Source organism: Buttiauxella cochleicola (assembly GCF_021282435.1).
GTDB classification, from domain to species: Bacteria; Pseudomonadota; Gammaproteobacteria; order Enterobacterales; family Enterobacteriaceae; genus Buttiauxella; species Buttiauxella massiliensis.
Window position 1 is genome coordinate 57672 of record NZ_JAJSOT010000002.1, and the last position, 57671, is coordinate 115342.

Annotated in this window: 56 protein-coding genes and 4 pseudogenes (1 of these 60 only partly in view); 33 read left to right on the forward strand and 27 right to left on the reverse strand. The window is 49.5% G+C overall.

Annotated elements, in window-relative coordinates:
* Positions 1–131 precede the first annotated feature (131 nt).
* Positions 132–356, forward strand: coding sequence for a cold shock-like protein CspD (cspD, locus tag LVQ77_RS06035; protein ID WP_151992731.1), 225 nt, complete (start codon positions 132–134; stop codon positions 354–356).
* A gap of 100 nt (positions 357–456) precedes the next feature.
* On the opposite strand, the gene macB is transcribed toward cspD, so the two are convergent.
* On the reverse strand, positions 457–2403 hold the full coding sequence (gene macB / locus LVQ77_RS06040; RefSeq protein WP_232903964.1) for a macrolide ABC transporter ATP-binding protein/permease MacB: 1947 nt from the start codon (positions 2401–2403) through the stop codon (positions 457–459).
* Positions 2400–3515, reverse strand: a complete 1116-nt coding sequence (macA, locus tag LVQ77_RS06045) for a macrolide transporter subunit MacA (RefSeq protein WP_232903965.1) — start codon at positions 3513–3515, stop codon at positions 2400–2402. The genes macB and macA overlap by 4 nt, the downstream gene beginning before the upstream one ends.
* Before the next feature lie 141 nt (positions 3516–3656).
* Between macA and LVQ77_RS06050 the strand changes: the two genes are divergently transcribed.
* Entirely contained in the window at positions 3657–4604 is a 948-nt protein-coding gene (locus LVQ77_RS06050; protein WP_232865025.1) for a VirK/YbjX family protein, read from the forward strand.
* Between the two features lie 12 nt (positions 4605–4616).
* Here the strand turns inward: LVQ77_RS06050 and LVQ77_RS06055 are convergent, their stop codons facing one another.
* The gene (locus tag LVQ77_RS06055; RefSeq protein ID WP_232865026.1) at positions 4617–6272 is read right to left on the reverse strand and encodes an ATP-dependent endonuclease; all 1656 of its coding nucleotides are present in this window, start codon (positions 6270–6272) and stop codon (positions 4617–4619) included.
* A gap of 473 nt (positions 6273–6745) precedes the next feature.
* Here LVQ77_RS06055 and aqpZ point away from each other — a divergent pair, with 473 nt between their 5' ends.
* From aqpZ to LVQ77_RS06095, 8 genes are all read left to right on the forward strand, one after another.
* Positions 6746–7441, forward strand: a complete 696-nt coding sequence (aqpZ, locus tag LVQ77_RS06060; protein WP_154149594.1) for an aquaporin Z — start codon at positions 6746–6748, stop codon at positions 7439–7441.
* A gap of 170 nt (positions 7442–7611) precedes the next feature.
* A complete protein-coding gene (locus LVQ77_RS06065; RefSeq protein WP_064517446.1) occupies positions 7612–8511 on the forward strand; it encodes a LysO family transporter in 900 nt (299 codons plus the stop codon).
* A 143-nt stretch (positions 8512–8654) separates the two neighbouring features.
* Positions 8655–10307: a hydroxylamine reductase gene (gene hcp / locus LVQ77_RS06070; RefSeq protein WP_232903966.1), complete on the forward strand. Its 1653-nt coding sequence runs from the start codon at positions 8655–8657 to the stop codon at positions 10305–10307.
* A gap of 9 nt (positions 10308–10316) precedes the next feature.
* Complete coding sequence (gene hcr, locus LVQ77_RS06075; RefSeq protein ID WP_232903967.1) at positions 10317–11285, forward strand: NADH oxidoreductase; 969 nt, start codon at positions 10317–10319, stop codon at positions 11283–11285.
* A 104-nt stretch (positions 11286–11389) separates the two neighbouring features.
* Entirely contained in the window at positions 11390–13111 is a 1722-nt protein-coding gene (gene poxB / locus LVQ77_RS06080) for a ubiquinone-dependent pyruvate dehydrogenase (RefSeq protein WP_232903968.1), read from the forward strand.
* A gap of 37 nt (positions 13112–13148) precedes the next feature.
* Complete coding sequence (gene ltaE / locus LVQ77_RS06085) at positions 13149–14150, forward strand: low-specificity L-threonine aldolase (RefSeq protein WP_232903969.1); 1002 nt, start codon at positions 13149–13151, stop codon at positions 14148–14150.
* A 16-nt stretch (positions 14151–14166) separates the two neighbouring features.
* Entirely contained in the window at positions 14167–15615 is a 1449-nt protein-coding gene (locus LVQ77_RS06090) for an SDR family oxidoreductase (RefSeq protein WP_232903970.1), read from the forward strand.
* Positions 15616–15706: 91 nt separating this feature from the next.
* A complete protein-coding gene (locus LVQ77_RS06095; protein ID WP_232865147.1) occupies positions 15707–16714 on the forward strand; it encodes a 3-beta-hydroxysteroid dehydrogenase in 1008 nt (335 codons plus the stop codon).
* Positions 16715–16744: 30 nt separating this feature from the next.
* On the opposite strand, the gene LVQ77_RS06100 is transcribed toward LVQ77_RS06095, so the two are convergent.
* Together LVQ77_RS06100 and LVQ77_RS06105 are read right to left on the reverse strand one after the other, a co-directional pair.
* Positions 16745–17590 carry an N-acetylmuramoyl-L-alanine amidase gene (locus tag LVQ77_RS06100; protein ID WP_232903971.1) on the reverse strand — a complete coding sequence of 282 codons (846 nt, stop codon included), beginning with the start codon at positions 17588–17590 and terminating at the stop codon, positions 16745–16747.
* The gene (locus tag LVQ77_RS06105; protein ID WP_034456425.1) at positions 17587–17910 is read right to left on the reverse strand and encodes a heavy metal-binding domain-containing protein; all 324 of its coding nucleotides are present in this window, start codon (positions 17908–17910) and stop codon (positions 17587–17589) included. The genes LVQ77_RS06100 and LVQ77_RS06105 overlap by 4 nt, the downstream gene beginning before the upstream one ends.
* Positions 17911–18018: 108 nt before the next feature.
* Here LVQ77_RS06105 and LVQ77_RS06110 point away from each other — a divergent pair, with 108 nt between their 5' ends.
* The 6 genes from LVQ77_RS06110 to artJ all read left to right on the forward strand — a co-directional run bounded on the left by LVQ77_RS06110 (position 18019) and on the right by artJ (position 22530).
* Positions 18019–18546: a lipoprotein gene (locus LVQ77_RS06110; protein WP_151992742.1), complete on the forward strand. Its 528-nt coding sequence runs from the start codon at positions 18019–18021 to the stop codon at positions 18544–18546.
* 218 nt (positions 18547–18764) lie between these two features.
* Entirely contained in the window at positions 18765–19493 is a 729-nt protein-coding gene (artP, locus tag LVQ77_RS06115) for an arginine ABC transporter ATP-binding protein ArtP (protein WP_064517680.1), read from the forward strand.
* Positions 19494–19512: 19 nt separating this feature from the next.
* Positions 19513–20244 carry an arginine ABC transporter substrate-binding protein ArtI gene (artI, locus tag LVQ77_RS06120; RefSeq protein WP_064517421.1) on the forward strand — a complete coding sequence of 244 codons (732 nt, stop codon included), beginning with the start codon at positions 19513–19515 and terminating at the stop codon, positions 20242–20244.
* Positions 20245–20249: 5 nt separating this feature from the next.
* A complete protein-coding gene (artQ, locus tag LVQ77_RS06125) occupies positions 20250–20966 on the forward strand; it encodes an arginine ABC transporter permease ArtQ (RefSeq protein ID WP_064517418.1) in 717 nt (238 codons plus the stop codon).
* Positions 20966–21634: an arginine ABC transporter permease ArtM gene (gene artM, locus LVQ77_RS06130; protein ID WP_232903972.1), complete on the forward strand. Its 669-nt coding sequence runs from the start codon at positions 20966–20968 to the stop codon at positions 21632–21634. The genes artQ and artM overlap by 1 nt, the downstream gene beginning before the upstream one ends.
* Before the next feature lie 164 nt (positions 21635–21798).
* On the forward strand, positions 21799–22530 hold the full coding sequence (gene artJ / locus LVQ77_RS06135) for an arginine ABC transporter substrate-binding protein ArtJ (RefSeq protein WP_154149610.1): 732 nt from the start codon (positions 21799–21801) through the stop codon (positions 22528–22530).
* Positions 22531–22628: 98 nt separating this feature from the next.
* Here artJ and rlmC read toward each other — a convergent pair whose 3' ends face one another.
* The 13 genes from rlmC to LVQ77_RS06200 all read right to left on the reverse strand — a co-directional run bounded on the left by rlmC (position 22629) and on the right by LVQ77_RS06200 (position 35058).
* On the reverse strand, positions 22629–23762 hold the full coding sequence (gene rlmC / locus LVQ77_RS06140; protein ID WP_232865036.1) for a 23S rRNA (uracil(747)-C(5))-methyltransferase RlmC: 1134 nt from the start codon (positions 23760–23762) through the stop codon (positions 22629–22631).
* Positions 23763–23807: 45 nt separating this feature from the next.
* The gene (locus tag LVQ77_RS06145) at positions 23808–24326 is read right to left on the reverse strand and encodes a YbjO family protein (protein ID WP_370639846.1); all 519 of its coding nucleotides are present in this window, start codon (positions 24324–24326) and stop codon (positions 23808–23810) included.
* 59 nt (positions 24327–24385) lie between these two features.
* Positions 24386–25234: a putrescine ABC transporter permease PotI gene (gene potI / locus LVQ77_RS06150; RefSeq protein ID WP_151992749.1), complete on the reverse strand. Its 849-nt coding sequence runs from the start codon at positions 25232–25234 to the stop codon at positions 24386–24388.
* On the reverse strand, positions 25231–26184 hold the full coding sequence (gene potH / locus LVQ77_RS06155; RefSeq protein WP_232865037.1) for a putrescine ABC transporter permease PotH: 954 nt from the start codon (positions 26182–26184) through the stop codon (positions 25231–25233). The genes potI and potH overlap by 4 nt, the downstream gene beginning before the upstream one ends.
* A gap of 9 nt (positions 26185–26193) precedes the next feature.
* Positions 26194–27327: a putrescine ABC transporter ATP-binding subunit PotG gene (potG, locus tag LVQ77_RS06160; protein ID WP_232903973.1), complete on the reverse strand. Its 1134-nt coding sequence runs from the start codon at positions 27325–27327 to the stop codon at positions 26194–26196.
* A 273-nt stretch (positions 27328–27600) separates the two neighbouring features.
* Positions 27601–28725 carry a spermidine/putrescine ABC transporter substrate-binding protein PotF gene (gene potF / locus LVQ77_RS06165; protein ID WP_232865039.1) on the reverse strand — a complete coding sequence of 375 codons (1125 nt, stop codon included), beginning with the start codon at positions 28723–28725 and terminating at the stop codon, positions 27601–27603.
* 381 nt (positions 28726–29106) lie between these two features.
* A complete protein-coding gene (locus LVQ77_RS06170) occupies positions 29107–29592 on the reverse strand; it encodes a YbjN domain-containing protein (protein ID WP_232865040.1) in 486 nt (161 codons plus the stop codon).
* A gap of 106 nt (positions 29593–29698) precedes the next feature.
* Complete coding sequence (gene rimK / locus LVQ77_RS06175; RefSeq protein ID WP_232903974.1) at positions 29699–30601, reverse strand: 30S ribosomal protein S6--L-glutamate ligase; 903 nt, start codon at positions 30599–30601, stop codon at positions 29699–29701.
* 64 nt (positions 30602–30665) lie between these two features.
* Positions 30666–31583: a LysR family transcriptional regulator gene (locus LVQ77_RS06180; RefSeq protein WP_232903975.1), complete on the reverse strand. Its 918-nt coding sequence runs from the start codon at positions 31581–31583 to the stop codon at positions 30666–30668.
* Positions 31584–31651: 68 nt separating this feature from the next.
* Positions 31652–32908 (reverse strand): nucleoside permease, encoded by a 1257-nt coding sequence (locus LVQ77_RS06185; RefSeq protein ID WP_232865149.1) that lies wholly within the window; start codon positions 32906–32908, stop codon positions 31652–31654.
* 43 nt (positions 32909–32951) lie between these two features.
* Positions 32952–33779: a xanthosine phosphorylase gene (xapA, locus tag LVQ77_RS06190; RefSeq protein WP_232903976.1), complete on the reverse strand. Its 828-nt coding sequence runs from the start codon at positions 33777–33779 to the stop codon at positions 32952–32954.
* A gap of 273 nt (positions 33780–34052) precedes the next feature.
* Positions 34053–34775: an oxygen-insensitive NADPH nitroreductase gene (gene nfsA, locus LVQ77_RS06195; protein ID WP_232865044.1), complete on the reverse strand. Its 723-nt coding sequence runs from the start codon at positions 34773–34775 to the stop codon at positions 34053–34055.
* Positions 34759–35058 carry a YbjC family protein gene (locus tag LVQ77_RS06200; RefSeq protein ID WP_151992756.1) on the reverse strand — a complete coding sequence of 100 codons (300 nt, stop codon included), beginning with the start codon at positions 35056–35058 and terminating at the stop codon, positions 34759–34761. Before LVQ77_RS06200 ends, nfsA begins: the two co-directional genes overlap by 17 nt.
* Before the next feature lie 136 nt (positions 35059–35194).
* Between LVQ77_RS06200 and LVQ77_RS06205 the strand changes: the two genes are divergently transcribed.
* On the forward strand, positions 35195–35467 hold the full coding sequence (locus LVQ77_RS06205) for a GrxA family glutaredoxin (RefSeq protein WP_034456459.1): 273 nt from the start codon (positions 35195–35197) through the stop codon (positions 35465–35467).
* A gap of 44 nt (positions 35468–35511) precedes the next feature.
* On the opposite strand, the gene LVQ77_RS06210 is transcribed toward LVQ77_RS06205, so the two are convergent.
* Complete coding sequence (locus LVQ77_RS06210) at positions 35512–35877, reverse strand: inner membrane protein YbjM (RefSeq protein WP_232865045.1); 366 nt, start codon at positions 35875–35877, stop codon at positions 35512–35514.
* Between the two features lie 303 nt (positions 35878–36180).
* Here LVQ77_RS06210 and LVQ77_RS06215 point away from each other — a divergent pair, with 303 nt between their 5' ends.
* Complete coding sequence (locus LVQ77_RS06215) at positions 36181–37863, forward strand: aspartate:alanine antiporter (protein ID WP_151992758.1); 1683 nt, start codon at positions 36181–36183, stop codon at positions 37861–37863.
* A gap of 262 nt (positions 37864–38125) precedes the next feature.
* On the opposite strand, the gene LVQ77_RS06220 is transcribed toward LVQ77_RS06215, so the two are convergent.
* Positions 38126–38380, reverse strand: coding sequence for a hypothetical protein (locus tag LVQ77_RS06220; protein ID WP_232903977.1), 255 nt, complete (start codon positions 38378–38380; stop codon positions 38126–38128).
* Positions 38381–38458: 78 nt separating this feature from the next.
* Here LVQ77_RS06220 and LVQ77_RS06225 point away from each other — a divergent pair, with 78 nt between their 5' ends.
* A complete protein-coding gene (locus LVQ77_RS06225) occupies positions 38459–39094 on the forward strand; it encodes a GIY-YIG nuclease family protein (protein ID WP_232903978.1) in 636 nt (211 codons plus the stop codon).
* 65 nt (positions 39095–39159) lie between these two features.
* Here LVQ77_RS06225 and LVQ77_RS06230 read toward each other — a convergent pair.
* Together LVQ77_RS06230 and LVQ77_RS06235 are read right to left on the reverse strand one after the other, a co-directional pair.
* A pseudogene (locus LVQ77_RS06230) lies at positions 39160–39373 on the reverse strand (ogr/Delta-like zinc finger family protein).
* 130 nt (positions 39374–39503) lie between these two features.
* Positions 39504–39844: pseudogene (locus LVQ77_RS06235) on the reverse strand (phage baseplate assembly protein V); the annotation flags it as partial.
* A gap of 99 nt (positions 39845–39943) precedes the next feature.
* Here LVQ77_RS06235 and LVQ77_RS06240 point away from each other — a divergent pair.
* The 4 genes and pseudogenes from LVQ77_RS06240 (at position 39944) to LVQ77_RS06250 (ending at position 42893) form a co-directional block, all read left to right on the forward strand.
* Positions 39944–40639, forward strand: coding sequence for a DUF6216 family protein (locus LVQ77_RS06240; protein ID WP_232903979.1), 696 nt, complete (start codon positions 39944–39946; stop codon positions 40637–40639).
* Between the two features lie 41 nt (positions 40640–40680).
* A pseudogene (locus LVQ77_RS22325) lies at positions 40681–40893 on the forward strand (transposase); the annotation flags it as partial.
* Positions 40841–41053: pseudogene (locus LVQ77_RS22330) on the forward strand (tyrosine-type recombinase/integrase); the annotation flags it as partial. The pseudogenes LVQ77_RS22325 and LVQ77_RS22330, both read left to right, overlap by 53 nt.
* Positions 41054–42095: 1042 nt before the next feature.
* On the forward strand, positions 42096–42893 hold the full coding sequence (locus tag LVQ77_RS06250) for an SDR family NAD(P)-dependent oxidoreductase (protein ID WP_232903980.1): 798 nt from the start codon (positions 42096–42098) through the stop codon (positions 42891–42893).
* Between the two features lie 19 nt (positions 42894–42912).
* Here the strand turns inward: LVQ77_RS06250 and LVQ77_RS06255 are convergent, their stop codons facing one another.
* A complete protein-coding gene (locus LVQ77_RS06255; RefSeq protein ID WP_232903981.1) occupies positions 42913–43458 on the reverse strand; it encodes a TetR/AcrR family transcriptional regulator in 546 nt (181 codons plus the stop codon).
* Between the two features lie 105 nt (positions 43459–43563).
* Here LVQ77_RS06255 and LVQ77_RS06260 point away from each other — a divergent pair, with 105 nt between their 5' ends.
* Both LVQ77_RS06260 and LVQ77_RS06265 read left to right on the forward strand, forming a co-directional pair.
* Complete coding sequence (locus LVQ77_RS06260) at positions 43564–44787, forward strand: MFS transporter (RefSeq protein ID WP_232865048.1); 1224 nt, start codon at positions 43564–43566, stop codon at positions 44785–44787.
* Positions 44784–45599: a Cof-type HAD-IIB family hydrolase gene (locus LVQ77_RS06265; RefSeq protein WP_232903982.1), complete on the forward strand. Its 816-nt coding sequence runs from the start codon at positions 44784–44786 to the stop codon at positions 45597–45599. Before LVQ77_RS06260 ends, LVQ77_RS06265 begins: the two co-directional genes overlap by 4 nt.
* A gap of 40 nt (positions 45600–45639) precedes the next feature.
* Here the strand turns inward: LVQ77_RS06265 and LVQ77_RS06270 are convergent, their stop codons facing one another.
* Positions 45640–46758, reverse strand: coding sequence for an SLC13 family permease (locus LVQ77_RS06270; protein WP_232903983.1), 1119 nt, complete (start codon positions 46756–46758; stop codon positions 45640–45642).
* Positions 46758–47228, reverse strand: a complete 471-nt coding sequence (gene mntR, locus LVQ77_RS06275) for a manganese-binding transcriptional regulator MntR (protein ID WP_034456468.1) — start codon at positions 47226–47228, stop codon at positions 46758–46760. Before mntR ends, LVQ77_RS06270 begins: the two co-directional genes overlap by 1 nt.
* 190 nt (positions 47229–47418) lie before the next feature.
* Between mntR and mntS the strand changes: the two genes are divergently transcribed.
* Positions 47419–47547, forward strand: coding sequence for a manganase accumulation protein MntS (gene mntS, locus LVQ77_RS06280; RefSeq protein ID WP_034456469.1), 129 nt, complete (start codon positions 47419–47421; stop codon positions 47545–47547).
* Between the two features lie 316 nt (positions 47548–47863).
* Positions 47864–49450 (forward strand): phosphoethanolamine transferase family protein, encoded by a 1587-nt coding sequence (locus tag LVQ77_RS06285; RefSeq protein WP_232903984.1) that lies wholly within the window; start codon positions 47864–47866, stop codon positions 49448–49450.
* Positions 49451–49518: 68 nt separating this feature from the next.
* On the opposite strand, the gene ompX is transcribed toward LVQ77_RS06285, so the two are convergent.
* Complete coding sequence (ompX, locus tag LVQ77_RS06290; protein WP_151992765.1) at positions 49519–50019, reverse strand: outer membrane protein OmpX; 501 nt, start codon at positions 50017–50019, stop codon at positions 49519–49521.
* Between the two features lie 369 nt (positions 50020–50388).
* On the opposite strand from ompX, the gene rhtA reads away from it, so the two are divergent.
* The 6 genes from rhtA to ybiO all read left to right on the forward strand — a co-directional run bounded on the left by rhtA (position 50389) and on the right by ybiO (position 57286).
* Positions 50389–51276: a threonine/homoserine exporter RhtA gene (gene rhtA, locus LVQ77_RS06295; protein ID WP_034456472.1), complete on the forward strand. Its 888-nt coding sequence runs from the start codon at positions 50389–50391 to the stop codon at positions 51274–51276.
* A gap of 306 nt (positions 51277–51582) precedes the next feature.
* Positions 51583–52086 (forward strand): DNA starvation/stationary phase protection protein Dps, encoded by a 504-nt coding sequence (gene dps / locus LVQ77_RS06300; protein ID WP_064517352.1) that lies wholly within the window; start codon positions 51583–51585, stop codon positions 52084–52086.
* Between the two features lie 364 nt (positions 52087–52450).
* Positions 52451–53197 carry a glutamine ABC transporter substrate-binding protein GlnH gene (gene glnH / locus LVQ77_RS06305; protein ID WP_151992766.1) on the forward strand — a complete coding sequence of 249 codons (747 nt, stop codon included), beginning with the start codon at positions 52451–52453 and terminating at the stop codon, positions 53195–53197.
* A 285-nt stretch (positions 53198–53482) separates the two neighbouring features.
* Positions 53483–54142, forward strand: a complete 660-nt coding sequence (gene glnP / locus LVQ77_RS06310) for a glutamine ABC transporter permease GlnP (protein ID WP_151992767.1) — start codon at positions 53483–53485, stop codon at positions 54140–54142.
* On the forward strand, positions 54139–54861 hold the full coding sequence (glnQ, locus tag LVQ77_RS06315; RefSeq protein WP_064517349.1) for a glutamine ABC transporter ATP-binding protein GlnQ: 723 nt from the start codon (positions 54139–54141) through the stop codon (positions 54859–54861). Before glnP ends, glnQ begins: the two co-directional genes overlap by 4 nt.
* A gap of 169 nt (positions 54862–55030) precedes the next feature.
* On the forward strand, positions 55031–57286 hold the full coding sequence (gene ybiO, locus LVQ77_RS06320) for a mechanosensitive channel protein (RefSeq protein ID WP_232865051.1): 2256 nt from the start codon (positions 55031–55033) through the stop codon (positions 57284–57286).
* On the opposite strand, the gene rlmF is transcribed toward ybiO, so the two are convergent.
* Positions 57287–57671, reverse strand: the 3' end of a protein-coding gene (gene rlmF / locus LVQ77_RS06325; protein WP_034456477.1) for a 23S rRNA (adenine(1618)-N(6))-methyltransferase RlmF. The gene runs 557 nt beyond the window's last position; only the last 385 of its 942 coding nucleotides appear in the window; the start codon falls outside the window, past its right edge; the stop codon is at positions 57287–57289. It abuts the gene before it with no gap.

The following is a 57671-nucleotide window of genomic DNA, read 5'->3' on the forward strand; positions in this document are numbered from 1 at the left end:
CGTGCAACGCTTGACGACATGGTTAAATTATCTACATTGTACAAGCGTGAGTTGGCGAGGTTTTGAACAGCCCGCCCTCACCCACCGGTTCATTCCATCTCACTTATAAGATTTTCGAAGGATGTAGAAGCATGGAGACGGGTACAGTTAAATGGTTCAATAACGCCAAAGGGTTCGGTTTTATCTGCCCTGAAGGCGGTGGCGAAGATATCTTCGCTCATTACTCCACCATTAAGATGGATGGTTACAGAACGCTTAAAGCCGGGCAAACAGTCAGGTTTGATGTACATCAGGGGCCAAAAGGCAATCACGCTAGCTTGATTGTACCTCTGGAGCTAGAAGCAGCGGTCGCCTGACCTTTTGTTTCATTGTGTACATCACCCAGTCAAAATGCCAGCCCGCAAGCTGGCATTTTTATTTCGGGTCTATAACCAATCGTCATATCTCAGATTAAAATTATTCACGCGCCAGCGCATCAATCGGGTTCAATCTTGCGGCATTTCTCGCTGGCAGCCAGCCAAAAATAATTCCCGTCGCAGTCGAACAGGCAAATGCGGTTAACAATGCCATCGGCGAGAAACCAATTTCCCAGCCCGGCAAAACCAGTTGCAAAGTGAAGGCAATAAGAAGAGATAAAGAAATCCCCAACGCGCCTCCCACCAGACACACCAGCACAGCCTCAATCAAAAACTGCTGCAGGACATCACTGGCTCGTGCGCCGACCGCCATGCGAATACCAATCTCTTTGGTACGCTCCGTTACCGACACCAGCATGATGTTCATCACGCCAATACCACCTACCAACAACGAAATCACCGCCACCAAAGTCAGGAACATCTGAAGAGTACGTGTGGTCTTTTCCGCTGTTTTCAACAGGCCATCCATGTTGTAGGTGAAGAAATCTTTCTTTCCGTGACGTAGCTGCAATAAGCGATTGAGCTGCTGCTCTGCCTCGTGGCTGTTGTAGCCTTCGTTGACGCGCACAGTGATGGAGTTCAGCCAGCTTTGCCCCATCACGCGGCCAGCCATGGTGTTATACGGCAGCCAGACTCGCAGAATTTTACTGCTGCCAAACATCGACTGCTTCTCTTGCGCTACACCAATTACCGTCGCGGGCATATTCCCCACCAGCACGATTTCACCCACTACTTTGGCTTTATCGGGGAACAACTGACGTTTGGTGTTGCTGTCGAGCACCACCACCTGTGCGCGCCCTGCCAGCTGCTCTTCGTTAAAGGTGTTACCTTCGCTAAAGGTCATACCGTAGACGTTAAAATACTGGCTGCTGACACCGTTCACGCTGACGGCCGCATCAACATTGCCATAACGTAAACGTAAGTTGCTTGAAAGCGCAGGTGTGGCTGACCTGACCCACGGTTGCTGGCTTATTGCTGCCAGATCGTCATATTTCAGCGCCTGCTGATACTGTGGATCATCATCGCCAAAATCTTTACCTGGATAGATATCAATCGTATTGGTGCCTATCGAGCGAATATCCTGCAACACCATCTGTTTTGCCGCATCACCGACAATGACTATCGATACCACCGAAGCGATGCCGATAATGATCCCAAGCATGGTTAACAGCGTGCGCATTTTATTCGCCGCCAGCGCCAGCCAGGCCATGGTAAATGCTTCGCGGAAACTGCTAAGTGTTTGCTGAAATGCCGAGTTTACAGGCTGTGGTTTCACCTCTTTCGGTGCACCAGTTTGTTGAATAACAGAAGGAGGATTACTGATAATCTCACCATCGTGAATCTCGATAACACGCTGTGCTTGCGCGGCAATCGTCGGATCGTGCGTCACGATGATCACCGTGTGCCCCTGCTCACGCAGTTGCTTGAGTGTTGCCATCACCTCTTCGCCAGAGTGGCTATCGAGCGCACCGGTTGGTTCATCAGCAAGAATAACCTGCCCACCATTCATCAGAGCGCGAGCGATACTGACGCGCTGCTGCTGCCCGCCTGAAAGCTGTGAAGGGAGATAATCAACACGTTCAGCAAGCCCCAGACGCATTAATAAAGCTCGCGCACGTTGCTGACGATAAACCCGCGCCGTACCGGCATACACCGCGGGTACTTCCACGTTTTGGGTCGCGTTCAGATGCGAGAGCAAATGGTAGCGCTGGAAGATAAAACCAAAGTGCTCACGGCGTAACGTCGCAAGTGCATCGCTGTCCAGGAGTGCCGTGTCCTGCCCGGCCACTTTGTAACTACCGCTGCTGGGTTTATCCAGACAGCCAAGAATGTTCATCAGCGTGGATTTACCAGAGCCTGACGCCCCGACAATCGCCACCATCTCACCGGCTTCAATCGTGATATTGATGCCTTTAAGCACTTCAACTTGTTCGTCTCCCGACGGATAGCTACGGCGAATATCCCGTAGCTCAAGCAGTGCTGTCATGGCGCACTCCCGGTGGTGCTTTTGCCAGTCACCACTTCTTCACCTTCGGTGAGGCCAGTGGCAACTTGCGCCTGGGTGTCATTACGCATACCGATAGTAATTTCGCGGTCACGGGTTTCACCGTTGCGTAAAACCGAAACTTTATAGCGGTTATCACCGACCGGCTCGCCCAGAGCGGCAAGCGGAATGGTTAATACGTCTTTCACGCCACCAAGCTGAATATGTACCTGCGCCGTCATTTCCAGACGCAGCACACCTTTCGGGTTCGGGACTTCGAAACGGGCGTTATAGAAGATCGCGTCGTTGACCTTAACCGGCGTCGGCAAAATATCGATTAGCAGCCCTTCATAGCGTGTTAGCGGATCGCCAAGCACGGTAAACCACGCTTTTTGGCCGGGCTTCAGGTGAATCACGTCAGCTTCAGAAACCTGAGCTTTCACCAGCATCGTGCCGAGATCGGCAAGTGTCAGAATATTCGGTGCTTGCTGAGCCGCAATCACCGTCTGGCCTTGTTTGGTGGTGATTTCAGTCACCTCACCTGCCATCGGTGCCACAATCTGCGTGTAATCAAGGTTGGTTTTTGCCGTATCTAACGACGCCTGATTACGTTTAATTTGCGCATCAATAGTGCCGATTTGCGCCTGCCTGACTTCCAGATCGGTCACTGCGGTATCCAGATCTTGCTGTGATATTGCCTGCGTTTTGGCCAGCGCCCGCTGGCGGTTTAACGTTACTTGCGCAAGTTTGGCCTGCGCCACAGCCTGGCGCCGCTGAGCACGCAGCTCCATTAATGTTGCTTCCACTTCCTTAATCTGGTTTTGCGCCTGTTCAGGGTCAATAACCCCCAACAACTGATCTTTCTTCACTTTATCGCCGATGTTTACCGACAGCGTTTTTAGCTGCCCGCTGACCTGCGCACCCACATCAACTTTACGCAAAGCATCGAGCTTACCCGTCGCCAGCACACTTTGTTGCAGCTCACCTTTACGCACGATCATGGTCTGATAAACCGGCGCTGGCGCATTCAGAAACTTCCAGAGCCAAATGACGAACAGCAATACCAACAGGCCCAGAAGCCAATAACGTTTTTTTATTTTTCCCTTGAATCTCATAGGTATCCTGCAAACAGACTGGCTAATTAAATAAAGTCTCAACAAAAACCGCGAGTCTACGGCTCTCTGGCTACTGATTGAACATTCATTGAACTTAAGAGTGGTGAAATTACACCATTCTTTATCAACCAGGTTTCAATCATGTCGCCAATTACCGTAGACGAACTTATTTCAACACCGCAACTTAATGGCTGGCAGCTATTTCTTTGTCTGGCAAAGGGACAGTGGACGCCTGGTAGCGCATGGAAGAATCCGGCTTACCGCCGCAAGTTTGTCCTGCGGTCACTGGCAAATCCATGGGCTACGGCACGTTTACTGAGCGATTTATCTCATCAGCCCTGGCTTGAAAAACTGCTTAACGTGCAACCTGGTTTACCCTGCCGAACCCATCGCCCTTATTTAACAACGAATTTTAACCGCAAGGCTGTGGCGAATGCATTGTCTTTCCACTACAACGAACTGACCAATGCCCTGCCTGTAGCCCTACTACAGCAGCACTTCTCAGAAAAAGGTGCGCATCTGGCAACCATAACGGGTAAAGATGAATGCTTCTACTACCTGAATTTTTGTGCCATCGCCAATCTCGACAAAGAAGGTGAAGCGACGTTGACTTTCACCCGTCAGGATGGGATTTCGCTTGCCGGATTAACCTTCACTTTGTGCCAGTATCAGGGCCAAAAGACACTGTTTATCGGCGGATTGCAGGGAGCTCAAAGCGACGTACCCCATGAATATATCCAGGTCGCCACAAAAGCCTGTCACGGATTGTTCCCAAAACGCCTGGTTCTTGAAGCTGCCTGCCAACTGGCACGCCATTTGGGCGCGAAAAAAATCCTCGCGGTGAGCAACAGCTCGCATATCTATCGCTCATGGCGTTATGCGAAAAAGAAGAAAGATAAAATCCATGCCGATTACGACAGCTTCTGGCAATCAATGAGCGGTGAGTTATTGCCAGAAGGTCTCTTTAGCATGCCTTTGAGCGTGGCTCGCAAACCCCTTGAGGATATCGCCAGCAAAAAACGCGCGGAGTATCGCCGCCGCTACAGCTTGTTAGATGAGATGACAACGCATATTGAGCAGCAGTTTTAAGCAACTACCGGGCTAATCAGCACGTCCACGTGCAAGCCAAAGTACGCGTGAGAACATTTTTCGCAACAGCGAAGGCACAGCATCAATACCACGCCTGCCAGCCTCCATCGCCACTTCAATGGCTAAATCAGGCTTAGAAGAACGGTGGATGGCTTTTACAATAATGCGCCGCATATTCATCGGCACATTTTCGGGAAGTTGTGCCACGCGGTGGAAAACATCTGCAAATCCCTGGCGGTACATGAAATGCTCCATATCCATCGCAGGCAATGTCGTCAGATGGTCGCGTTCCTGATCGCGGTCATTTTCCAGAATGCCGCGCACCACAGACGCATATTTTTTTCCCGCTTCATCGCCATCAACCAGCACATGCCATTCAATACCCATGCGCCTTGCAAATTTAATCAGTGGGCGCAGGCCAGACTGTGCAAATTCGATGACTTTCACCCCTTCAGCATCAAAATGATGCCCACACTGGCGCGCCAGTTCGTTCATCACCCACACTTCTGTTTCCCCTTCAACTAACAACCAGCAACGAGCAAACAGTGATGAGGCCCGATTAAAACGGATGTGAAACGCAATGCGACGGCTATCTTCAGCATTCATCCCGCCAGGACCGAGCCGCCATGCAGCAACTTTCGAAGATTCACGCACCAGACGACAGACATTCTCAACCGGGGTGAGTGATAACAATTCACCGGAATTGGTGGTGGTGATTTTTTGTAGCGGTAGCAAATTTAATAAATGCCAGGCCACTGACAACATAATAGGGTGTAGCCGCGTTTCCGGGTCTTCCACCAGCAACAGGGGGCGCGCGTCTTTATCCAGCGCTACGGTTCCTTTTGCTTGCAGAAGTGTTGAAAACATTCCCAATAAAATCATGCGATGAGCGCGACTATTGGGTTTGTCTATCATGCGGTTGATGACATCCAGATAACGCCAGCTTCGTTGCTCATCGTGCGAGCGACGTCGTAACAGCCGCTGATGCGCAACAGCGCCCTGCTCAGAAAAATAGTGTTCAAGCAATTGCACCATGGCCGACAGCCCCTGGCGCAACTGTGAATCTGTGAGATTTTGCGGGCGAGAAACCAGTTCACGCGCGAGGAAATCAAGCTGACGGGCCGTCATCTCAGTTTCTGGCATTACCGGGATGCTATCGTTGCGCAGGCGGCGCATAAATCGCGCATCACGCAAGCGTAACACGGGGTTGAGACGGATAATTTGCCTGGCAAGCGTATCAATATCATCAAGCTCAACGGAGTGACCGTTGTTATCAAGGAAGCTGCGTAGCGTCAGAATTGTGCCATCTTCCGCAAGCTCACCGACCAGACGATACATGATGCGATGGAAGCCATCATTCCCTTCCACCCATACAGGCGACAGTGAGCGGTAACGCCGCCCGAGATGATGGCCAGGTGCTGTTTCCCGAAAGGTCAGCACAATGTGTAGATGGTGCTCCCGGCCTTGTAGATCGCCCGGAGGGAAGTAGAAATCGTCACGACCGAAGTGATAGAGAGTTTCGTGCGGTGACAGCAACAAAGTGAGCGCATCCAGCAAGCTGGATTTACCCCATGCGTTTTCGCCAATCAAAACGTTATTTTGCTCAAGCATTAACGATAGACGGTTAATACCCCTGAATCCGACAATTTCTACGCGCTCGAGAAACATAATCCCTCCAGATTGGTTAATGCTTTCCTTTAGCTACACGCCACAGCCTGCATAGCTCGAGTATATACCTTTCCCCCTCTGGCGGCAGGTTAGCCCGTCGAGTTATTTATGGCGTAGCAGGATACTATTAATTTTTCCATTTTTATTTTGCTCAAAAATAAACAGTAAAGTTTATTGTTATTACTTGTAATTCTGCCAACCGATAAAAAGTGCGTTTAATACAAGACAATTCTTACTTTATTAAAAACTCTTCTATACTTCCAACGTGTTTATTCTTGAAAGGAATGCCATCTCATTGCCCTAAATCAATTTTTTAGGATTTTATAGTGTGGCTCTAACTAAGTGAACTCATTAACATTGCTGCTCTTTTATTATTTACGTTACGTCTTAAACGGCTGTAACAAACAATAATCGGGTAGATGCCTTTATTTACATCACCCGGGATTCACTGTTTTTGAAATGCAGAGGTGGTTATGTTTAGGAAATTAGCGGCAGAATTCTTTGGCACATTCTGGTTAGTATTCGGTGGTTGTGGGAGTGCTGTGCTGGCAGCGGCATATCCTGAGTTAGGGATTGGTTTTGCCGGGGTGGCATTAGCATTTGGTTTAACTGTATTAACTATGGCCTATGCAGTTGGTCATATTTCCGGCGGCCACTTTAACCCAGCAGTCACTCTGGGCTTGTGGGCTGGCGGTCGTTTCCCAGCTAAAGATGTTATTGGTTATATTGTGGCGCAAGTGATTGGCGGTATTGTTGCAGCCGGTATTCTTTATTTAGTTGCCAGCGGCAAAAGTGGCTTTGATGCAGCAGCAAGCGGTTTTGCTTCTAATGGTTATGGTGAACATTCTCCAGACCATTACTCCATGTTGTCAGCAATCATTATTGAAATCGTCTTGACCTGCGGCTTCTTGATTGTGATCCATGGCGCAACTGATAAGTTTGCACCAGCGGGCTTTGCACCTATTGCTATTGGCCTTGCGTTAACTTTGATTCACCTGATTAGCATCCCAGTCACCAATACCTCTGTGAACCCAGCACGTAGTACTGCCGTTGCTATCTTCCAGGGCGGTTGGGCATTACAGCAATTGTGGCTGTTCTGGGTGATGCCAATCATTGGCGGTATCCTGGGTGGCGTTATCTACCGGACATTGCTGGAAAAACGTAACTAATTTGATTCAAGCGTCACCGGCTTCAATTTGGCTGGTGGCGCTGTATTTACTTGCCCTGCACCAAATCCTCAACCTGCATAAAAATCCTTTTTTTTCGTAGCTTTACTCATTCTCTTTCTTTGGGTAGTGTGACATACGTCGTTACTTCTATCGCAAGGATTGTCCGCACCATGTTTTCGGGATTGTTAATTATCTTAGTGCCGCTGATTATCGGTTATCTGATTCCTCTGAAACAAACCAGTCTGTTAAAGCTCATTAATCGCCTATTGAGCTGGATTGTGTATGTGATTTTATTTTTCATGGGCATCAGCCTCGCATTTCTCGATAACCTGGCAAGTAACCTGCTTGCAATCCTTCATTACGCTGCGGTCACCGTTGTGGTGTTATTGCTCTGCAATGCTGCTGCACTGCTTTGGCTTGAGCGTTCCATGCCATGGCGCCACAATCACGAACAAGAAAAACTCCCTTCACGAATTGCGATGGCGCTGGAATCACTAAAATTATGCTTCGTGGTGATAGCTGGTTTTCTGCTTGGCCTGACTGGCTGGCCAATTCTGCATCACGCGACTGACGCCAGCGAATACACACTTATATTCCTGTTGTTGCTGGTTGGTATCCAACTGCGTAATAGCGGTATGACGTTGAAACAGATTGTGCTTAATCGGCGCGGTATGATTGTGGCAGTAGTCGTGGCACTGAGTTCACTTGCCGGTGGTGTTATCAACGCCTTTATTCTCGACCTACCGATTAAGACTGGTTTAGCGATGGCATCGGGATTCGGCTGGTATTCACTGTCGGGTATTTTGATGACGGAATCCTACGGGCCAGTAATTGGTAGTGCGGCATTCTTTAATGACCTGGCGCGAGAGCTAATTGCCATCATGTTGATTCCCGGACTGGTACGCCGTAGCCGCTCAACCGCCCTCGGGTTGTCTGGCGCAACGTCGATGGACTTCACCCTGCCTGTTTTACAGCGCAGCGGAGGGCTGGAAATTGTTCCTGCGGCAATTGTTCACGGGTTTATCCTCAGCTTACTCACCCCGCTTCTCATGGCATTTTTCGCTTCCTGATACCTCATTGGCGGTAGGTTTCTGCCGCCAAATTTGCGCTAAATCAATCTCCTTTTAAGTTGTATCAGAAATACCTTTTCCCTGTGCGGCACTGAGCATAACCTTAAACATGTATATCAAATATAACTTTAAAAGGTACGATCATGTTTTGTGTGCAATGTGAACAAACAATCCGCACCCCTGCGGGCAACGGCTGCTCTTATGCTCAGGGCATGTGCGGGAAAACGGCTGAAACATCAGACCTACAAGATTTGTTGATCGCAACACTGCAGGGTTTATCTGCATGGGCACTGGCCGCACGTGAAGTCGGCATCATCAGTCATGAAGTTGATCACTTTGCACCGCGTGCCTTTTTCTCAACGCTGACCAACGTCAACTTCGATTCCCCACGCATCGTTGGCTACGCCCGCGAAGCCATCATTGCGCGCGAAAGCCTGAAAACTCGCACCCTTGCGATTAACCCAAACATTACCGTCACCAATCCAATGGCTGAACTGCAACTGGTCAGCAACGATTTGGGGGACCTGCAGCGCCAGGCTGCTGAGTTCGCGCCAAACCGCGACAAAGCCGAAATTGGTGACGATATTCTCGGCCTGCGCTTGCTGTGCCTGTACGGCCTGAAAGGTGCTGCGGCCTACATGGAACACGCCCACGTTCTCGGCCAGTACGACAACGACATCTACGCGCAATACCACAAAATTATGGCGTGGCTCGGCACCTGGCCTGCGGATATGGGTGCACTGCTTGAATGCTCCATGGAAATAGGCCAGATGAATTTCAAAGTGATGAGCATTCTGGACCAGGGCGAAACCGAGAAATACGGTCACCCAACACCTACGCAAGTGAATGTGCGCCCGGTCGCTGGCAAATGTGTATTGATTTCCGGCCACGATCTTAAAGATCTCTATAACCTGCTGGAACAAACTGAAGGCACTGGCGTAAACGTCTATACCCATGGCGAAATGCTGCCAGCGCATGGCTACCCGGAACTGCGCAAATTCAAACATTTGGTTGGCAACTACGGCAGCGGCTGGCAGAACCAGCAAAGCGAATTCGCCCGCTTCCCTGGCCCAATCGTGATGACTTCAAACTGCATCATCAACCCGGAAGTCGGCTCCTACACTGACCGCATCTGGACGCGTAGCATTGTTGGCTGGCCGGGCGTTAGCCACCTCGAAGGTGACGATTTCACATCGGTTATTACCCAGGCCACGCAAATGGCGGGCTTCCCATACAGCGAAATCGAGCACCTGATTACTGTCGGCTTTGGCCGTCAGACTCTGCTGGGCGCTGCCGATACCCTTATTGACCTGGTTAGCCGTGAAAAACTGCGCCACATCTTCCTGGTGGGTGGCTGTGACGGTGAACGCGGCGAGCGTAGCTACTTCACCGATTTCGCTACCAGCGTGCCGAAAGACTGCCTGATCCTGACGCTTGCCTGCGGTAAATACCGCTTTAACAAACTGGACTTCGGCGATATCGAAGGGCTGCCACGCCTGATCGATGCCGGCCAGTGTAACGACGCATATTCAGCAATCATTCTTGCGGTAACGCTTGCCGAAAAACTCGGTTGTGGCGTGAACGACCTGCCACTGAGCCTGGTGCTTTCATGGTTTGAGCAAAAAGCGATTGTTATCCTGCTGACGCTGCTGTCGCTGGGCGTGACCAATATTGTCGCAGGTCCTACTACACCGGCCTTCCTGACACCAAACCTGCTGGCTGTGCTCAATGAGAAGTTTGGCCTGCGCGCCATCACGACTGTTGATGAAGATATTAAACAGCTGATGGGCGCATAAGGAGAAGCCATGACTATGCCAACGCCACTGTGCCCGTACCGTATGCAGGTGCATCATATTCATCAGGAAACACCGGATGTATGGACGCTCTCGCTGATTAATCACGATTTTTACCCATACAAAGCCGGGCAGTACGCACTGGTAAGTATTCGTGATAGTGATGAAACACTGCGGGCTTACACCATTTCTTCCACGCCGGGACTCAGCCCGTTCGTCACGCTGACCATCCGCCGTATCGAAAATGGCGTTGGTTCCGCATGGCTAACCCAGGACGTGAAACCCGGTGATTACCTCTGGCTGTCTGAAGGCCAGGGGGAATTTACCTGTGAAAATCTCACCACCGACCGCTATCTGCTGATGGCGGCAGGGTGTGGCGTCACACCGATTATGTCGATGCGACGCTGGCTGGCAAAGCATCGCCCACAGGCGGACGTACAGGTTATTTATAATGTTCGAACGCCCGAAGATGTGATTTTTGCCGACGAATGGCGTCATTATCCGGTGACACTGGTTGCCGAGAATAACGCGACGCACGGTTTTATCGCCGGGCGCTTAACGCGCGAAATTCTGACAACCGTGCCGGATATTGCCTCTCGCACCGTCATGACCTGCGGCCCAGCTCCGTATATGGAGTTGGTGGAGAAAGAAGTCAAAGCATTGGGCGTGAGCGCGTTTTATGCTGAGAAATTCTTTACCCCGGTCGCCGCACCTGTCGAAAGTGGTTTGAAGTTCACCACGTTAAAACCGCTGCGTGAGTTCTATGCGCCGGTGGGTAGCTCGCTGCTGGCGGCCATGGAAAGTAACAGCGTGCCAGTGAATGCGGCTTGTCGTGCTGGTGTGTGCGGCAGCTGTAAAACCAAAGTTGAGTCCGGTGATTACACCGTAAGCAGCACCATGACGTTGACCGATGCAGAAATTGCCAACGGTTACGTACTGGCTTGCTGTTGCCATCCGCAAAGTGATTTAGTTCTCGCCTGATCCCACTCGTGCCACTCAGATTCTGAGTGGCACTTTCTGCCCTGCCTCTTCTGTTTCCTTGACTAAGCTTGTTTACGTTAACTGAATCGTGACAAGGAGAACCAATGAAACAGACCGTAGCAGCTTACCTGGCAAAAACGCTTGAAAGTGCAGGCGTAAAACGAATCTGGGGCGTCACCGGGGATTCCCTCAATGGGCTGAGCGATAGTCTGAATCGCATGGGTACCATTCAATGGATGCCGACCCGTCATGAAGAGGTCGCCGCTTTTGCCGCAGGCGCAGAAGCCCACCTATCAGGTGAACTGGCGGTGTGTGCGGGTTCCTGTGGCCCCGGCAACCTTCATTTAATCAATGGCCTGTTCGACTGCCACCGTAACCGGGTTCCGGTACTGGCCATTGCGGCGCACATTCCATCGAGCGAAATCGGCAGCGGTTATTTCCAGGAAACCCATCCCGAAGAGTTATTCCGCGAATGCAGCCATTATTGCGAGCTGGTGTCATCCCCGGAACAAATTCCGCAGGTACTGGCGATTGCGATGCGCAAAGCGGTATTAAACCGTGGCGTTTCGGTCGTGGTTTTACCCGGCGATGTGGCGCTTAAGCCCGCCCCGGAAACCGCCAGCACGCATTGGTATCCGGCACCACAGCCAATTATTGTGCCGCCGCATGACGAGCTAAAAAAACTGGCGCAATTGCTGCGCTATAACGATAACATCGCGCTGATGTGCGGCAGCGGTTGTGCGGGGGCGCATGAAGAACTGGTGCAGTTTGCGGCCACGCTTAAAGCGCCGATTGTTCACGCGCTGCGTGGCAAAGAACACGTTGAATACGATAACCCTTACGATGTTGGCATGACCGGGCTAATTGGTTTTTCGTCAGGGTTCCATACCATGATGAACGCCGACACGCTGATCCTGCTCGGCACCCAATTCCCCTATCGCGCTTTCTATCCAACTGACGCAAAAATCATTCAAATCGACATCAACCCTGGCAGCATCGGCGCGCACAGTAAAGTGGATATGGCGCTGGTCGGAGATATAAAAGCCACACTTGCGGCATTGATTCCGCTTCTGGAAGAAAAAACCGACCGCAGCTTCCTGGATAAGGCTTTGGATAACTATCGCGAGGCGCGCGAAAGCCTCGATGAACTGGCGCAACCGGGCGATGGCAAAGTGATCCACCCGCAATATGTCGCGCAACAAATCAGCCATTACGCCGACGAAGACGCAATTTTCACCTGCGATGTCGGCACACCAACCGTGTGGGCTGCGCGTTATCTGAAAATGAACGGCAAACGCCGCCTGATAGGTTCATTCACTCACGGCTCGATGGCTAATGCCATGCCACAAGCGCTGGGCGCAAAAGCAACGGCACCCGACCGGCAAGTTATCGCCATGTGCGGCGATGGCGGTTTCAGCATGCTGATGGGGGATTTTCTCTCGGTCGTGCAGATGAAACTGCCGATCAAAATTGTGGTGTTTAACAATAGCGTGCTCGGTTTTGTGGCTATGGAAATGAAAGCAGGCGGCTACCTCACAGACGGCACCGAACTGCACGACACAAACTTTGCCAAAATCGCTGACGCCTGTGGAATCACAGGTATTCGGGTTGAAAAAGCGGCCGACCTGGATAACGCCTTGCAACGTGCCCTAAGTATTGACGGCCCGGTGCTGGTGGATGTGGTGGTTGCCAAAGATGAGCTGGCGATTCCACCACAAATCAAACTTGAACAGGCCAAAGGGTTCAGTCTGTATATGTTACGCGCCATCATCAGCGGACGCGGTGATGAAGTTATCGAACTGGCGAAAACCAACTGGTTCCGGTAAAAAGGAGAGTAATTTTGGAGAATAATAAGGACCCACCGTGATTGACTTGCGCAGCGACACCGTAACCCGCCCGAGCGATGAAATGCTCCAACGTATGATGGCCGCCCCCACTGGCGATGACGTTTACGGTGATGACCCAACGGTCAACGAACTACAAGATTACGCCGCCAAACTCAGCGGTAAAGAAGCAGCGCTGTTTTTGCCAACCGGCACTCAGGCAAACCTGGTAGCGCTGCTGAGCCATTGCGAACGTGGCGAAGAGTATATTGTCGGTCAACTTGCGCACAATTATCTCTACGAAGCCGGTGGTGCTGCGGTTTTAGGCAGTATTCAACCGCAGCCTATTGATGCCAACCCGGACGGTTCGTTGCCGCTTGATAAAGTCGCCGCGAAGATCAAACCCGACGATATCCACTTTGCGCGCACCAAATTGCTTAGCCTCGAAAATACCCATAACGGCAAAGTTTTGCCGCGTGAGTATTTGAAGCAGTCCTGGGAATTTAGCCGCAATCACAACCTGGCTTTGCATGTTGACGGCGCACGTATCTTTAATGCCGTGGTGGAATATGGCTGTACGCTTGAAGAAGTGGTGCGCTACTGCGACACCTTCACAATTTGCCTCTCTAAAGGACTTGGAACGCCGGTCGGTTCGCTGTTAGTCGGCAGCCACGAGTACATCAAACGTGCGACACGCTGGCGTAAAATGGTTGGTGGCGGCATGCGTCAGGCAGGAATTCTGGCGGCGGCGGGTTTATACGCGCTGGAGAATAATGTGCAACGCCTGAAAGAGGATCACGACAACGCTCATTGGCTGGCTGGCGAATTGCGTGAAATCGGTGTTGATGTCTCTCGTCAGGATACCAATATGGTGTTTGTACGCGTGCCGGTTGAACAAGCTGAAAGCCTCGGTAAATTCATGAAAGAACGCGGTGTTTTGATGAGTGCGGGCCCGGTAACTCGCCTGGTGATTCACCTTGATGTGAACCGTGAGCAGTTGGCCGAAGTGGTTTCTCACTGGCAGACTTTTTTACAACGCTAAACAGAGGTCACGGACGATGACACAGCCACAAAACATTCTGGTGCTCGGTGCTAGCGGCTATATAGGCCAGCATCTGGTGCCAAAGCTTGCCGCTGCCGGGCATCATGTTACTGCTGCGGCAAGACGTGTCGAGTGGCTGGAGAAACAACCCTGGCCGGGGGTCGTTTGTCGCCATGTCGATTTACAGTGGCCGGGAACGCTTCCCGCACTGCTGGAAAACATCGATACCCTTTACTACCTGGTACATAGCATGGGCGACGGCGCTGATTTTGTTGCCCATGAACGCCAGACTGCGCTCAATTTGCGTGATGCACTACGAGAACATCCGGTAAAACAGCTTATCTTTCTGAGCTCACTGCAAGCTGCCGAAGGTGACGGTGATTCCGCACACCTGCGCGCTCGCCAGCTCACCGCCGATATCCTGCGTGATGCTGGAGTTCCGGTAACTGAAGTTCGGGCTGGCATTATTGTTGGCGCAGGTTCTGCCGCCTTCGAAGTCATGCGCGACATGGTTTATAACCTGCCCGTGCTCACGCCACCGCGCTGGGTGCGTTCGCGTACTACGCCTATCGCGCTGAAAAATCTGCTGCATTATTTAGTCGAACTGCTTAATCACCCTTCATCAGAAAACCGTGTTTTTGAAGCCGCCGGGCCCGAAGTGCTGAGCTATCAGCAGCAGTTCGAGCGGTTTATGGCGATAAGCGGTAAAAAGCGCCCGCTGATTCCGATTCCGCTGCCGACGAGTTGGATCTCGGTGTGGTTCCTCAACATGATCACCTCTGTGCCGCCGACGATTGCCAAAGCGCTGATCCAGGGCTTGAAGCACGATCTTCTGGCAGACGATCGCGAATTACACGCCCTGATCCCCCAACAGCTGTTAACTTTTGACGACGCCGTTCGCCTAACGCTTGAAGATGAGCACAAACTGGCAAACTCGCAGGACTGGGGTTATGACGCGCAGGCCTATGCACGCTGGCGCCCGGAATATGGTTTCTTCCCCAAACAGGCCGGTTGTACGTTAACGACCTCCGCAGAGTTGGCTGATTTATGGCAAGTGGTGAATCAGATTGGCGGGAAAGAGGGTTATTTCTTCGGCAACATTCTCTGGCAAACGCGCGGATATATGGATTTGCTGGTGGGTCACAGGCTGGCGAAAGGCCGCCCGGCGCGGGAAATGCTGCAGGTTGGCGACCAGGTCGATAGCTGGAAAGTGATTATTGTCGAACCCGAAAAAGAGCTGACACTACTGTTTGGCATGAAAGCGCCTGGGCTTGGACGACTTTCTTTCACTTTGCGCGATCGCGGGCAGCATCGAACGCTTGATGTGCGGGCCTGGTGGCATCCACATGGAACAGCAGGTTTGTTCTATTGGCTGGTGATGATCCCCGCGCATTTGTTTATTTTCCGCGGTATGGCCCGAAGGATTTGCCAGCTTTCCGAACAATCTGCACATAAAGTCCGTTAAGAGTCCTAATCTTTAGCTTTCCCCATTGCAAGCGCTGCCATTTCACGGAAAAATGCGCAGCGTAAATCTCAATTATCATGAGTTGGTCGACATGAAGGTACTGGTAACGGGCGCCACCAGCGGTTTAGGCCGAAACGCGGTCGAATTTCTTCGCGCAAAAGGCATCAGCGTTCGGGCAACTGGTCGTAATGAGGCCATGGGCAAACTGCTGGAAAAAATGGGTGCAGAGTTTGTTCATGCAGACCTGACCGATCTGGTTTCTTCACAGGCCAAATTGATGCTGGCCGATGTCGATACGCTTTGGCATTGCTCAAGCTTTACCTCTCCGTGGGGAACACAGGAAGCATTCGATCTCGCCAACGTCCGCGCCACTCGCCGTTTAGGTGAATGGGCCGTTGCCTGGGGGGTGCGCAACTTCGTGCATATTTCCTCGCCGTCGCTCTATTTTGATTACCATCACCATCGCAATATCAGCGAAGAGTTTCGGCCGGTGCGTTTTGCTAACGAATTTGCTCGCAGCAAAGCCGCTAGCGAAGAAGTGATTCAACTGTTAGCGCAGTCAAATCCACATACACGTTTCACGATTCTGCGCCCGCAAAGCTTATTTGGCCCGCATGATAAAGTCTTTTTCCCACGTCTGGTGCAGATGATGCGCCACTATGGCAGCGTGCTGTTGCCACGCGGAGGTGAGGCGATGGTGGATATGACTTATATCGAAAATGCGGTGCATGCGATGTGGCTTGCCACACAGTGTGAAACGCAGCCGTCAGGCCGGGCGTACAACATCACGAATATGGAAGCTCGCCCGCTACGCGTTATCGTGCAGAAATTGATTGATGAGTTAGAAATTAAATGCCGGATTCGTTCTGTTCCCTACCCTATGCTGGATGTGATTGCCCGCAGCATGGAGCGTCTGGGTAGCAAATCAGCAAAAGAACCGGTGCTGACTCACTATGGTGTGTCGAAGCTGAATTTTGATTTAACGCTGGATACGACTCGAGCTGAGACCGAATTAGGCTATAAACCGATTATCACCCTTGATGAGGGTATTCGTCGTACCGCGCTTTGGCTGCGTGACCACGGTACGCTGCACCGCTAACCCCGTTATCCTTCAAGTCAAAGCCAGGGTCTAACCCTGGCCATATTTCTCGAGCAACGCTTGTGCAATGGATTCAGTTTGCGCATCCGGCAGGCCGGAATATTCTTTTGGCCGGAAGTGCATCTGGAAAGCCTGAATTACTCTTTTTTGCTGTTCCGACGACATTTCAGGCGTCACCTGATAACCATAACGCGATAGCAAATCGAGCAAACCTCGCTTATCCACAGGCTGGTATGGTCCACGGCCATTCAGGTAAAAGGCCACTCTGTTTGCATCCGGCCAGGCACCTACACCCTGCTGTGCCAGTTGCTGCCACGGGAAGAGTGGGCCAGGATCAACTTTACGCTGCGGGGCAATATCCGCATGTGCGACCACGTTTTGCGGTTGGATTTGATAACGAGCGATAATCACTTTCGCCAATCTCTCCAGCGCCGAGATCTGCGCTGGGTTGAACGGATAAAACTGCTTTACACGGCCCTGGCGCGTAAAACCTTTATTCTCCAGCTCAATACCAATCGAAGTGTCATTAATGCGCGTAGCGCCGCGCCAGAAGCTCACACCTGCATGCCACGCTAATTCACTTTCAGGCACTAATTGCCAGATGACCGGTTTGCCGCCAGATGTCGGCGGTGTATCGGGAATCAAATAGTGAGAACTAACATTTTGTTCAGTTAAAGTGGTTAGCGAACCGGCAAAATCATCGGCGGTGTAGTGAATAACCAACACTTTTACACGTGGATAGGCATTCCTCGCGGTGTGGCTGGTGTCGACTATATAATCGCCTTTATCGACAACGGTTTTTTCAGCAACTTCAGGCTTGCTGGAACACCCCGCGAGCAAAATCGCGATTAAAAATGCGGCTAAGCAACCTTTCATCGACGCGTTTTCACCGCGGTGCCAGTGACACTCACCATCAACATGCTGCCATCTTTGCCCACCGTTTCGTAGTCGATATCAATACCCACCACGGCGTTAGCTCCCAGGCTTTCTGCCTGCTCCTGCAATTCTCTAAACGCTATCTCACGCGCTTTGCGTAGCTCTTTTTCGTAAGCACCGGAACGGCCACCGACGATATCGCGCACGCCAGCAAAAAAATCACGGAAAATATTGGCACCCAGAATCGCTTCCCCAGTCACCACGCCACAATATTCCGTGATGCTCTGCCCTTCAAGCGTAGGGGTTGTTGTAAATTGCATAAGCTTCTCCTCTCTTTGTATCAACATCTTAGCGCATAAAGCCGCCACGCATTTTGACAGCGATACGCTATGCTAAGTTAGTCCTCCTGAGAAGATAAGGAAATAAAAATGCGCAGCTCAGTTTTGGTTCTTCTTCCGTGCGCGATGTTACTCACGGCCTGTACCACCAGCGTCACTCCCGCTTTTAAAGACATTGGCACCCGCAGCGGCCCTTGTATTGATGGTGGCCCGGATAGCGTGGCGCAACAGTTTTACGATTACCAAATTAACCATAAAACGCAGGGCAGCAGCGCGATTACCGGCTTACGTCCTTATATGAGTGACGCGTTGGCACAACAAATGCAAAAAGCCAGCACTTCACCGAACGCGCAGAACGAGTTTATGCGAAGCAATATGTTCACCAGCAATGCCGACGGCGCAGACAGTGCCGAAGTTGCCTCCGCATCAACCATTCTTAATACCGATGCACGCAATATTCCGCTGCGTGTAAAACTCACGAAAGGCAGTCAAAGCTGGCAAGACGAAGTGCTGATGATTCGTGAGGGCCAATGTTGGGCAGTGGATGACGTGCGTTACTTAGGCGAGAACAGCCATGCGCCTTCAGGTAGCCTGCGTCAGGCGATAGAAACAAACTAATATTTACATTCACCATCAGGCGGGAAAGGTAACCCTTGTAAATAGTCTGGAATTTTTGCATAACTCCGACATTTATTCTTGCCTCCCTCCCGCCTCGCTATATTGTGCTACCTTTAATGCATGGCAGTAGTTATTTTTAGGTTTTAACGCACAAAGATTGCATAACTATTCTGTTAAAGGTACCCTTTGCGGCTTCAATTGCTATTCAACTTATGCGCATGAGTATTCAACTAAACGGCATTAATTGTTTTTATGGCGCTCATCAGGCGCTGTTCGATATCACCCTTAGTTGCCCACAGGGCGAAACGCTGGTGCTGCTTGGTCCAAGTGGCGCAGGTAAAAGCTCGCTTCTGCGCGTACTCAATTTGCTTGAGATGCCGCGATCTGGGCAACTCACCATTGCAGACAACCATTTTGACTTTGCAAAAGCGCCTGGCGATAAAGCCATTCGTGAATTACGTCGCAACGTTGGCATGGTGTTCCAGCAATATAATCTTTGGCCTCATCTCACTGTGCTGCAAAACCTGATGGAAGCGCCTTGTCGTGTCCTGGGTATCAGCAAAGATGAAGCACGCCTTCGTGCCGACAAACTGCTTGAGCGTTTACGCCTGAAACCTTATCAGGACCGTTTCCCGCTCCACCTTTCTGGTGGTCAGCAGCAGCGTGTCGCGATTGCACGAGCATTGATGATGGAACCACAGATTCTGCTGTTTGATGAACCGACCGCAGCACTGGACCCGGAAATCACCGCACAAATCGTCAGCATTATTCGTGAGTTGGCTGAAACCAACATCACTCAGGTCATTGTTACCCACGAAGTGGAAGTTGCGCGTAAAACCGCAAGTCGCGTGGTGTATATGGAAAATGGCCACATCGTCGAACAAGGTGATGCGAGTTGCTTCGCAAAACCACAGACCGAAGCGTTTAAATTCTATCTGTCACACTGATGTATCCGGGAAAATAACCATGAAAAAAGTTCTGCTTGCCACATTATTAGCCAGCCTGAGCCTTTCCGCGACGGCTGCACAAACTATTCGTTTCGCAACGGAAGCTTCTTACCCTCCGTTTGAATCTATGGATGCCAGCAACAAGATCGTTGGTTTTGATGTCGATTTGGCTAATGCGCTGTGTAAAGAGATTGATGCAACTTGCACATTCTCCAACCAGTCTTTTGATAGCCTGATCCCAAGCCTGAAATTCCGTCGTATCGACGCAATTATGGCGGGTATGGACATCACGCCTGAGCGTGAAAAACAAGTTCTGTTCAGCAACCCTTACTACGACAACTCAGCTCTGTTTGTCGGTCAGAAAGGCAAAGTTGCTGATATCGCTGCCCTTAAAGGTAAGAAAGTTGGCGTGCAGAACGGTACTACGCACCAGAAATTTATCATGGATAAACATCCAGAAATCACAGTGGTTCCTTACGATAGCTACCAGAACGCTAAGCTGGACCTACAGAATGGTCGTATCGATGCGGTATTTGGTGATACAGCTGTGGTGACTGAGTGGCTGAAAGCAGAACCTAAACTGGCCGCTATTGGCGACAAAGTGACAGACAAAGGTTACTTCGGTACCGGTCTGGGCATCGCTGTTCGTCAGGGCAACACTGATTTGCAGGCGAAGTTCAACACCGCGCTGGAAAAAGTGAAGAAAGATGGTACATACCAGACCATCTACGAAAAATGGTTCCAGAAGTAATCTGAATGAACGAAATGTTTCCTTTAGCGAGCGCCGCCGGGATGACCGTCGGCCTTGCCGTTTGTGCGCTAATCATCGGCCTGGCTCTGGCGATGATTTTTGCCGTATGGGAGTCTGCGAAATGGCGTCCGATAGCCTGGCTGGGTTCAGCTTTGGTTACAGTGCTGCGCGGTCTGCCTGAAATCCTGGTGGTGCTGTTTATTTATTTCGGCTCCTCCCAGTTATTGCTGATTCTCTCAGATGGTTTTGTCCTCAACCTCGGTTTTGCGCAAATTCCTATCCAATTGCAGATTGAGAATTTCGATGTCAGCCCGTTCCTGTGCGGCGTCATTGCCCTTTCCCTGCTCTACTCGGCTTACGCCTCACAAACTTTGCGTGGCGCACTTAAAGCCGTGCCAGTTGGGCAATGGGAATCTGGCCAGGCATTAGGCATGTCGAAGGCGGCCATTTTCTTCCGCCTGGTGATGCCGCAAATGTGGCGCCATGCGCTGCCGGGTTTAGGTAATCAGTGGTTGGTATTGCTCAAAGATACCGCGTTGGTATCGCTGATTAGCGTTAACGATTTGATGCTACAGACCAAGAGTATCGCCACTCGTACTCAGGAGCCGTTTACCTGGTATGTGGTTGCCGCCGCGATCTACCTCGTGATCACCCTCATCAGCCAGTATGTACTCAAACGTATTGACCTGAGAGCGACGCGTTTTGAACGGAGACCCGGCTGATGCTTGAGTATTTACCGGAGCTGTTTAAAGGCCTGCATACCAGCCTGACACTCACCGCGGCATCCATTGTGGTCGCGCTGATTTTATCGCTGCTTTTCACCATCGTTCTGACGCTGAAAACACCGGTACTGGTTTACGTTGTGCGTGCCTATATCACTCTCTTTACCGGCACGCCTTTGCTGGTGCAAATCTTCCTGATTTACTACGGCCCGGGTCAGTTCCCGTCAATTCAAAACTACCCGGTTTTGTGGCACCTGCTTTCTGAGCCATGGCTGTGTGCGTTGATTGCGCTGTCGTTAAACAGTGCGGCATACACTACTCAGCTATTTTACGGAGCAATCCGTGCCATTCCTGAAGGCCAGTGGCAGTCATGCGGTGCATTAGGGATGAGTAAGAAAGATACGCTCGCCATTTTGCTTCCTTATGCATTTAAACGCGCACTTTCTTCTTATTCGAATGAAGTGGTTCTGGTGTTTAAAAGTACCTCACTGGCGTACACCATTACGCTGATGGAAGTGATGGGCCACGGGCAACTGCTATATGGTCGCACTTACGATGTGATGGTGTTCGGGGCTGCGGGCCTGGTTTATCTGGTGGTGAACGGGCTATTAACGTTGTTGATGCGTGTGATAGAACGCCGTGCACTGGCATTTGAACGACGTAACTAAACGTCCATTCATCATCTTAAAACGGCGGGAACTTTCCCGCCTTTTTTACGCCTGTAGAAATATAATTATACATTTTATTTGCATATAAATTCATATGCTGGCATGATTTTTTGACGCCGGGAAACGGTGAATACAACAAAACATGACAGACAGGAGCAACACACATGAAGAAGTTTATTTTGGCCGCAATGTTCGCTACAGCCGCATTCAACGTGGCTGCAGCAGACAAAATCAACTTTGGTTCTTCGGCCACTTATCCGCCATTTGAATCACTTGATGCCAACAATCAGATTGTCGGTTTCGATATCGATTTGGCTAAAGCTTTATGCAAACAAATGCAGGCAGAATGCACCTTCACTAACCATGCATTTGACAGCTTGATTCCGTCGCTAAAATTCCGTAAATACGATGCTGTGATCTCCGGCATGGATATTACGCCTGAGCGTAGCAAACAAGTTTCTTTCACCACGCCGTATTATGCTAACTCAGCCGTCGTCATTGCCAAAAAAGGTGCATTCAAATCCTTTGAAGAGCTGAAAGGCAAACGTATTGGTATGGAAAATGGGACCACGCACCAAAAATATCTCCAGGACAAACATCCGGAAATTAAAACCGTCTCTTACGATAGCTACCAGAATGCGATTATTGACCTGAAAAATGGCCGTATTGATGGGGTATTTGGTGACACGGCAGTGGTAAACGAATGGCTGAAAACAAACCCGCAATTAGGCACAGTTGGCGAGCATGTTACTGATGCAGAATACTTTGGCACAGGTTTGGGTATTGCAGTGCGTCCTGACAACCAGGTTCTGTTGACCAAACTGAATACCGCGCTGGCGGCGATTAAAGCTGACGGGACTTACAAAAAGATTAGCGATCAGTGGTTCCCGCAGTAAAGAGCAATGACTTACATCGGATGTCGCTTAGGCTAATCCGAACGACTCAAAGCCAGGTGCTTTAAAGGGTGGATTAGCTAACAGCGACATCCACCACGTTAATTTGCCACTCTCACCAGCAGCACCAATACTTCGTAATGTGCCGTATGCGGGAACATATCGAATAACTGCACGCGCTCGACCCGATATTCCGCCAATGAAGAAATATCTCGCGCCATGGTCTGCGCATTACAACTTGAATAGATAATGTATTTCGGGGCCATGTTATTAAGGAAGTAGCACAACGCCTGTCCAATACCACGTCTTGGCGGATTCACTAATACCAGGTCAGGCACATCCTGTTGCTCAGTCGCAAATTTCGTGGAGTCCAGCGCCTGAAAATGAATATCGGTTAAACCGAGTTTTTCAGCCGACTGACGTGCACAGGCAATGGCTTCTGGGGCAATCTCAATCCCGGTCAATTTCATATTGGGTGTCGCGCAATGCAGGCCAAACCCGCCTACTCCACAGAACAAATCCCACATGTGTTTGACTGGCAATTCGCGAACCCATCCACGCGCAGTCGCATACAGCGATGTGGCAACCGTTGGGTTAGTCTGGAAGAAACTTTGCGGGCGGATATACAACGGCACACCATTAAACTGTTCTTCCAGCGCCTGTTGTTCGGTCAATGGAATTTCCAGTTCGCCTTCCATAATCGCCATATGTACCGGCTGAATATTGGCAGAAATTACTCTTAACTGTGGCAACTGTTGTTGTAACCACGGCAATGCCGCTCGCAGCTGTTCCAGTTTGGCTTCAGAGCGCAGAACAAAGCGCAGCATCATGCCACCATCTTTCTGGCTTTCAGTCAGCAACAGGTATTTCAACTCACCACGTTTGCGCGACACGTTATAAGGCGTCAAGCCAGCACGGGCGATAAAAGGCTTCAGTACGGCAAATACAGTCTGGAATGAGGCAGGATAAAGCGGGCACTCGGTTAAATCTTCCGGTGTTCCATCGCGATGCAACATTCCCAATAATGGTTTTTCTACGCTGCCGCTGACCACCATTTTGGCTTTATTGCGAAATGCCTGTTCAGGGCCACTCATCGGCTCACGCCAGTCATGCACCGCAATACCCTCCAGCAGGTGCTGAAGTTCGTTCATTTTGGCGGTGAGCTGTTCGGAAATCGGCTGTTCAATCCACTGACAAGAGCGGCAGCGATTTGCCTGATAGAGCGCGCAATGCATAATTAAATCCTGAAAACCGGGGGCACAGATTGTAGCACTACGCGGTTATTGAAGTTTAAAAAAAAGCCGGCTCCGCGTGGGGATAAACAGCAGAAATAGCACTAACAGGTCGGGAAGTTTTTGCGTCATCAACGACCGGAATATTTCACGCTTTGATTCACCAGGGATACTGAATAGCTCAGGGTAACCCCAACCAAGCGACGCCGACCACAGATATGCAACTGCAATGACCTGCGTGGCAAGAAATACCCAGCGTCCCCAATTACGCCCTTTCATAATGACAAAGGCACAACGTAATTCGATACACAGCATCACCAGGCTGCCGAGAAAAATCAGCGTCAAGTTCCACGTTTGCACACTGCGGTGAACAAAATCAATAACGCCACGAACCCCGAGCATGTTGAAAAGCAACATAAGATCGAGGACTCGCGTTGAAAGAATAGCAATTGCCGCCACCAGCACTAAAGTGGGAGCGTTCAATTTGGCTTGTGTTTGACTTCGTTTCCTGAAAATTTCCGCAAACCTCGTGTTCCATACGACATAGTGCCGCGTCTTGCGCGGCACTATGGGAATTATCGCTGCAGATTTTAAGTTGCAAGGGTGCTGCCTGCAACCCGAATTATTTAAGCTGTACGCCTTGCACGCTGGATATCGCGCAGACGTTGCTTTTCTGCTCGAGCCATAAACCACCAGGCTATTAAACCGATAACCCCGACGACTCCCAAAATTATAGACGCCAATGCGTTAATTTCAGGATTCACCCCCATTCTTACGCTTGAGAATACCAGCATCGGCAACGTTGTTGCCCCCGGCCCAGAAACAAAACTGGCAATAACCAGGTCATCTAGGGATAGAGTGAACGCCAACAACCAACCAGAGATAATCGCTGGAGCGATCATCGGAACGGTTATCACAAAGAAAACCTTCAGCGGTGTCGCCCCTAAATCCATCGCAGCTTCTTCGATAGAGTGGTCCAGCTCCCTTAAACGTGAGCTTATCACCACCGAAACATACGCCGTACAGAAGGTCACATGTGCAAGCCAGATGGTTAGCATGCCACGATCGCTTGGCCAACCAATCGCGTGTCCCAATGCCACAAACAAAAGTAGCAATGAAAGACCGGTGATGACGTCAGGCATTACCAACGGTGCCGTGAGCATGAAAGCGAACCCCGTCGAGCCACGGAATTTACCAAAACGTACCATTACCACTGCCGCAATTGTTCCGAGAATCACCGCCGCCGTGGCCGCAGCCGCCGCTATGGTCAAACTAAGCCCAACGGCGCTCATCATTGCTGAGTCCTGGAACAACTCAACATACCAGCGCGTTGACCATCCTGCCCATACCGTCACCAGTTTCGAGCTGTTAAACGAGTAGATCACCAGCATTAACATAGGTGCATAGAGGAAAGTGAAGCCAATCACCAAAATCAAAATGCGCCACGGTGAACGCACTACCGGTAAATTATTCATGCATGGTCCCCCGCCGTTCTATTCTGGTATTTGTGGAACCACATAATCGGCACAATCAGTAAGATAAGCATTGTTATTGCCACCGCTGACGCCACCGGCCAGTCGCGGTTATTAAAGAACTCCTGCCACAATACGCGACCAATCATGATGCTATCTGGCCCTCCGAGCAGTTCCGGGATAACAAACTCACCTACCGCCGGGATAAAGACCAACATAGAACCGGCAATAATGCCGCCTTTAGTCAGTGGCACGATGACGCTGAAGAACGTTTTCAAAGGACGTGCGCCCAGATCCAAGGAGGCTTCAACTAACGAATAATCGAGTCGTGTCAGCGCGGTATAAATCGGCAACACCATAAATGGTAAGTAGGCATAAACGATACCGATATAGACCGCCAGATTGGTATGCAGAATCACTAACGGTTGATCGATAACGCCCAACCACATCAGCACATTGTTCAGTACACCGTTATTTTTCAGAATCCCCATCCACGCGTAAACGCGGATCAAGAACGACGTCCATGAAGGTAAAATAACCAGCAGCAACAGGATATTGCGGGTTGATGGCTTACTGTGGGCCACCGCCCATGCCAATGGATAACCCATTAACAAACAGCAAATAGTGGAAATCCCCGCCACTTGCAGCGATTGCAAATAGGCTTCGGCATAAAGCGGATCGTCGGTTAACTGGAGATAGTTGGCCAGGTTTAACGCCAGTGAAATCTGATCGTCAGCCCAGGTCACCAGATCGGTATAAGGTGGAATGGATCGCGCAATTTCTGCAAAACTGATCTTGAAGACAATCAAGAACGGCAGCATAAACAGCAAAATCAGCCACAAATAAGGCAATGCAATCACCAGCTTGCGGCCATGACGCATTTGCATTTTCCCAAGCCACAATTTGAAACCGCTTGCCGGTGGCTCGGCCGGGCGTTCAGTCATCGTGCTCATTTCGCCCCCTTAAACCGTAAGAACCACACAACTTTCAGCATCCCAACAAAGACGAACTTCATCGCCCCAAGTTGGCATCCCTTTGCGATTGCGATGTTCATTTTGCAACTGAGCACTGATCATCTGGCCGCTTTTCAGGCGCACATGATAAATCGACAGATCGCCAAGATAAGCAATGTGTACCACTTCACCGACCGCGAAGTTGAAACCGTCAGCCGGCGGCTCGTCGCAAAGCATCACTTTTTCTGGGCGTAACGCCACATACACCGGAACACCGTCGACAACGGAAATATCAGGGTCAACTTTTAACGGATGAACAAGTCCTGGACTATCAATCACCAGACCATCATCCTGGCGCTCTTTTAGCAGCCCTTCAAAGACGTTCACAGAGCCGATGAATTCAGCGCTATAGCGTGTCGCCGGATATTCGTAGACTTCTTCAGGCTCACCGATTTGCTCGAACTTGCCGCGATTCATGATGGCAATACGCCCCGCCATGGTCATCGCTTCTTCCTGATCGTGCGTCACCATGACGCAGGTCGCGCCGACTCGCTCGAGAATGTCCACCACTTCGAGTTGCATACGGTCACGCAGTTTTTTATCCAGCGCCCCCATTGGCTCATCAAGCAGCAATAATTTTGGCCGTTTCGCCAGGCTACGCGCCAGAGCGACACGCTGGCGCTGCCCTCCAGACAGCTGATGCGGTTTACGTTTGGCATACTCCTGCATATGCACAAGCGTTAGCATTTCTTGCACGCGTTGAGCTATTTCATTCTTCGGTAACTTGTCCTGCTTGAGACCAAACGCAATGTTCTGCTCGACCGTCATGTGCGGAAAAAGTGCGTAGGACTGGAACATCATATTGATCGGACGCTGATACGGAGGCACATGCGACAAGTCCACGCCATCAAGCACAATCTGGCCAGCGCTGGGTTGCTCAAAGCCCGCCAGCATGCGTAACAATGTGGATTTACCACAGCCGGATGGGCCGAGCAGCGCAAAAATTTCGCCTTTATAAATGGTGAGATTCACATCATCAACGGCGTGTTGCCCGTCGAAGGACTTTGTGAGGTTGCGAACTTCAAGCAGCGGGGTGAGCGCTTTGCGAGTTTTCGCGTGCGGACGAGGGGTTGCGTCGTTCAATTATGTTGCTCTCCGGCAAAAAACAAAATAGAGGTACGACCCGGTTGCCGTACTAATAACGGACAGAAGTTTTAACACTTCTGTCCGTGTTGGAGCACATGCACTGTTTCGGTGCACCGCTGCGTTGCAAATCTAATTAGATAACACTTATACCCAAAATAATTCGAGTTGCAGGAAGGCGACCAGGCCGTAAGTCCCCAGGAGCATAGATAACTATGTGACTGGGGCGCACGGGTGCAGTCAACGCATCTGCGGCTTGAAGTATGACGGGTATTATTTGCCTGTTTTAACTTTAGTCCAGGCTCTGGTAATAACACGGTCAACTTTTGGAGACTGCACGCCCTGAGTGAACAGCTTGGCACGCACATCTGCCGGTGGATAAATTCCCGGGTTATCGCGAATTTCAGCGTTTAACAGCGGCGTCGACTCTTTGTTCGCATTAGCGTAATAAACATGATTACTGATATTCGCTACCACATCCGGTCGCATCAAATAGTTAAGGAACTGATACGCTTCGTCTTTATTTTTCGCATCAGCGGTCATTGCGAACATATCGAAGTACACCATCGCCCCTTCTTTAGGAATGGTATAAGCAATATTCACGCCATTTTTTGCTTCTTTGGCGCGGTTTGCTGCCTGGAGAATATCGCCGGACCAGCCGATCGCTACACAGATGTCGCCGTTAGCCAGGTCATTGATATATTGAGATGAATGGAAATAACGAATAGACGGGCGCAGTTTCAGCAGCAGATCGTTCGCAGCTCCGGTGTAATCTTTCGGATCGGTACTGTTTGGATCTTTGCCAAGGTAATGCAGGACCGACGCGTAAACTTCGCTTGGTGCATCAAGGAAGGAAACACCACAGCTTTTCAGCTTCTCAAGATTTTCTGGTTTCAGGATAAGATCCCAGCTATCAACCGGCGCGTCTTTGCCCAATGCCGCTTTCACCTTTTCGACGTTGTAACCGATACCGGTCGTCACCATCATGTACGGAATGCCGTATTTATTGTCGTGGTCGTTATGGGCCACCAGCTTGAGCATTTCCGGATCGAGGTTTTTGTAATTCGGCAGTTTGCTTTTATCAAGAGGCTGGAAAATACCGGCCTGAGCCTGACGCTCAAGGAACTGAGAAGATGGCACCACAAGATCATAGCCAGTGCTGCCCGCCATCAACTTCCCTTCCAACACTTCGTTGGAGTCGAAAACGTCATACACCACTTTAATGCCAGTTTCTTTGGTGAAGTTTGCCAGCGTATCCGGCGCAATATAATCAGACCAGTTATAAACGTGCAGCGTCTTTTGTTCCGCAGCAAATGTGGTAGCAGAAACAGCCATTAGCGCTGTCATCAGCGCACCTGCCACCACACCGGATAACAATTTTTTACGTTGGGTAAACATATGTGATTCCTTCTGAAAAAGTCTAATTCCCGCTTTCGCGAGCATAATTTACTCAATCATACTTTTACGCATTTTCTTCTCGCTTTTGGCACATGCAAGAATCATGCATCTCTATGCAAACTGCAGTAAAAAAAGTACAGACGCCTTGCTGCAGATGTTGCACGCTTGTAGCGTCCCGCAAGAATAACTGTAGCCAGAGTTAGTGACTATAGCCCAAGTAAAAAAGTGCCCTTTATCAATTTTTTATGAATAAAACGTCTATGCTGTGGCCCAAAACTGGCGGTATTGGCGAGGATAATGCTGGAGGGATGTTATTAAGGCAGAATAAAAAATCGCGGAACGCAGCGGTTATGGTAGCCGCTGCGGTTAAGAATGAAACGATTAATGTAGAAAGTGAGTTTGAATAACTGTGCCGTCTTCTTGTTCTTCATCTGCATCAGAGATAAAGAGCAGTTGGTTTGCGCAGGCTTCCAGAATCACCATTGATATTTGCTCTTCGCTCTGTTTTACAAAGGCAGCAAACTGTTCGCGGGTAATTCCGACGGACGCTTGTAGCGACTGGCAAACGACCAGCTTAGGTAAATTGTCGTCCTGGATATCCAGGAACGCTTTCACGGTTAACGAACTGGCATTAATAGAAGACAAATCAGATGCCAGTGGCAACAGAGCAGATGGCTTTACTTCAGCCAACGCTGAAAACAAGACGATATCGTCGACTAGATCGATTTTCGCATCATAGACACCATCGAAATTCTGCATATGCGGCAGATGGAGCGCCTGGCATGTATCGCACTCGAAGATGGTCACACCGATTTCGTCCAGCCAGCGGCGTAAGATGTCCAGAGTAGGGACAACGAGTGAATCCATATTTGCCGTAGCCTCTTTAAAAGGGAGTGATTGAGTCGCGCCATAGCTTACGCAAAAACGACGCCCCATACTATTATTATGCGCCCAATAGCATTGATACCCCTGTCTAGCCGCCAATTTTCAGGCAAAAACCTGGCTGAGCCTGCTGCTCAATCCATTGGATCATTAATGTCGCGATATCGACTCCACTTGTCTTTTCAATACCTTCAAGACCAGGTGACGCGTTAACCTCCATCACCAATGGGCCACGTTCAGCACGTAAGATATCCACCCCTGCGACATCCAGACCCAGGGTCGCCGCCGCATGTAAGGCGATTTCTCGCTCACGATCTGTAATGGAGACCTGATTCGCCACCCCGCCGCGGTGCAAATTGGAGCGGAAATCCCCCGGTTTTGCCTGACGTTCAATTGCGGCAACGACTTTATTACCCACTACCAGGCAACGAATATCCCTGCCCTGTGCTTCTTTTATATATTCTTGCACCAGAATATGGGCATTCAGACCGCGAAACGCATCTATTACACTTTCCGCCGCCTGGCGCGTTTCGGCTAACACCACGCCAATTCCCTGGGTGCCTTCCACCAGTTTCACCACCAGTGGCGCACCGCCTACCATGTCAATTAAATCGCTGGTGTCATCTGGAGAATGAGCAAAGCCTGTGACCGGCAGGTCAATCCCCTGACGCGCCATCAACTGCAACGATCGCAACTTGTCCCGCGCGCGCGTAATGGCAACCGATTCGTTGAGCGGGTAACTACCTAACATCTCAAACTGACGCAACACCGCCGTGCCGTAGAAAGTGATCGCGGAGCCAATACGTGGAATTACCGCATCATAATGAGGAAGCTGACGGCCTTTATAGTGCACTGATGGTGCAGACGGATTGATGTTCATGTAACAAGAAAGGGGATCGATAATTTCGACTGCATGACCACGGCGTGACGCCGCTTCACGTAGGCGTTTACAAGAATAAAGTGTTCCATCCCGGGATAAAATGGCGATTTTCACCCTGCACCTCAGCGTTTCCAGTCCAATAATGACAGCGCAACTATCATATCACTGCCATCTGGTTTCAACGAACGGGCAATGTGTCTGGCGACTGCTTTAACACGTCGATTAAATGACGCGTTGTAGATGCCAAATGATGCGGATCGTACACCACATAAAGATCTGCCGGGATCGCTTTTGTCAGCGGACGGAAGGTGACACCCGGCCAACTCATCTGGGCGTAACTATCGGCCATAATAGTCAACCCTATACCGATGCTGACCAGCGCCAGTACGGTCTGCGGCTCAACTGCTTCTCTGACAATACGAGGCGAAAAACCCGCTTCGCGACAGACACTTTGCAAAAACGTCCAGTCAGAATGCACCGCAGTCATAGTGACAAATGGTTCATGGCGCAGTGACTCAATATCAATAGCAGCCTGTTTCGTCAGCGGATGTTTTTCTGGCAAAGCAACAAGGAACGTAGCGTCATGTAGTTTTTCACTTCGTAGACCCGGAGGAGGATTGGTTTCCATGCGCCAGATACCGGCGTCAATTTCGTGACGCTCAATCAAGGAGATTTGATCTCCCGGCGACTTCTCGCGAAACAGAATATCAATGGCCGGAAAATCAGCGATAAACTGTTGTAACCCAAGACGTAATCCACCCCAAATCGCCGTACCAACAATTCCCAAATGAATGCGCCCGCCTTCACCACGACCAATTTGTTCTACCCGGGCCAATGCAAGGTTTGCGCTGTCGAGCAATCGACGGGTCTCTTCAAGCAAAATTTCACCGGCGTACGTCAGCGCAACGCTGCGTGAATGGCGAATAAACAAAACGGTACCGAGTTGAGACTCAAGCTCTTTGATATGGAAACTCAGTGGTGGCTGGGACATGTTTAGCCGCAAGGCCGCTTTGCCAAAGTGCAACTCTTCCGCCACTGCCTGGAAATAGCGCAGAAGTTTTAAGTCTGTACGGTATGTTCGCTGTGAAATAGTCATGGGGCTCCCTATGTTCTGGCAGCCCCATACGTTAGCACTCCTGCTGCTCGCTGTAATCCGGCCGACTGTTAATGTGCGACCGGAGCCGAAGCCTTAAGTGTTGGGTTGTGGCGATACTGGAAACTAAAGTGGAAGATAACCGCCAGTACTAACGCATATCCGGCAAACACCAACCAGATTGTGGTCCAGTCTTTGGCGCCATCAACGCTGAAGTAGTCCACGACATATCCGCTGAGAATCGCACCGAGATAGGCACCAATTCCGTTGACCATCGTCATAAACAACCCCTGAGCACTGGCACGTATGCGCGAGTCCACTTCTTGTTCTACAAACACAGAACCAGAGATATTGAAGAAATCAAATGCGCAGCCGTAAACCACCATCGAAAGCAACAGTAAAACGAAGCCAAATGCAGACGGATCGCCCCAGGCAAAGAGTGCAAAGCGCAGCACCCAGGCCACCATACTCATCAACATCACCTGCTTGATACCAAAACGGCGCAGGAAGAATGGGATGGTGAGGATAAAGGCCACTTCCGACATTTGCGAAACCGATAGCAAAATCGATGGATACTGAACCACGAAGCTATCAGCAAATTCAGGATTACGCGCAAAATCGTGCAGGAATGGGTTGCCAAAAGTATTGGTAATCTGCAACACCGCGCCTAACAACATGGCAAATAAGAAGAAAACAGCCATGCGCGGGTTCTTGAACAATACAAAAGCATCAAGCCCCAGACGGCTTACCCAAGTACGAGAAATCCCACCTTTCACCACTGGTATAGTTGGCAAAGTTAGTGAGTAGAGGGCCAGCGCTAATGACGCTCCAGCTGCAATATAAAGCTGAAGATTGCTGAGTTCAAAGCGCATCAGACTCACGGTCCACATTGCAGCAATAAACCCAATAGTGCCAAAGACGCGGATCGGTGGGAAATGGCTGACAGTATCCAGCCCTGCTTTTTCGAGGCTAGCATAAGAAATAGTATTCGATAGTGCAATTGTGGGCATAAATGCCATCGCATTACCCAGCATCACCCAAAACATCAGGCCCGGCTGATTAATGCTGGCAGCCCAGGCCAGCATTGCCGCACACACCAGGTGGCAGAGCGCGTAGACGCGATTCGCCGGCAGCCATTTATCGGCAATAATCCCAACGATTCCCGGCATTAACAGCGCAGCAATTCCCTTAGTGCTATACACCATACCGACATCTGCCCCTCGGAATCCGAGGGTATTAATCATGTACGAACCCAGCGTGACCAGCCAGGCCCCCCAGATGAAATACTGCAAAAACAACATGATTTTCAAGCGAGGTTGAATCGCCATACCGTTAATCGCCATGTGTTTTACCTAGTGTGTTGGAAGTGCCTCAGGCGAGTTTGCCCAGGAAACCGCAAATCAGATTAATAAAGTTCTGGCGCGGAAGTGCTGCCGCCGCCAGGGTTTGCGCGTGGGAGAGCTGCACACTGCCAAGACCTTCTGCGAGGTTAGTAATTGCCGAAACTGCGACAACTTTCAGGCCACAATGGCGCGCGCTGATCACCTCAGGCACCACTGACATACCTACCACATCACCACCGATGATTTGCATCATGCGAATTTCAGCCGCGGTTTCAAAATTCGGGCCAGGGTAAGAAACAAATACGCCCTCAGTTAGCGGGAAGCCCTGCTCTTTTGCGACCTGCTGTAAAACGCCACGGTAATCCGCGTCATAGGCGTTCGCCAGGGAGAAGAAACGCTCGCCAAAACGGTCATCGTTCGGGCCGACGGTTGGCGTGCCAGGCATGGTATTAATATGGTCGTTCAACGCAACCAGGCTACCAGGGCCGACTTCCGGGCGTAATGAGCCTGCGGCGTTAGTTGAGAACAGAATTTCGCAACCGAGTAATTTGAACGTACGAATCGCGTTAGTCATCACCGACATGCCGCGCCCTTCGTAGAAGTGACCGCGTCCCTTCATGCAGGCGACGGGAACACCAGCAAGCGTGCCGACCACCAGTTCACCCGCGTGGCCATGAACGGTGCTTACCGGGAAACCAGGCAGTTCGTCATAAGGGAAAACAACGGCCTGTTCGATTTTCTCAGCCAATTCACCCAGGCCGGAACCCAGGATGAAAGCCACGCGTGGCACCAGGCCATTAATGCGGGAACGGATAATATCTGCGGCGTAGTACGGGGAGTTGTCAAGAGTCGGCATCGGGTGCTCCATGTCATGTGACGAATAATCAGAGTTAGCGTTAACTCAGTTATACCGACTGACAATGGTGCAAAACCAATACCGTTTGGGCGGGTGATTGATAGCGAAAATGTATTGATTGGCTGTGGCGAGTGCCATATTGAGGAAGACTCTAAATAATTCGAGTTACAGGTAGGCGGCAAGGGAGCAAATCCCCAGGAGCTTACTAAAGTAAGTGACTGGGGTTTGTGAGTGCAGCCAACACCCCTGCAACTTGAAGTATGACGAGTCAGTTTATCGAGTCGCCCAGCCTTGTTTGTGCAGATACTCCAGAATAAATGGACGGTTCTCTTTAATGATGGTGCGGCGAATATGGTCGCTCCAGGTGTCGCGTCGCGCGTTGCTATCACGGGAAAGATAGTACTGCGCCATCTCTTCGTCGTATTCCGCCAGCACGTTTTCATCAACCGGCTGATAGCTGTTTTCATGCATGATCATCGCGGCTGGAATGCGCGGTTTGATACCGTGATCTTCATCAGGCCAGCCCAGACATAAACCAAACAGCGGTAAAACATGTTTTGGGATGTTCAGCAATTCCGTTACCGCTTCGATGTTATTGCGCAGCCCACCGATGTAAACGCCACCCAACCCCAGCGACTCTGCCGCAGTAAAGGCGTTTTGAGCCAAAATCGCAGTATCAACCGCGCCGAGTAAAAGTTGTTCCGCAAGCCCAAGTTGAGCTTCCGGGCAGATTTGCAGATGGCGGTTAAAGTCGGCGCAAAAAACCCAAAACTCTGCGGCTTGTGCGACATGCTTTTGGCCGCCAGTAAGCTGAACAAGTTGCTCACGAAGGGATTTGTCGGTGATGCGAATAATCGAAGTACATTGTAAAAAACTGGAACTGGAGGCCGCCTGGGCACTGGCAATAATTGCTGCACGCTGTTCATCTGTTATCGGCGCATCGGTGAAACGGCGCACGGAACGGTGTGAACGCAGCAGATCAATGGTCGGCGTCATCGTGTTTATCCTTTGGCTTGTCTGAATGAGATTTATCGAGTGGGGCCTGGCCTTTGGTCAGCAGCGGCGCAACGTTTTGAGCCATCGCCCAAACCATAAATGCTGCCGCCGGGAGCATCAGCGCAATGCCTAAAAATACCATGATGATAGCCGCTGTGGCATTCCCAAAGGGTGCGGATAAAGTCACGTAACCGTTCAGGGAAAGATATGACAGCAGTAAAAAAGCGATACCGATAACCTCGAGGATTAACACAGGTTTCGGTAACGCACCGAGTGAACGCATCCGCTTGTCTCCACAGACTGTATAGGTAGCGAGTATTATATTAACAGGTAACACCTTCTTTCCATTCGCAACAGTTAGCGGCATTATAGTTGCCATTCGCCGGTACGTATCGGCCACAAAAAATAAAGGAGATTCCATGTTTGCAGTAATCTTTGGTCGCCCAGGCTGCCCATATTGTGTTCGTGCTAAAGAGTTGGCTGAGAAATTGACCGCTGAGCGTGACGACTTCAACTTCCGTTATGTTGATATCCATGCGGAAGGTATCAGCAAAGCCGATCTGGAAAAAACCGTAGGCAAACCTGTTGAAACTGTACCGCAGATTTTCCTCGACCAGAAACACATTGGCGGTTGCACTGATTTTGAAGCTTACGCTAAAGAACACCTGAGTTTGTTCCAGAACGCAGAATAAGCAGCAGACAGAAAGAAAAAAACCGGCTCACTGAGCCGGTTTTTTTATCGCCGCTGACGGCGGAGCACGCTACGGAGAAACAAGTAGCACAATGCTCCAAGAGCACACCAAAACACCGCACTAAACATCCAGGCCATTTCTTGCCAGAACGTTCGCGTTGGCGACAGCCAAAAGTGAATGATTAACAGACAAAACGGTGAAGCCAGTACTGCGCCCATCAGCGGTTTGATCACTCGGCCATGGCGTGAAAACACGCTAGCGATAACACCCGGAAGGATAAAAAACAGCAATCCCCACTCAGAATGTTTATCACCCGGGTAGCTGCTGGCGGCACTCAACTTTTGAGACAAAAACACACCAACAAACAACACGAAGCAACAAATGACTCCGAACCAACGTTGTCCACGCATGAACACACATCCTCCTGACGATCGCTTGTATCGAACTTAAATTTACGGCTCTGCACGCAGAAACCTTGCCCCAGTTAGATAAAGTCTCAGCAATCCCTGCTAGAAAATAGGTAGCGCAATTAGCACAATATTCTTACTAGCCGTAAAACTTCATAAAGATTAAACTAACGGCTATTATCAGGTCTGCGCACTGGATATTTTAATGCACTAGAAATACATTAAATTGCGTCGTAATTAGTAGAAACCCTAACGCAAAAAACCATTTCTTTCAACAAGTTACTAGTAAACAAGAAGTTACCCTTCGTGAATATAAACGTCGCAGATTTGTTAAGCGGGAATTACATCCTGTTATTATTTGTTGTTCTGACCTTAGGTTTATGCCTGGGTAAATTACGCCTTGGGCCAGTCCAACTAGGTAATTCCATTGGTGTTTTAGTAGTCTCTTTATTACTCGGCCAACAACATTTTTCCATTAACACAGACGCCCTAAATCTGGGTTTTATGTTGTTCATTTTTTGTGTCGGGGTGGAAGCTGGGCCAAACTTTTTTTCAATTTTCTTCCGCGATGGCAAGAATTACTTGATGCTGGCACTGGTGATGGTGGGAACCGCCATGTTGCTTGCCTTAGGGTTGGGGAAACTCTTTGGCTGGGATATTGGCCTCACGGCGGGGATGCTCGCAGGCTCAATGACCTCAACGCCAGTGTTGGTCGGTGCAGGTGATACCTTGCGACATTCGGGTGCCGCTGGCACCCAATTAGCGACATCGCTCGATAACCTCAGCCTCGGCTACGCACTAACCTATCTTATCGGTCTGGTCAGTCTGATTGTTGGCGCACGTTACCTGCCAAAACTTCAACACCAGGATTTGCAGACCAGCGCGCAACAAATCGCCCGCGAACGTGGCCTGGACACCGATGCCGCACGTAAAGTCTACCTTCCTGTTATTCGCGCTTACCGCGTAGGCTCTGAGTTGGTTGCCTGGGCTGATGGTAAAAACCTGCGTGAACTTGGCATTTATCGCCAGACCGGTTGCTACATAGAACGTATCCGCCGTAACGGCATTCTGGCAAACCCGGATGGTGACGCTGTGCTGCAAAAGGGTGATGAAATCGCGCTGGTAGGTTACCCGGATGCGCATTCACGCCTCGATCCAAGTTTCCGTAACGGTAAAGAGGTTTTCGATCGCGACTTGCTGGATATGCGCATCGTTACCGAAGAAATCGTGGTAAAGAACCACAATGCTGTCGGTCGCCGCCTTGGGCAATTAAAGCTGACCGATCACGGCTGCTTCCTGAACCGCGTTATCCGTAGCCAGATTGAAATGCCTATCGACGATAATATCGTGCTTAACAAAGGCGACGTTTTACAGGTCAGCGGTGATGCCCGCCGCGTAAAAACCGTTGCTGAACGTATTGGCTTTATCTCGATTCACAGCCAGATAACTGACCTGCTCGCCTTCTGCGCCTTCTTCATTATTGGCCTGATGATCGGCATGATCACCTTCCAGTTCAGCTCGTTCAGTTTTGGCGTCGGCAACGCTGCAGGCTTGCTATTCGCCGGTATCATGCTCGGCTTCCTGCGAGCCAACCACCCGACATTCGGCTATATCCCGCAAGGGGCGCTGAATATGGTGAAAGAATTCGGCCTGATGGTATTTATGGCCGGCGTCGGCCTAAGCGCCGGTAGTGGCATTGGCAACGGCCTGGGTGCCGTTGGCGGGCAAATGTTGATTGCTGGGCTTATCGTAAGTCTGGTGCCCGTTGTTATCTGCTTCCTTTTCGGTGCATATGTTTTACGTATGAACCGCGCATTGCTATTTGGGGCAATGATGGGTGCACGTACCTGCGCACCAGCGATGGAAATCATCAGCGACACTGCGCGCAGCAACATTCCAGCCCTTGGGTACGCCGGGACTTACGCTATCGCTAACGTGTTGTTAACGCTGGCGGGGACACTTATCGTAATCATATGGCCCGGTTTGTGACCAGTGCCGCAGACAAAGAAAAAAGATTTTTTATGACAGTGCGAACTTTTTGCCTGGGGCAAAGTCTTAATTAGTGCCACTGCTTTTCTTTGATGTCCCCAATTTGTGGAGCCCATCAACCCCGCCTCTTTGGTTCAAGGTTGATGGGTTTTTTATTGCCTGAAACTCGTGACCTTTATAATCAACCAGTTAGAACACACCTTTGACACCTGTGGCGACAAAATGGCGACAGCGCTTTTGCCGTGGGGCGTAAGTTGTTGTTCTATGCCGTCTCAATCACGTACAACAATTCAACCAAAGCAACCGCGCCGACATCATCCCAGCGCAAATAACTCGCCAAAGAACTAGTACCCGTACCTCTTCCTAAAACTTTTTGACAGATAGCCTGATGATCCGCAGATGCAGAAACCCAAACAGTTCCGCCCTGTTGGCAAAAGTAGGTCGAACCTTTCAAACCATCCCGCTGAATGCGTTTCTTCCAGGTATCCACCTGCTGTGTCGTAACTACTAAACTCATCACTCCCCCTCAGTAAATCAAACATTCCCAGATTATGATCCCATAAACTATCAGGACGAATCAGAGCGGAGAATATGTGTGTTTAATTTTTATCCTGACAAAACATTCAGCAGATCGGAGGTCATGTGTCGTCCCACACCTGTTCCTGCGGTGAATGGTGTCTATTTCTGGTGGTTCAAATATGTCCCCCCAGGCGTTCCGACTGAGGGTTGTATCATTCAGGATGGATACACATTGCTCTACGTCGGTATTTCGCCCGATAAGAAGGGAAAACCTAATAGCCGCGCCAATCTTAGACAGCGCATTAAAACCCACTATAGCGGCAATGCCGAAGGGTCAACTCTCAGGCGCACGCTAGGAGTGTTGCTTGCGAAGGAAAATAATTTCCCACTCCGTCGGGTTGGCTCGGGCAAAAGAACGACATTTACCCATCCCGGAGAGCAATGGCTGGATCAGTGGATGGAACAGAATGCAAAGGTGTATTGGGTAGCAGATAAAGAACCATGGGTTCTTGAAGAAACTTTAATTGCCAGCATTTCTCTGCCATTAAACCTTCAGGGAAACAATCATGGCTTTAAACCTATCCTTTCAGCAATGCGCAGCAAAGCTATGGCAGAAGCCAAAATAATGGAAATTGCGGATGAAACAGGTTTTAGCAGGAGTGTAGTTGCAGAAATGATAAAGCAGGCGGTGCAAGTGGACCGAGCCACATAGGATATCCGCAGCTACGCAATCCAGTTCAGTACGTGAACTCTAATTACGCCAGCGGCGGGTCAGATTCAGTAAGCAAATTGTTCCTGCATACCTTTAGGATGAGGTGGAGCGGCACTAATTTTTTGTGGACGACACAGAGCGCACAAAAGTTTCATGCGTTACGAACGTATGCCCGCACTCGATGTTAGTGCACTGGTTGTAACGCTCTTTGGTTTCGATGGAAACCTGGAACCTGCTTCGGGTATGTGCAGCCTGTCCGCACATAGGAAAATTCATCATTTTCGTCAGCCCTAATTATTAACCTATTCGCAATAATTATGCATTATTGCTCGCAATTTGGAACTAATCTTTCCATTTCGAAATCATCAATTTTCACCTCAAACTCTATGCTGGTTGTAAAACCACTGTCAGTACTGACCGTATGCTCAAACCAGCCGCCATCCGGGTATTCTGTCACGCTGCCGTCCTCAGAATAGGATGGTGGAGAAAACTGATTTGAGTAGACAGCAGGCAGCGCAAACGCGGTTTCCAGATTGCCGCCCATGCTGAACAGTACAACCTGCTCCCGCACAGACGGCTTCCACCAGGTGCGCGAGTTGCCCGCACGCAGCGTCAACCAGTTAATCGAGTTGGTTTCAAGGTCGCCCGTCTTCACCCGCATATGCAGTTATCCCGGCCCACTTCGGTGACAGTTCCGGTGCGGATCAGGTTAGTGATAAAGCGCATGATTTCTGTGAGTTGTTCGTTCATGTTGTCAGATTGCATGTGATGTCATTTTTAAAAACAATGCTTCATTGTCTGGTCTTTGATACAAATACCCACGGACAGTTAACTGTGAGGGATCTCGGGATGGAGTTTGATAAAATAAAGGCATTCTTAGCCACAGCTATCGGTGGACTAATATTTAAATGGCTTGCGGGTGGAGTATCCTCTTTTTGGGCATGGCTAAATAAATCCCATCCAGAAGAGGATTTTTTGGTGTCCAAAATCGGCATAACGAAACCAGTTATCAGGCTTAGCTTTTGCAAGTACAAACTAAGTACTAAACCGCATACCAAGAACAATAAAATCTTTCTCACCATATTTGGCTCTATAGTTATAGCCCTATCCGCTACTGGTTTTTATCAATTCACAAATATTGTCACTCAAGGACCAATACAGTGGATCGATTTCAAATATAAAGAAACAAGTGATTCGTTTTGGATTCGACAGGATGAAGCGAGGAACAAGCCAAACAGTCCAAACTGGAATATATCTCCTGACACCTGCCTGAACAAAACGGCATTAGATAAAATCACATCAATAAAGCCCAAAACCATTGAATTCATTTGCGGTTACATGCTAGATCCTAAGGGGCGAGATGAACTAGGAAAAGCAGCCAATAAAAACTCACTCGGTCTAATGGTTGTGATACCTATAGCTTATTTATCCCTTCTATTTTTCTTCATGCTTGGCACAGCCATGTTTATTGACTTATATATAAACGCAAAAATCACCATTTTTAATAAATTAGAAACAGAGAAAAGTTATCAATACCTAACATGAACTAAAGTCTAACCAGCCAGCGCATTAAAAGATCGCGTGTCAGCGCAGCTAGAACGTTACGTAAAAGGCTCTACGGCATCCTAAATGCCATGAAGCATCGGGTGTCAAACGGCGACGCAGAATCCCTAAACACCAAAATACGGCTGCTGAGGATCAAGTCCAGAGGGTACCGGAACAAAGAACGCTTCAAAATCTCAATGAAAGACCTCAATCGTGCTCCCGCATGGGCAGCTTACCCATGTCCTGCGCCATAAGTTTACAGCACACTTTATGATGTCCGGCGGGAACATTCTTGCGCTCCAGAAAATCCTAGGCCACCAAGACATTAAAATGACCATGCGCTATGCTCACCTGGCACCTGTTCACCTTGAAACGACCCTACGCTTCAATCCCCTTGCCACAATGCATAGTTGAAAATTTATCCCTGCCCACCTAATATGTGAAATTCAAAGAACACTGAATTGAAGACAATGAAAATAAACTTACCATTAACTACCCTCGCTACTGGAATAGCCTTGCTCAGCGGGCTAATATATATCTATCGGCTATGGATTAGATTTGATATTCCTGCGAGCACCTTACTCAATTTCATAAATTTCTCTGACATTATAAATGTCCAGCGTGTATCCATTAGTTCTCATATCAATCATTATATTCGTTGACATACCAAGATTTATAAAAATGCATAATAACACACTGACGGAATCGAGTAAGAAAACTTCATGGGGTAAATAAATCGAAGAAAAAGGATCGTATCGCTTTACTGATAATGTTAGTTAGCATATGCCTTCTCTACCTATATGCTAAAGACTTCCCTAATGCGGCCAGTTTTGTTATTTTATTAATAACACTCTCTGCATCGTATTACATCAGTGACCTAGAATCCTTAATAAAGGTTCAGAACAACATTAAAAACCACTCAATAAAAATAATTTTACTAATCCCATTTTTTGCATTCCACTATGGGACAACCCAATAAGATATAATAAAAAACTATCCCGATGTAATGGTCATTGCCAAAGACTCACATTGTGGGAATTATCACCTTGCATTCATTGCTGCTTACAGTGATAAGGTTTTCGCTTACAACAAAACTAATAATACCATTTGCATTGTTTCAGCCTATTCCGTCGAGTTAAGCACCTCGCAAAATCCTGAAAAGCACAAGCCTTCACAGCCTTCGGGCAATATCAGTTGAGACAAAGTGGCGACAGCGGTTGGCAATACCCCGTAATCATCACTTCTCACTACCAATCCAACTTATTAATTACCTTGCAAGTCATTGTTTTTACTAACCAATTTACATAAATGGTTTTTTTATTGACTGGAGTTTGTGGCCCTCTTTTAAATCAAAAACTTGAGTTTCCGCCCTGACACCAACTCGTCACTATCTACGCGAATATCTTTTCATCGTCCATAATTTTGAATAGTACGATTTGGTGAAGAGGAACTCGAAATGTTACTTAACGGCAAAGTAGCTGTGATCTTCGGTGGTAGTGGAGCCATCGGCAGCGCGGTTGCGCATGTGATGGCGCGAGAGGGGGCGCATGTGTATTTAGGCGCACGCAGTCAGGAAAAGTTGAACCGGGTTGCTGATGATATCCGCGCAGCGGGAGGAAGCGTCGAAACATTCAATATCGACGTGCTCGATGAACAGTCAACAATTGAGCGAACTGCGCAACTTGCCCAGCAGACCGGTGGCTTTGATGTGGTGATAAACACAACCGGTTTTGTGCATGACCAGGGAAAGAGTGTTATTGAATTATCCCTGGCGCAGTTTAGAGAAGGGTTTGACCCGTTCCTCACTGCTCAATTCAACATTTCAAAAGCAGTTGCTCCGCATATGGGCGGCGAACGCGCGGGAAGTATCCTGACGGTAGTGGCTCCCGCAGGCGTAATAGCGATCCCCGGCCACTCTGGCCACATCGTCGGCTGCGCGGGCATTGAAGCGTTTGTCAAAGCTCTCGCCTGCGAACTTGCGCCCAAAAATATCCGCGTTATCTGCGTGCGTGCACATGCGCTTGTCGGCGCGGTTGAGGCAGGTTCCTACACCAACGAAGTGTTCGCCTCTAAGGCACAAGCAATGGGAATAACCGTGGAGCAGTGGGTGGGAGGTGCGGCGCAAAGCACCATGTTGAAACGCCTGCCAACGCTTTCACAAGTAGCCGAACTTATGGCATTTCTGGCGTCAGATCATGCAGGTGCAATGACTGCAACGGTGGTCAATATGACGGCGGGCACAACAACGACATAACGGGTTTAAAATTCAATCCCTAGCCTACAATTTTCGCCAGCATTCTTCTGAGGTCTTCACGACTCAACGGATTCCTGTCGGTCACATAATGTAGCGTCATACCTTCGATAAAAGCATCCAACGCGCGTGCGGTCATCGGGTCAAAGAAGGCTTCCAGCACTTGTTGGCTGCGGCACATCCAGTCCTGCATGATGATTTTTAGTTCCGGGTTACGGTTGGCGTAAGCGTAAAGCTGATACATCACCTGCATATTGTACGACGTGGCAATTTTCTCCCCGCAAATCATATCAACTATTGCTTCGCAGGCTTCGTCACGATCACGAGCTTGTTCCATACGGGCGCGGTAATCGTCTGACATCTGATATGCAAATTGCGTGAACGCTTCGCTCAGTAGCGATTCGATGCCGTCAAAATAATAGGTCATTGACCCTAACGAAACGTCCGCCGCATCGGCAATTTTACGGTGGGTAATATGACTAATACCGTGTTCTACCAGCATATCAAGCGTGGCTTGCAAAATACGCTCTCGCCGGTCTGGATCGTTGCGCCTTGGGGCTTTGCTCATCTTTTTCGCTCGCTAATAACTGACTAAAAGAGTTTACCAGGCAATATGTACAAATGTACACAAACTTGCTAGTGTAATTTGTATTCGCCGCCAACCGGTATTTCCATGTCAGCCGTCATTCCTAACCGCAAATCTACTCAACTTCGCACCTGGGCGCTGTTCGCCTTCTTTTTTCTGCCTGGCCTGGTTATGGCCTCCTGGGCCACACGAACTCCAGCCATTCGCGACACGTTAAGTGTTTCGACTGCGGGTATGGGGATTGTGTTGTTTGGCCTATCGGTGGGCTCGATGAGCGGAATTTTATGCTCGGGCTGGCTGGTTAAGCGTTTTGGGACTCGCAATATCATCCGCAGCGGTATGACATTAATGGTAACCGGCATGCTGGTGATGGGCGTTGCGCTATTCCTTTCGTCACCTGTGCTGTTCGCACTCGGCCTGGCCATTTTGGGAGCCGGACTTGGATCAGCCGAAGTCGCGATGAATGTCGAAGGTGCCATTGTTGAAGGGTTGCTGAAAAAGACCGTGTTACCGATGATGCATGGTTTCTATAGCCTGGGCACCCTTGTAGGTGCGGGTATCGGTATGAGTTTAACCGCCCTCAATTTCAGCGCGTATGGGCACTTATTAGTGATTGGCCTACTCGTCATTACGCCAATTGTTATTGCCATTACTGCCATTCCGCATGGAGTAGGTAAGAGCAACACAGCCGTAGATGCAGAAAACCCACACGAGCCCCACCCGCCCTTTTATAAAGATCTGCAGCTGATATTAATCGGCACCATTGTGCTGGCGATGGCATTCGCCGAAGGCTCAGCGAATGACTGGCTGCCGCTTTTGATGGTCGATGGCCACGGTTTTAACCCAACATCTGGCTCGATGATTTATGTCGGCTTTACTCTGGGCATGACAGTCGGGCGTTTTACAGGCGGCTGGTTTATTGACCGTTATAGCCGCGTGACGGTAGTGCGAGCCTGTGCGTTGATGGGTATTTTGGGTATTGGTCTAATCATCTTTGTCGATAACGCCTTTGTGGCGGGCATTTCTGTCATTTTGTGGGGATTGGGCACCTCGCTCGGTTTCCCATTAACCATTTCGGCCGCAGGCGATACCGGCCCAGATCCGGCGACTCGCGTAAGCGTGGTTGCTGCATCGGGTTATATTGCCTTCCTGGTGGGGCCACCACTGCTTGGCTTCCTCGGTGAACATTACGGCCTACGCCTTGCCATGTTAGTCGTATTAAGTTTGATGGTCGTCGCAGCACTAGTCGCGAAAGCCGTCGCAAAACCAACAGATCTTGTTACTAATTCGCTTGAAGGGAGAGTTCGATGAGTGTGAAATTAATTGCCGTCGACATGGATGGTACGTTCCTGAACGATAACAAAGAGTACAACCGCGTACGCTTTGCTGAACTTTATGCACAGATGAAAGAGCAAGGGATTCGTTTTGTGGTCGCCAGCGGCAACCAGTATTTCCAGTTGATTTCATTTTTCCCGGAGATTGCCCACGAGATCTCTTTCGTTGCCGATAACGGCGGCTGGGTAGTGAGTGAAGAAAAAGACACCTACAATGGCGAGCTAACAAAGCAACAATTCAACACGGTTATTGACCACCTGCTGACACTGCCGCATGTGGATATCATCGCCTGTGGCAAGCGCAACGGCTATACCCTGAAAAGTTATGACGACGCCTTTATCACCATGGCGCGTAGCTACTATCACCGCCTGGAGCTGGTAGAAAACTTCTCGAATCTGGACGACGTGTTCTTTAAGTTCGCGCTGAATCTGCCTGATAGCCTGTTAGATGACACCATGAGCTCCCTGTCTGAAATTCTCGACGGTGTGATGGTGCCGGTCACCAGTGGTCACGGCTCGATTGACCTGATTATTCCTGGTATCCATAAAGCCAACGGTTTGCGGATATTGCAGGAAAAATGGGGTATTGATGACAGCGAAGTTGTGACCTTTGGCGACGGCGGCAACGATATAGAAATGCTGCGCCAGGCCAAATATGGTTTTGCGATGGCAAATGCCCCTGAAAAAATCAAACAGATCGCGTCTTATCAGGCTGGGCATTGCAACCAGCAAGGTGTGCTGGATGTGATTGAAAAAGTTCTGAAGAAAGAAGCGCCGTTTAACGCGTAATACGAAGCGAGGGGCGGCAAAGCCCCTCTCCTCTGCCGTTCTAAAATTGCTTTAGTAGCACCAGCAGACCGTAACCTATGGCAGCCGCCCACAACAGCATCGGCAATGAATAGTAGTGAAAGCGTATCCAGATGCGGCGATCGTTAGCCATGCGCAGAGCTATCAGATTTGCCAACGACCCCGGCAGCAGGCCAAAACCGCCAATGTTTACCGCAAAAGCGAGCAGTACTGAGGCTGGAACGTAATTGAGCAGTAAAATGGTTGATGGAACATTGCTGATAAATTGCGATAAACCTATACCCAGTGCAAACAAACCGCCACTTGAAAGCTGATTAATCCCCGCCAGTGCATGTTGTAATACCGGCAGTTGCGTTATCAGATAAACGTCGATAAACATCACCATAAACACCAGCAGCAAACTCCAGTCGATACTCAGTAACACCCGACGCGCCAATAGCAAAAAGCCTATCGCCACCACGGCTAGCCCCCAGTTCTCCTGCTTTAACTCCAGCGAAACAATAAATACAACGTAAAGTGCCACGCAGCTCAGCACCAATCGTGGCTGCCACTCATGGCGTTTATCGTGAGTCTGATAGATAAGCTTTTTATTAGGGAAGCAAAACCAGCATAACAGAAGCAAACTGGTCGTTATCGCCAGCGCCAGCGGGGCCATTTGCCAGGTGAAATCGCCAAACGATAAACCCGACCGCCCCCACAGCAAAATATTCTGCGGATTTCCAATCGGCGTGAGCAGCGACCCGGCATTCACCGCCAGGGCTTCAAATATGATGAGTCGACTAATCGGTATCGCACATAGTTTCTTCAGCGTAATGGTCAACGGAACAATAATAAACAGCGCGACATCGTTGGTCAGAAACGTAGAAAGCAGAGCCGCTGCGCTGACCAAAAACATCGCCAGGGTTCGTTCGTTATCAAAACGCTTCACCATGCGGCGGCCCAGCACATCGAAATAACCGCTTAGCTCCACGCCTTTGGTCAACATCATTAAACCTGCGAGCGTAATGATGGTATGCCAGTCGATAGCGTGGACCCAACGCTTCGGCTGAAAGGGCGCAACAAAACTCAGCGCCACACCGACAAGCAGCAATAGATGAAGAAAGCGATCGCGAGCAAATGGCCGAACAAGGTTGAGCAACATTACTGCGTGAATCCTCGCTTCTCACTAAACAGGCGAAATGCTTCCAGCGTCTCTTCACTAACGTGGTGCTCAACACCTTCGGCGTCAATTCTTGCAGTTTCTGCACTAATACCCAGCGCGAGGAAAAAGTTTTCGACGATCTGATGACGTTCACGACTCATTTGTGCCAGTTTCTCCCCTTCCGGAGTCAGAAACACACCGCGCCATGGAATTTGTTCAATAAGCCCAACCGAGGCGAGTCTTTTTAACATTTTTGCAACCGTTGGTTGGGAGACACCCAGACGTGCGGCCATATCAACCTGGCGGACTTCGCCGACCTCGCGAATCAAATCAGAAATCAGCTCAACATAATCATCAATTAATTCACGGCGATGCGCTTCCCGCACCTGCCTAAAGCCTTCGACATGCTCTTCAACATTTACCAACGGCATCACTTTCTGTTTATTTTTTTGGCCCGCAGTACGGCTCATGATGCTTCCTCTAACAGTGGCACGGCATCGTCCAATGACGACATTTGGCCCCATTGTAAACCAGCATCACCCAAGCACAAAAATTTAACGAATTAGCAATAGCTATACAATATAGCCTGTGCTATATCTGTATGTAATGCAGTCAGCCTTTAAAGGATCTAAGGGCAGCAGATGTTAAGAGGAGGAAAAAATGAACGAATTTAAGAGGTGTATGAGCGTGTTTACACATTCCCCGTTTCAAGTGCGGCTGATGCTGCTCAATATGTTGTGTGATTGGGTTTCTGGCAAACCACAGCAGGGCGAAAAACCGAAGTCATAGGCAGTCGCCCTGCCTTCTTTCACATCAGTCTGGCTTATATCACCCCGCGTGTTTGTAACTTTTCATTTCCGTAGATACTCTGAATTTATCGTTTAGCCGCGCTTTAACCTTACCATTTGTCGGTTTTGTAACGCGCTTCGCAAAACACATTTCTGTTATCAGTTGATCTTCTTATCGTCCCGCTCTATCTTCTTGCAGCCCTGCACATGAAGCGGCTCGCAGATGCGGTCCAGTTTCCCTTCTTTTCCGTCTGTCAGGCAGGTTCTTACCCTCGTCGCCAGGGTTTTCGCATGGCGTTTAGTAGATCTCGATAAACATGAATTTAACGGTTAAAGATACCCTGACGACACGCGCAATTGCGCTCAATCCGTGGACTGGCTTTTATTTCCTGCAGTCGTTACTGATTAACTTCGCACTCGGTTATGAATTTAGCATTCTCTATGCAGTCGCATTTAGTTGCGTATTAATGCTGCTGTGGCGTAGCGCGCCCAAATTACAAAAAGGTTTGCTGGCGATTTGTAGCCTGATTGCTGCAATGTATTTCCCTTTTGGACAGGCCTACGGCTCGCCAAACTTTAATACCCTGCTTGCCTTGCACTCGACCAACTTCGAAGAATCCACGGAATTGATGACTATTTTCCCGTGGTATAGCTATTTGGTGTCAGTGTTTATTCTGGTGCTCGGTATTATCGCCGTGCGTCGCAAAGTCACGCCGAAAAAAAGAGCATGGTGCCATTTCGACAGCTTATGTCTGGTGGTGAGCGTGGTCTGCTTCTTTGTCGCACCAGTACAAAACCTGGCTTACGGTGGCGTGTTTAAAATCAAAGACTCTGGTTATCCGGTATTCCGCTTTGTTAAAGATGTGGTGGTTAACAACCAGGAAGTAATCGACGAGCAAACCCGCATGCAGGCCTTCTCACAAATGAAGGACACCTGGAATGTGCTGGCGGTTAAACCGAAGTACCAAATTTATGTAGTGGTGATTGGCGAAAGCGCGCGTCGCGATGCGTTAGGTGCATTCGGCGGTCACTGGGATAACACCCCGTTCGCAAGCCAGGTGAATGGCAATATCTTCATGGATTATGTATCAGCCAGTGGTTCCACACAGAAATCGTTGGGCATGACACTTAACCGCGTCATTGATGGCAAACCGCAATATCAGGACAACATTATTACGCTGGCAAACCGCGCTGGTTTCCAGACCTGGTGGTTCTCAAACCAGGGGCAAATTGGTGAATACGATACAGCCATTGCCAGCATCGCCAAGCGTGCTGATGAAGTACAGTTCCTGAAAAGTGGGGATTTTGAAGCGGATAAAAATACCCGTGACGAAGCGCTGCTTAAAATGACAGCTCAAGTATTTGCTACCCCGCGCACCACTCCGCAACTGATTGTATTGCATTTGATGGGTTCACATCCCCAGGCTTGCGACCGTACACAGGGTAAATATAAAGATTTCGTTCAGTCGAAAGAGACCTCTTGTTATATCTACAGCATGACGCAAACCGACGACCTACTAAAACAGCTCTATCAGCAGCTGCAAAATAGCGGTGAAAGTTTCTCGATGGCTTACTTCTCCGATCACGGTCTTGCCATCAAAGAACGCGGCACCAAGGTGCAATATCTGGCGCATGATGATGAGTTCCAGCAAAACTTCCAGGTACCGTTTATGGTGCTATCAAGTGATGATAAAGAACATCGCCAGATAAAAGCACGGCGTTCAGCGAACGATTTCCTGAATTTCTTCTCGGCATGGACGGGGATTAAAACCAAAGAGTTAACGCCAAAGTACAAGTTCATTTCTGAGCAGAATGCGGGGCCTGTCTACATCACCAACTTTAAGCTTAAGAAGGTGGACTATACTCATTTGCAGACGGATGTGTTTGAAACTAAAACGCGCTAACTCAAATTGCAGAGATAAAAAAATCCGCCACTATGGGCGGATTTTTATTTTCACTAGTTAAAGTGAAATTAGAAGCGGTAACCCACGCCTGCGATCCAGGTGCCAACATCAACATTACGGATGCGGCTCTGCTCGTAGGAAACGTCCAGAGCAACGTTTTCAATTGGGTTGAACTGCATACCTGCGCCGTAGGAGAAACCGTAGTCGCTGGTGTTTGTATCAGTTGCGCCAGTAGTCTGGAATTTACCGTAACCAACACCGACTACACCGTAGATGCTTGCCCAATCGTTGATGCGGTAAGCAGGACCAGCAGTGATGCCGTAGTATTGTGATTTATTGTAAGCGTCAGCTTCGCTGCGGTTTTTCTCGGTGTAAGTGAAAGAACCGATGTAACCCAGCGGGGTGTCGTTTTCATAACGGTATTTCAGGTTGAAACCGCCTGCTTTGTTAGCTTTGCCCTGCATATCGCTTTGTGCGTAGCCACCAGTTACGGTGCTAGCTGCAGATGCGGTACCAACGGAAACGGCCAGAACACAAGCCAGTGCTGAAAGACATGCAATTTTTTTCATAATCCACCTCAAATGTGCTTCAAGTAACTTCTAAGTTTTTAATATATCAAAATTGTGTAAGAAACTCTGCGACATTTACGTTGTCTAACGATTCCTTTCCTGTAACAGAACATTTCCATTACATCGTAGTCCCTTCAATTTGCAGCGCTTTTAACCAAAAACGCGCTAATTATTGGCATGAATCGCAACATCGTCATCCAGATAATTCTTAAACTGTTCTGAACAAAACTTACGCAATCAGGCTGTTATGGTACTGCATCAGACAATTATTTTTTTCAATGAATTCTCAACCAGCCATAACTTATTCATTTACACTGGAGTTACTTTTATTTTCTTGACCGAATTAGACACTGACTGACAGGAAGCAGGATGCCGCTATCGCCACGTAAAACCCCAGTTTGGTTACCCATCGTCGTTCTTTTAATTGCTATGACCTCAATTCAAAGTGGCGCTTCACTTGCGAAATCTTTGTTCCCATTGGTTGGTGCACCGGGCGTTACAGCACTGCGTCTTGCGTTGGGTACGCTAATTTTGGTGGTGATTTTCAAACCATGGCGTTTGCGTTTTAAAGCAGAACAACGTTTCCCCTTGCTGATGTATGGCCTTGCTCTTGGTGGAATGAACTACCTCTTCTATTTATCTATTCAGACTGTTCCCTTGGGTATTGCCGTAGCCCTGGAGTTCACCGGCCCGCTTGCGGTAGCGTTGTTTGCATCGCGTCGTGCCGTTGATTTTGTCTGGGTAATTCTGGCGGTACTCGGCTTGTGGTTCCTGCTGCCGCTCGGGCAGTCAATTTCGAGCGTTGATTTAGCGGGGGCCGCTTTTGCTTTGGGTGCAGGTGGCTGCTGGGCGATTTATATTCTGTTCGGCCAAAAAGCGGGGGCCGACCATGGCCCGGCAACGGTGGCTTTCGGGTCGTTAATCGCGGCTGTTATCTTTGTGCCAATTGGAGCCTGGCAGGCGGGTGAGGCGCTTTGGCACTGGTCACTAATACCGCTCGGTCTGGGTGTCGCGATTTTGTCGACGGCACTGCCCTACTCTCTGGAAATGATCGCTCTGACGCGCTTACCGACACGCACTTTTGGTACTCTGATGAGCATGGAGCCTGGACTTGCGGCGCTGTCTGGCATGCTGTTTCTTGGTGAGCATCTGACGCTTGTGCAGTGGCTTGCTCTACTATCAATTATCGCAGCGTCCATCGGTTCAACACTGACCATCAAACGTGAAGCCCAGATTACCAGCGTTGACGTAAATTAATTTCCCATATTATTTACCGTGGTTACTGTGACCACGGTAAATATCCTCCCGCGATCAAGTATTTATATTTAGACTTATTCTTAGATACAAACAGAAATTATTCCCATTTAATCATCACGGTTTGTTTATTTACGTAACGCCTCGCAATAATAAATTTAAAATCCATTACTAACAATCAGTTACTAAAATCCACCCTGAGCCTGCTATTTGTCTGATAGGTATTACCTGTTCCATTAAAATCAAAATCCGGTGCTATACTTATTTCCGGTAATTCAATTAGACATAACATCAAGAGGAAGAAAGATTATGACTACCGCTAAACTGGTAAAAACCAAATCTACTAACCTACTGCATACCCGTAATGATGTTGCAGACAGCGAAAAGAAAGCTACCGTTGAGCTGCTTAATCGCCAGGTCATTCAGTTCATTGATTTGTCGTTAATTACCAAGCAAGCGCACTGGAACATGCGTGGCGCTAACTTTATTGCCGTTCATGAAATGCTCGACGGCTTCCGTACAGCACTCACAGATCACCTTGATACCATGGCAGAACGCGCTGTTCAGCTCGGTGGTGTCGCACTGGGTACCACGCAGGTCATTAACAGCAAAACTCCGCTGAAGAGCTATCCGCTGGATATTCACAGTGTGCAGGATCACCTGAAAGAGTTGGCTGACCGTTACGCGATTGTGGCAAACGATGTGCGTAAGGCAATTAGCGAAGCGAAAGACGAAGATACTGCTGATATTCTGACCGCCGCATCGCGCGATTTGGATAAGTTCCTGTGGTTTATCGAGTCAAATATCGAATAATTGCTAGCAGTTTGTTACTCCATCCTCCCTTTTTAGGGAGGATGGTTGCACTATTTTAGCGCATGAAATTGTTTACCCCTGCCGCATAAGTTACTCAATTGTAATAATCACCTCACACAATCGTTAACAGACGATTGTTTTGCCGCCTTAATATGCGGTAAAACTACACTTCGCCCTCTCGCAATACTTCGCGCACCATAATTGGGCACCAATACAGTGCACTGCAACCCGCTTGCAACCATTATTGTGCAATGTTACATATTCACATCCTTGCAAAAACAGTAGCTTGAAAAGCTGGCATGATTTTTCCATGTTGCGGCTTACTGATGCAGGGGATTGCCCCATGGATAAACAAGGAAATGCTATGAAGTCGATTTTGAAAGTTTCACTGGCTGCACTCACCCTGGCTTTTGCGGTTTCTTCCCACGCTGCTGAGAAGCAACTGGTCGTAGCGACCGACACCGCATTCGTTCCTTTCGAATTTAAACAAGGCGACAAGTACGTCGGTTTTGATATCGATTTATGGGATGCGGTAGCAAAAGAATTAAAACTTGATTACACCCTTAAGCCAATGGATTTCAGCGGCATCATTCCTGCGCTGCAGACCAAAAACATTGACCTGGCATTGGCTGGCATCACCATTACCGAAGAACGTAAAAAAGCGATCGAATTCTCTGATGGCTACTACAAAAGCGGCCTGTTAGTGATGGTTAAAGCTGACAACGACTCAGTAAAAAGCGTGAAAGATCTCGATGGTAAAGTGGTTGCGGTTAAGAGCGGCACCGGTTCTGTTGATTACGCGAAAGCCAACATCAAAACTAAAGACCTGCGTCAGTTCCCGAACATCGACAATGCATATATGGAACTGGGTACCAACCGTGCTGATGCAGTACTGCACGACACCCCGAATATCCTGTACTTCATCAAAACTGCAGGCCAGGGCAAGTTCAAAGCTGTTGGCGACTCTCTGGAAGCACAGCAATACGGCATCGCCTTCCCTAAAGGCAGCGATGACCTGCGCGTGAAAGTGAACGGCGCACTGAAAACGTTGAAAGAGAACGGCAAGTACAACGAAATCTACAAAAAATGGTTCGGCACTGAGCCAAAATAATAATTCTAAAGTTTTATGAGTGACTCAGGGGCGACCATTTTCGCCCCTGCTATTTTTGAACCACGGTATAACAACCCAAATAATTCGAGTTGCATCGCGGCGGCAAAAGAGCGAGTCCCGATGAGCTTACATAAGTAAGTGATTATTAGGCCCAGTATGGGCCTAACCCCTTCGGGGCCGCTGCTAGCAGCGTTCAAATCTACTTACGGCAGATTTGTCGGGTGAGTGATTGCAGCCAACAAAGAGGCAGCTTGAAGTATGAAGGGTTAACAATAGGAAAGAATCATGGAGTTCGACTGGAGTGCCATTTGGCCTGCAATCCCGCTTTTGATTGAAGGCGCCAAAATGACTTTGCTGATTTCGGTCATCGGGTTGTTTGGTGGTCTGATAATTGGTCTGGTCGCCGGTTTCGCCCGTACTTACGGCGGCTGGATTGCCAACCACATCGCATTAGTATTTATTGAAGTGATTCGCGGTACGCCGATTGTGGTACAGGTGATGTTTATTTACTTCGCCCTACCAATGGCCTTTAACGACTTGCGCATTGACCCGTTCAGCGCCGCCGTCGTCACCATTATGATTAACTCCGGCGCCTACATTGCGGAAATTACCCGTGGTGCGGTGCTGTCGATTCATAAAGGTTTCCAGGAAGCAGGCCTTGCGTTAGGCCTGTCGAAGCGTGAAACCATTCGCCACGTGATTATGCCGCTGGCGCTGCGCCGTATGCTGCCGCCATTGGGTAACCAGTGGATTATCAGCATTAAAGATACCTCGCTGTTCATCGTTATCGGTGTGGCTGAGCTGACCCGTCAGGGGCAAGAAATCATTGCCGGGAACTTCCGTGCGCTGGAGATCTGGAGCGCCGTTGCGGTCTTCTATCTGATTATTACTTTGGTGCTGAGCTTCGTGCTGCGTCGCCTTGAAAGAAGGATGAAAATCCTATGATTGAATTTAAAAACGTCTCTAAGCACTTTGGTAAAACCCAGGTGCTACATAACATCGACCTCGATATCAAACAGGGCGAAGTGGTTGTCATTATCGGGCCGTCAGGCTCAGGTAAATCTACGCTGCTGCGTTGCATCAACAAACTGGAAGACATCACCAGCGGTGACCTGTTTGTTGATGGCCTGAAGGTCAACGACCCGAAAGTTGATGAGCGCCTGATTCGCCAGGAAGCGGGAATGGTGTTCCAACAGTTCTACCTGTTCCCACACCTGACTGCGCTTGAAAACGTCGCCTTTGGCCCGATTCGTGTGCGTGGCTTAAGCAAAGATGCCGCCGATAAACTGGCGAAAGAGTTGCTGGCAAAAGTGGGCCTCGCAGAGCGTGCACATCACTATCCATCAGAGCTTTCAGGTGGCCAGCAACAACGTGTAGCGATTGCTCGCGCGCTGGCAGTTAAGCCAAAAATGATGCTGTTTGATGAGCCAACCTCAGCCCTTGACCCTGAACTTCGCCACGAAGTGCTGAAGGTTATGCAGGATCTGGCTGAAGAAGGTATGACGATGGTTATCGTGACTCACGAAGTGGGTTTTGCCGCCAAAGTTGCCTCACGCCTGATCTTCATTGATAAAGGCCGTATCGCTGAGGATGGCAATCCGCAAGAGCTGATTGATAACCCGCCAAGCCAGCGCTTGCAGGAATTCTTGCAGCACGTTTCCTGATAACCTGTTGCGCTTATCCCCCTGCGTCAGCTTTGGCGTAGGTCGGATAAGCGCAGCGTCATCCGACACCAGTTCGACGTTCACACCAGATAATTCCTGTTTTCCCGACCACAAACCCCCGCGCTCTATACTTATTCCTTTGTCTGACTTTTCAGTTCGGAGGAACGCCGTGCCGCTACTCTTGCTACTGCTGTGCATGTTTAGCTTTCAAACGCAGGCCGTCACTCTACCGGCTGCGGCTGTTGCCGCGTCTGCTCAACAGAACGCGACCACCCCGCCCGCTGAACCTAACCTTGAAGAAAAAAAGAAAGCCTATTCAGCCCTGGCCGATGTGCTGGACAACTCGCAGTCGCGTGATGAACTGATTGGGCAATTGCGCAAAGTAGCCGCCACACCGCCGCCTGATCCGGTGCCCGCTATCGTTCCACCAGAACAACTGAGTGAAGACAAAACGGTTCTCGAAAATGTGACCGATGTAAGCCGCCACTACGGTGGTGAGCTGGCCCAGCGCTTTGCCCAACTACACCGTAATATTACCGGTGCTCCACACAAGGCCTTCAATCAACAAACTTTTTATAATGCGCTGACGCATTTTACGATGCTCGTCGTAAGCGTTTTTGCCTTTTATCTGTTGATTCGTGCCTGCATGACGCCTGTCTGGACGCGCATGGGCAAATGGGGGCGCAAAAAGAATCGCGACCGGTCGAGTTGGTTTCACCTGCCACTGATGATCATCGGTGCGTTTATCATTGATCTGTTATTGCTGGCGTTGACCATTTTCGTCGGGCAGATCTTTAGCGACATGATGAACGCTGGAAATCGCACTATCGCCCGTCAACAAGGGCTGTTTCTGAATGCTTTTGCGCTGATTGAATTCTTCAAAGCCATCCTGCGTTTAATTTTCTGCCCCCGCTTTCCTGACCTACGCCCATTTCCGGTGCCAGATCAAAGTGCACATTACTGGAATCTTCGCCTTGCGGGGTTAAGCAGCTTGATAGGCTACGGTATTTTGGTTGCGGTACCGATTATTTCTAATCAGGTAAACGTACAGGTAGGAGCGATTGCCAATGTGGTGATTATGCTCTGCATTACCCTTTGGGCTCTGTATCTGATTTTCCACAACAAACGCCAGATTCAGCAAAGTCTGATTCAACTAGCCGACCGCTCAATGGCGTTCTTTAGCCTGTTTATTCGTGCTTTTGCACTGGTCTGGCACTGGCTGGCTAGCGCCTATTTCGTTGTGTTGTTTTTCTTTTCGCTGTTCGACCCGGGCAACAGTCTGAAATGGATGATGGCAGCGTCTGTGCATAGTCTGGCGATTATCGGTATCGCGGCGTTTATCTCGGGCATGTTGTCGCGCTGGCTTGCGAAAACCATCAACCTTTCACCACAGGTGCAGCGCAACTATCCTGAACTGCAAAAACGCCTTAATGGCTGGATCTCCGCCGCCCTGAAAATGGCGCGAATTATGACGGTATGCGTGGCGGTCATGCTGCTACTAAACGCCTGGGGACTGTTTGATATGTGGGCGTGGATTTCCAACGATGCCGGTGAGAAAACTATCGATATTATTATCCGCATCGTGTTAATTCTGCTTTTCTCCGCCATAGGCTGGACTTTACTGGCAAGCCTGATTGAAAACCGCCTGGCGTCAGATATTCATGGCCGACCGATGCCCAGTGCCCGCACCCGTACACTGCTGACACTGTTCCGTAACGCTCTGGCGGTGGTTATCAGCACCATCACTATCATGATTTTGCTTTCAGAGATTGGAGTGAATATCGCCCCATTACTGGCTGGGGCTGGCGCACTGGGTTTAGCCATTAGTTTCGGCGCGCAAACCCTGGTGAAGGACATCATTACTGGCGTCTTTATTCAGTTTGAAAATGGGATGAATACCGGTGACTTAGTCACCATCGGGCCGATTACAGGTTCTGTTGAACGCATGTCAATTCGCTCAGTAGGCGTGCGCCAGGATACCGGGGCTTACCACATCATTCCGTGGTCATCGATTACCACCTTCGCCAACTTTGTGCGAGGTATTGGTTCGTTTGTCGCCAATTATGACGTGGATCGCCAGGAAGATGTTGAAAAAGCAAACCGAATTCTGAAAGAAGCCGTAGATGAACTGATGGAACAGGATGACATTCGCAAGCTGGTGATTGGTGAGCCGTCGTTTGCCGGGATTGTTGGTCTAACCAACCAGGCCTTTACCGTGCGCGTATCATTCACCACACAACCTTTAAAGCAGTGGTCGGTGCGATTTGCATTAGATGGGATGGTGAAGAAACACTTTGATGCGGCAGGGATTCGCCCACCGGTACAAACCGTGCAGGTTATGCAACCCGGCAGCGATGCCACTCAGGCGCTTCAGGAGTCACAGGCAGCAGCGGGAGCACTGCCACCTGCCAATCCCACTATCTGACTATTTGTAACGTGTAGCGGCCCAACGAGCGCGTTGTGCGTCGTTCATAAACGTCCAGGCGATGAAGCGGCTCTGCTTCTGACCCTGGGCCATCTCTTTCTTCACGACTTTCTCAACGCCCGCTTCCTGCAATGCGCGATAAATCAGAGGCAAATTCTCGCCACGAGAAACTAATGAGGTAAACCACTGCACTTGACGGCCAAATTCTTTACTTTCGTTAACCATCTGGGTGACAAAGGCTACTTCACCACCTTCACACCACAACTCTTGTTCACGACCACCAAAGTTCAACGCACCATTTTTATCCTGGCCGAGGTTTACGCGTTTACGTTCGCTACCGCTGCGCGCAGCCTGTGCGGAGTCGTGGAACGGAGGGTTGCAAAGT

Excerpts from the sequence above, each read along its gene's own strand:
- cspD (WP_151992731.1), top strand. The coding sequence starts at position 132 with ATGGAGACGGGTACAGTTAAATGGTTCAATAACGCCAAAGGGTTCGGT.
- macB (WP_232903964.1), bottom strand. The coding sequence starts at position 2,403 with ATGACAGCACTGCTTGAGCTACGGGATATTCGCCGTAGCTATCCGTCG.
- macA (WP_232903965.1), bottom strand. The coding sequence starts at position 3,515 with ATGAGATTCAAGGGAAAAATAAAAAAACGTTATTGGCTTCTGGGCCTG.
- LVQ77_RS06050 (WP_232865025.1), top strand. The coding sequence starts at position 3,657 with ATGTCGCCAATTACCGTAGACGAACTTATTTCAACACCGCAACTTAAT.
- LVQ77_RS06055 (WP_232865026.1), bottom strand. The coding sequence starts at position 6,272 with ATGTTTCTCGAGCGCGTAGAAATTGTCGGATTCAGGGGTATTAACCGT.
- aqpZ (WP_154149594.1), top strand. The coding sequence starts at position 6,746 with ATGTTTAGGAAATTAGCGGCAGAATTCTTTGGCACATTCTGGTTAGTA.
- LVQ77_RS06065 (WP_064517446.1), top strand. The coding sequence starts at position 7,612 with ATGTTTTCGGGATTGTTAATTATCTTAGTGCCGCTGATTATCGGTTAT.
- hcp (WP_232903966.1), top strand. The coding sequence starts at position 8,655 with ATGTTTTGTGTGCAATGTGAACAAACAATCCGCACCCCTGCGGGCAAC.
- hcr (WP_232903967.1), top strand. The coding sequence starts at position 10,317 with ATGACTATGCCAACGCCACTGTGCCCGTACCGTATGCAGGTGCATCAT.
- poxB (WP_232903968.1), top strand. The coding sequence starts at position 11,390 with ATGAAACAGACCGTAGCAGCTTACCTGGCAAAAACGCTTGAAAGTGCA.
- LVQ77_RS06090 (WP_232903970.1), top strand. The coding sequence starts at position 14,167 with ATGACACAGCCACAAAACATTCTGGTGCTCGGTGCTAGCGGCTATATA.
- LVQ77_RS06095 (WP_232865147.1), top strand. The coding sequence starts at position 15,707 with ATGAAGGTACTGGTAACGGGCGCCACCAGCGGTTTAGGCCGAAACGCG.
- LVQ77_RS06100 (WP_232903971.1), bottom strand. The coding sequence starts at position 17,590 with ATGAAAGGTTGCTTAGCCGCATTTTTAATCGCGATTTTGCTCGCGGGG.
- LVQ77_RS06105 (WP_034456425.1), bottom strand. The coding sequence starts at position 17,910 with ATGCAATTTACAACAACCCCTACGCTTGAAGGGCAGAGCATCACGGAA.
- LVQ77_RS06110 (WP_151992742.1), top strand. The coding sequence starts at position 18,019 with ATGCGCAGCTCAGTTTTGGTTCTTCTTCCGTGCGCGATGTTACTCACG.
- artP (WP_064517680.1), top strand. The coding sequence starts at position 18,765 with ATGAGTATTCAACTAAACGGCATTAATTGTTTTTATGGCGCTCATCAG.
- artI (WP_064517421.1), top strand. The coding sequence starts at position 19,513 with ATGAAAAAAGTTCTGCTTGCCACATTATTAGCCAGCCTGAGCCTTTCC.
- artQ (WP_064517418.1), top strand. The coding sequence starts at position 20,250 with ATGAACGAAATGTTTCCTTTAGCGAGCGCCGCCGGGATGACCGTCGGC.
- artM (WP_232903972.1), top strand. The coding sequence starts at position 20,966 with ATGCTTGAGTATTTACCGGAGCTGTTTAAAGGCCTGCATACCAGCCTG.
- artJ (WP_154149610.1), top strand. The coding sequence starts at position 21,799 with ATGAAGAAGTTTATTTTGGCCGCAATGTTCGCTACAGCCGCATTCAAC.
- rlmC (WP_232865036.1), bottom strand. The coding sequence starts at position 23,762 with ATGCATTGCGCGCTCTATCAGGCAAATCGCTGCCGCTCTTGTCAGTGG.
- potI (WP_151992749.1), bottom strand. The coding sequence starts at position 25,234 with ATGAATAATTTACCGGTAGTGCGTTCACCGTGGCGCATTTTGATTTTG.
- potH (WP_232865037.1), bottom strand. The coding sequence starts at position 26,184 with ATGAGCACGATGACTGAACGCCCGGCCGAGCCACCGGCAAGCGGTTTC.
- potF (WP_232865039.1), bottom strand. The coding sequence starts at position 28,725 with ATGTTTACCCAACGTAAAAAATTGTTATCCGGTGTGGTGGCAGGTGCG.
- LVQ77_RS06170 (WP_232865040.1), bottom strand. The coding sequence starts at position 29,592 with ATGGATTCACTCGTTGTCCCTACTCTGGACATCTTACGCCGCTGGCTG.
- LVQ77_RS06180 (WP_232903975.1), bottom strand. The coding sequence starts at position 31,583 with ATGACTATTTCACAGCGAACATACCGTACAGACTTAAAACTTCTGCGC.
- LVQ77_RS06185 (WP_232865149.1), bottom strand. The coding sequence starts at position 32,908 with ATGGCGATTCAACCTCGCTTGAAAATCATGTTGTTTTTGCAGTATTTC.
- xapA (WP_232903976.1), bottom strand. The coding sequence starts at position 33,779 with ATGCCGACTCTTGACAACTCCCCGTACTACGCCGCAGATATTATCCGT.
- nfsA (WP_232865044.1), bottom strand. The coding sequence starts at position 34,775 with ATGACGCCGACCATTGATCTGCTGCGTTCACACCGTTCCGTGCGCCGT.
- LVQ77_RS06200 (WP_151992756.1), bottom strand. The coding sequence starts at position 35,058 with ATGCGTTCACTCGGTGCGTTACCGAAACCTGTGTTAATCCTCGAGGTT.
- LVQ77_RS06205 (WP_034456459.1), top strand. The coding sequence starts at position 35,195 with ATGTTTGCAGTAATCTTTGGTCGCCCAGGCTGCCCATATTGTGTTCGT.
- LVQ77_RS06210 (WP_232865045.1), bottom strand. The coding sequence starts at position 35,877 with ATGCGTGGACAACGTTGGTTCGGAGTCATTTGTTGCTTCGTGTTGTTT.
- LVQ77_RS06220 (WP_232903977.1), bottom strand. The coding sequence starts at position 38,380 with ATGAGTTTAGTAGTTACGACACAGCAGGTGGATACCTGGAAGAAACGC.
- LVQ77_RS06240 (WP_232903979.1), top strand. The coding sequence starts at position 39,944 with ATGGAGTTTGATAAAATAAAGGCATTCTTAGCCACAGCTATCGGTGGA.
- LVQ77_RS06250 (WP_232903980.1), top strand. The coding sequence starts at position 42,096 with ATGTTACTTAACGGCAAAGTAGCTGTGATCTTCGGTGGTAGTGGAGCC.
- LVQ77_RS06255 (WP_232903981.1), bottom strand. The coding sequence starts at position 43,458 with ATGAGCAAAGCCCCAAGGCGCAACGATCCAGACCGGCGAGAGCGTATT.
- LVQ77_RS06260 (WP_232865048.1), top strand. The coding sequence starts at position 43,564 with ATGTCAGCCGTCATTCCTAACCGCAAATCTACTCAACTTCGCACCTGG.
- LVQ77_RS06265 (WP_232903982.1), top strand. The coding sequence starts at position 44,784 with ATGAGTGTGAAATTAATTGCCGTCGACATGGATGGTACGTTCCTGAAC.
- LVQ77_RS06270 (WP_232903983.1), bottom strand. The coding sequence starts at position 46,758 with ATGTTGCTCAACCTTGTTCGGCCATTTGCTCGCGATCGCTTTCTTCAT.
- mntR (WP_034456468.1), bottom strand. The coding sequence starts at position 47,228 with ATGAGCCGTACTGCGGGCCAAAAAAATAAACAGAAAGTGATGCCGTTG.
- mntS (WP_034456469.1), top strand. The coding sequence starts at position 47,419 with ATGAACGAATTTAAGAGGTGTATGAGCGTGTTTACACATTCCCCGTTT.
- LVQ77_RS06285 (WP_232903984.1), top strand. The coding sequence starts at position 47,864 with ATGAATTTAACGGTTAAAGATACCCTGACGACACGCGCAATTGCGCTC.
- ompX (WP_151992765.1), bottom strand. The coding sequence starts at position 50,019 with ATGAAAAAAATTGCATGTCTTTCAGCACTGGCTTGTGTTCTGGCCGTT.
- rhtA (WP_034456472.1), top strand. The coding sequence starts at position 50,389 with ATGCCGCTATCGCCACGTAAAACCCCAGTTTGGTTACCCATCGTCGTT.
- dps (WP_064517352.1), top strand. The coding sequence starts at position 51,583 with ATGACTACCGCTAAACTGGTAAAAACCAAATCTACTAACCTACTGCAT.
- glnH (WP_151992766.1), top strand. The coding sequence starts at position 52,451 with ATGAAGTCGATTTTGAAAGTTTCACTGGCTGCACTCACCCTGGCTTTT.
- glnP (WP_151992767.1), top strand. The coding sequence starts at position 53,483 with ATGGAGTTCGACTGGAGTGCCATTTGGCCTGCAATCCCGCTTTTGATT.
- glnQ (WP_064517349.1), top strand. The coding sequence starts at position 54,139 with ATGATTGAATTTAAAAACGTCTCTAAGCACTTTGGTAAAACCCAGGTG.